Genomic DNA, 56,548 nt, shown 5'->3' on the forward strand with positions numbered 1-56,548 from the left:
ACCTTGCGGACGCCCTCCATCGCCCGTGCGAGCGCAGCCGGGTCGTCATAGTCCCCGAGCCGCACGTCGACGCCCTTCGCGCGCAGCGTCGCGGCCTTCGCCTCGTTCCTCGCGAAGGCGGCGACGCTGCCGGGCTCGACCCTGGTGAGCAACTGATCGATGGCCGCGGTGCCAAGGTTGCCGGTCGCGCCTGTTACAAGAATCATCCCTGTTGCCCTTTGTGTTTCTTTTCTCGTCGGGCGCCGGTGGCCGGGGGTGGCGCTTCGGCGGTTGCGTGAAGCAGGTCGACCGGCCGTGGCCGGGCTCTTCAGCGGTTGGGTGAAGCGGGTCGGTCAGTCCACCGGCCCTGGCCCGAGCTCTTCGAGGCGATCCGCGATCGGTCAGCCGCCCGGCATCGCGCCGTCGCCGGCGGTGGGCCCAGGATCTGCCGCGCCCGGCACCGCGCACACTCCGGTCACCGGATCGCAGTAGCCGTCCGGGTCGCGTACTCCGCGCCCAGGTGCACCAGGCGCAGCAGGTCGAACGTGTTGCGCGCGGGACGGTCGACCTCGTACCTCAGTCCCTCGGCGGCGGCCTGCCCGGCCATCCCTTCCTCCATCGACCGGGCCTGCGCCGCCGAGACCCCGTACTTCTTCGACAGGTAGTCGAGAGTCGCGAAGACCTCGGCGGGCGCGGTGGGATCGAGCTGGAAGGTATGGACCTTCAGAGCAGAGACCCCCATGCGCCGACGGGCTGGCACCGTGTGATCACGCGTGCTCTTGACGCCGCGTGGGTTGCTGTGACGTGAGGGCCCCTGAACGCCTGGCGCCGCATCGTCGCCCTGATGATCCAGTCCTTTTGGAGACGACGACCGTGGTGCCGTGCCCGCGCGGGCCGGCCCGCAGCCGCGACCTCATCAGAGCGGCTGGAGTTGGACGCTGAGCCGCAGTTCGAACGCTTCGGCCAGGCGTTCCAGCATGGGGATGGTGGGCATGGTGCCGCCCGCCTCGAAGCGAGCCACCGCCGGTTGCTCGAGTCCTGCTCGCTCAGCGAGTTCGGCCTGAGTGAGCCCAAGTTCCTCGCGGCGGCGCCGCACGGTCTCGCCGAGTTCGAAGCGCATACGGGCGGCCTCGTAGGCGGCTCCGGCGCCAGGGCGGCTCATGATCTCAGCGCGCTTGTCGGACCAGGCCTTGCGCTCAGCCATGCCGCCACTCCTCATCTGGTACGCGACCGGCCGCCAATCGCACCACGCACGATCGGGCAACGAGGCCGGAAGGCACCCGGTCCGGGGCGGGCATCAGCAGGCCAACCCGGTAGCCGGGCAACGGCGGGGGGATCGAAAGAGGGCGGAGCCCCTTGGGAGGCGCAGCCTGGAACCCCGAGCGCGAAGCGTCCCGTTGTGGAAGGCCTTGCTTCTAGGCCCAGTGTGGAGGCTTGTTGTCCAGGTAGAAGGCGTCCGGGTCGGTCTCGGGCCAGTCGCCCCAGCCCTCGTCCGTGTCGTCCGCTGTCTGCTCCGGTAGAAAATCGTTCACGCCGGACATGCTACTCGGGCATACAAAGCACCCGACGTGTCCGCAGGTCCAGGGACAGGCGGGGGCGGCGGCGGTACGATGCGAGAGCAGGTGTCGCCTATCCCCCCGTGAGGCTGCTCATGGCAACCCCGACAGGCTGGCAGCGAGACGGCAATCTACCGGCGGAGCTCACCAGCTTCATCGGCAGGACACGGCTCCTCGCCAACCTCAAACGGCACCTCGGCGAGTCCCGCCTGGTGACCGTGACGGGCATCGGGGGCGTGGGCAAGTCCCGTACGGTGCTGAGGCTCGCGCATCTCGTCCGGTCGCAGTATCCGGACGGCGTGTGGTTCGCGGATCTCGGGCGGTTGCAGGACGCGGGCATGGTCAAGCACACCATCGCCTCCGCGCTGGGCATCGCCGACCAGTCCTCGCGGGCCGAGTCCGAGTCGCTGTCGGAGTGGGTGGGCGAGCGCGACATGCTGCTCATCATCGACACCTGCGAACACCTGGTGCACGGGTGCGCCGATCTGGTGCACGAGTTGCTGGAGGCGGCGCCCAATCTGAAGGTGCTGGCCACCAGCCGCCAGTCGCTGAACCTGCCGTACGAGCACGTGGTCCCCGTGCCGCCGCTGCAGGTGCCGTTCGAGAATCCGGACGAGAGCCTGTTCACGAACGAGTCCGTGCAGCTCTTCGCCGAACGCGCCGGGGCGAGCGTCCCCGACTTCGTGCTCGACGAGGACAACATCGGCGCCGTGGCCGAGCTGTGCCGCAGGCTCGACGGGATCCCGCTCGCGATCGAGCTGGCGGCCGTGCGGCTGCGGGCGCTGTCGGTGGAGCAGATCCTCGGGCTGCTGGCCGACCGGTTCAGCCTGCTGGCGGGCGCGAGCCGGACGGCGCTGCCGCGGCACCAGACGCTGCGGGCGGCCATCGGGTGGAGTCACGAGCTGTGCGAGCCCGCGGAGCGGCTGCTGTGGGCGCGGCTGTCGGTGTTCGCGAAGGACTTCGAGCTGGACGCGGCCAGGTTCGTCTGCTCCGACGGGCGGCTGCCGTCCGAGGACATCACCGATCTGGTCACGGGGCTGGTCGAGAAGTCCATCCTGCTGATCAGGAGCAACCACGCCGGGGTCCGCTACAAGCTCATCGACACCCTCGCGGAGTACGGCGAGGAGTGGCTCGACAAGCTCGGCCAGAAGGAGCAGATGCAGCAGCGGCACCTGGAGTACTACCTGAGCCTGGCCCAGCGCAGCGAGGACGCCTGGTCCGGGCCGCGGCAGATCTACTGGTTCGTCCGCATGCGGCAGGAGCACGACAACGTACGGGTGGCGCTCGATCATGCGCTCAAGTCGCCGGGCAAGTCGGTGCTGGCGCTGACGCTGCTGTCGTCGTTGTGGTTCATGTGGATCTGCTGCGGGTTCGTCCGTGAGGGACGGCTCTACCTGGAGCGAGCGCTCCAGGCCAACCCCACCGCGAGCAAGGAGCGCTGCAAGGCGCTGTGGGTGCTCTCGTACGTGCGCAGCGCCCAGGGCGACAACGCGGGCGCGTTGAAGGCGGCCGAGCAGTGCGGGACCGAGGCCGTCAGGGTCGGCGACTCCAGGGCCGTGATCCTGGCCTCCAAGATGCAGGGCACGGCCGCGCTGCTCTCGGGCGACCTGCAGAAGGCCAGCGCGCTGCTGGGCGTGGCGATCGAGTTCAACACCGACAACAAGGAGCTCAACCCCGGCCTGCTGCCCGCCATCGTCGAGCTGTCGCTGGTGCTGTCGTCGCAGGGCGAGTTCTACGAGGCGGAGTCGCTGCTGCTGGACTGCCTGCAGGTGTGCAGGGAGCGTGGCGAGCTCTGGGTCAGCTCGTACGCGCAGTGGGCGCTGGCCTTCACCAGGCTCGCGACCGGCAGGGCGGAGGAGGCGCTGCAGAGCGCCAGGGAGGGGCTGCGGATCAAGCGGCACTTCCACGACACGCTCGGCACCCTGCTGGCGCTGGAGACCTGCGCGCGCATCTTCGTCCTGCACGACGAGCTGGCGCTGGCCGCCAAGCTGCTCGGCGCGTTGCACCAGAACTGGAAGTCGGCCGGTCTGCCGCAGATGGGCGCGCCGTTCCTGACCGACGACCACAACGTGTGCGTGCGCGAGTGTGTACGGCGGATGGGCGAGCAGGCCTACAAGAACACGTTCGAGGAGGGCGCCAGGCTCGACCTGGACGAGGCGTCCGAACTCGCGCTCGGCGGCGAGCCGGACGCCTCTGAATAGCGCCGACCTCAGACCGCCTGGGGCCAGCGGGTGCCGTCGGGCCAGGCGTGCACGTAACGTGCGCTGCCGAGGGAGAACTCGATGTGCCCGCGCACCCAGTGTTCGAGCCCCCGTACGTACTTGCGGACCGGTAGCGACGCCCAGTGCTCCAGCGTCGCGCGCCGCTCGATGAACGCGGCGATCGCGTTGTTGTGCATCTCCGCGACCTCGCGCAACGCGTCCTGGAGGGAGAGGGACTTGTGCGTGGCCAGGACGGTGACGAGGTTGTGCCGGGCCTTGTCGTTCCCCCGTTCCTTGGCGTACGAGAGCAGGTCGTTGTCCCAGCCGATGAGGTCGCACGCCAGGTCGGAGAGCGCGCGAACATCGGGATGATGCCATTCCTCCGCCTCGAGCCGGTAACCGCCGCCGGCGTCGATGAGCGCGAGGCAGGTGTACGTGGCCCCCGTGATGCGGCGCATCAGCACGTAGTCCTCAGGATTGGGGATCAGGTCGACCTCGCGGTTGGCCGCCTCCCAGATCTGGGCGAACAGGTACTCCTTCACCGTGATCCGCCACCGGTCCACCTGGGCGGGGGTGGCGGCTTCGGAGATCCGGTGCAGCAGCTCGTTGAGGGCGAGGCCGAAGGCGTCGTCGAAGTCCGGCTTCCGGCGTCCGTCGAGGATCTCGAGGAGCGGCGGCAGGGCGCGGGCCAACGCGGAGGCCCGGTGTCCCATCAGCTCGCCCTCGCAGAACGCGTCGTCGAACGCGAAGAGCCAGTTGTACCAGTCGTTGATCAACCGGAGGCTGTCACGCGGCACGGTCGGGTTGGTCCGGGCCGCGAGCAGGCCGATTTTGGAGCGCCGGAAGTGCTCGATCGCCCCGGCGCCGGTGAGCATGTTCGTGGCGGCCAGCCATGCGTGACTCTCCGCGTCGACCTCCGCGGCGTGCACGTGGATCTCGTTCGGGAACGGACATGGCAACGGAGGGATGTGGAGTGGTCGCCTACCAAATGTTTGCGCAGAAGTAGCCACGTCATCCAGCATGACGAGGCGGTGAACGAAAGGCCACAGTCGGCAACTTCGAGGCCTTTAGTGCTTATTTCATACTATGAATCTCTTTGCGTGAACCATTGGATAAACTGGTCATTCACCACATTCGCGTCGCACGCAACGCCGGCGGCGAGCCCGTGCGGCGATCGCCGCTCTCATTCGGTAACGCTCTGACCACGACAGACTCCTTTTCGTGGTGAGCGGCGTCAGATTGAGGTCGCGGACCCGGCGGGAATCGGCGCCCCGCTGTTACGCGCAGGCGAAACCGTCCTGGCGTGACCGTAATGAGCCGCGAGCACCAGCAAAGTGTCACCTTTGCCGTCGGTCGCCTCGACCGGTGCCTGACCTCGGCCTATGCCCTCGGCATCCCGGCGGCACCCGTCCTGGCCAGGGCGAACATCCCGGTTGCGAACCCCCGATCTTCGGGTCCGCGGCGATGTGTCCTATTGACCCTCGATAGGGTGCCGTGCGCGGAATCGTTCCGACTCGCCGTAGGTTCTGGTGAAGAGTACCTAGGGAAAGGCTGTCCAACCGTGTTCGACCCGAAGGATCTCTACGAGCTCGCAGACGACGCGCCCGAGCTGCCCGATCCGGTGTTGTTGTACCACTTCGACGGCTTCGTCGACGCGGGCGCCGCCGGACGCCTCGCACTGGGCCACCTGCTGGCCGAGCTGGAGCACCGGGTCGTGGCGACGTTCGACGTGGACCGGCTGCTCGACTACCGGTCTCGCCGGCCCATCATGACCTTCGACACTGACCGATGGGTGGAGTGCGAGAGCCCGGAATTGGCCGTTCATGTCGCCAAGGACGCGACGGGAACGCAGTTCCTGGTGATGAGCGGGCCCGAGCCCGACCGGGAGTGGGAGCTGTTCACCAAGGCCGTGTCGGACCTGGTGGAGCGCTTGAAGGTGAGCAAGATCGTGACGCTCCACGGCATCCCCATGGCGGTCCCCCACACCCGGCCGCTCGGCCTCACGATGCACGCCAGCCGGCCCGAGTTGATCAACTCCCAGACGAGCGCGTTCGGACGGGTCCAGGTGCCGGGGAGCGTGGCGGCGCTGCTGGAGTTCCGGCTGGGGGCGCAGGGGCACGACGCGCTGGGGTACGCGATCCACGTACCGCACTACCTCTCGCAGGCCGAGTACCCGACCGCCGCCGTCACCGGTCTGGAGGCGGTGACGCGGGGCACGGGGCTGGTGTTCCCGCTGGACGGGCTGCGCGACGCGGCCCGCCGTACGACGACGGAGATCGAGGAGCAGATCCAGGCCTCCACCGAGCTCTCCACCGCGATCACGGGGCTGGAGCAGCAGTACGACGCGTTCGCGGGCGGCGCCGAGCGCGAGAACCTGATGGCCGAGACGACCCCGATGCCCACTGGCGACGAACTGGCCGCCCAGTTCGAACGCTTCCTCGCCGAGCGCGACGACGAGTAAACACCCATATTTTACGGTGGCCCGAGCCGGCACCACCCGCCGCACGTGGCCGGGGCCTGTCCAGGGTGACGCTCACCAGGTGTGCGTGGCGGGCCGCCGTCACGCCGCCCCGTGGGCCGTCTGGGTGGTGCCTTCGTGACCTGGGTACCAGCGCTGCCCTCGTGCCCCGGAACCAGGCGCCTTCGTACCCCCGGAAACAGCGACGCCTTCGTGACCCCGGGACCAGGGCCGTGGCCGGGCACCGCCTGAGGGGTCTCGACGGGGCTGCCGGATAGCCTGAGGAAATGACTGACATCCGGGTCGGACTGGTCGGCTACGGCACCGCCGGAGCGTATTTCCACGCCCCTCTCATCCACGCCACCCCCGGCCTGTCCCTGACCGCCGTCGTGACCGGCAACCCCGCCCGCCAGGCCGAGGTGGCCGAGAAGTACGGCGCGGTCCCGGTGCCCGACGTGGAGGAGCTGTGGGGCCGGTGCGATCTCGTCGTGGTCGCCTCCCCCAACAGGACCCACATGGCCACCGCAGCCTCCGCGCTCACCGCCGGCCTGCCCGTCGTCGTGGACAAACCCCTGGCCAGGACCGCTGCGGAGGGCCGGGAGCTGGTGCGGCTGGCCAAGGAGCGCGGGCTCATGCTGACCGTGTTCCAGAACCGGCGCTGGGACGGCGACTTCCGCACCGTCCGCAGGCTGGTCGAGGAGGGGCGGCTGGGTGACGTGCTGCGCTTCGAGTCGAGGTTCGAGCGGTGGCGGCCGGTGCCCAAGGGCGGCTGGCGGGAGACCGGGGGCGCGGAGGAGATCGGCGGGCTCCTCTACGACCTGGGCAGCCACCTGGTGGACCAGGCCCTGCAACTGCTCGGCCCGGCGCGCGAGATCTACTGCGAGAGCGACGTGCGGCGCGAGGGGGTGGCCTCCGACGACGACACGTTCATCGCGCTGACGCACGCGGGCGGGGCCCGGTCGCATCTGTGGATGAGCTCGGTGGCGGCCTGGCGCGGGCCCAGGTTCCGGGTGCTGGGCTCGGCGGCCGGGTTCGTGAAGTACGGGATGGACGTGCAGGAGGAGCGGCTGCGGGCGGGGATGTCGCCCGGTTCGCCGGAGTTCGGGGAGGATGACGAGGGGAGCTGGGGGCTGCTCGGCACGGAGGAGGCCCATCGTGCCGAGCGGACGGAGCCGGGGGCGTACCTGGACTTCTATCGCGGGGTTGTGGCGACCCTGCGCGAGGGGGCGCCACCACCCGTGGACCCGGAGAGCGTGATCGACACGCTGACCGTCATCGAGGCCGCCCGCCTGTCGGCCACCCAGCGCATCGTCACCCACCTGGGCTGACCCACCCAGGCGCCCGGACGGAGCGCGTCGGTCTCCCGCTCGGTCAGCTCAGGCAGATCATCTATGTCCACGGCGGTCGGCGGGGTGACGGCGAACGCGTCGATGACGCGGCGCGCGACCGACGGGGACAACAGCGCGTCGCCGTCGGCGACCAGCGCCGGCGAGCCCGGCGTCCGGCTCGGGCTGTGCGCCCTGCTCCTCCTCGCCGCCCTGGTCGCGGTGTTGATCTCCCCGCACCAGCCCGCCGCTCTCCTCGGCGGCCTGGCTCTGGCCTGGGCCGACAGGACCCAGGGATCCCGGAAATGAGTAGGCCCTACTCATGAGAAATCCGCCGGTCACGCCCACTCTGGATCACATGACACGAATTATGATCATGTCCCTCGCAGCAGTCCGCCGTACCCTCATCGTCTCCTTGACCGCAGCCGCCGGCCTCGCCCTCACCGGGATCGGGGTCGCCCACGCCGAAACCACCTACTACGAGGTCGTCGCCGAGCACAGCGGCAGATGTCTGGACGTTCAGGACGCCAGCCGCGCCAACAAGGCCAACGTTCTGCAGGCGTACTGCGTGAATGGACGCAACCAGCAGTGGGCTCTCAGGCGAACCGACAACGGCTACTTCAAGCTCGTTGCCCGGCACAGCGGCATGTGCCTGGACGTACAGGACGCCAGCCGCTTCCACGGCGCCGACGTCCTGCAGGCGAACTGCTGGGACCCGGGCTACAACCAGCAGTGGAGGATGCGGACGATGCCCGGACCGAAATGGCGCGGCACCGGCCTCCCCTTCGAGCTGATCGCCCGGCACAGCGGCCTGTGCCTGGACGTTCAGGACGCCAGCCGGGCCCACGGGGCCAACGTCATCCAGGCGATCTGCAAGGACCGCCCCAACCAGATCTGGCGTCTCCGAACCCCATGAGCGCCAACCGGAGGTGTTGACCCTGGCCCCCGCGTCGCTTCGGCGCGGGGCCGTCCGCCTGCTGCCACGCGGTAGGCGGCCGGTGGTGGCGTCAGTCGCGGAGGCGGGTGTGGAGGGCGGTCGTGTCGGCGTCGGTCCAGCCGTGCCGGGTCAGCCAGCCCATCGCCCCGCCGAACCGCTCGTCCAGCACCTGGAAGAACTGCTCGATGTACCGGGCCCGCGGCATGTGGTCGTCCGCCGGCCGCGAGTCCAGATCGCCCCGGTACGTCGCGCTGCTCCGCAGCCGCTTGAGGATCAGCTCCAGCCGCTCCCCCGTCGCCACGTAGTCCTCGACGATCGCCTCTCGGGTCGCCCCCGCCACCTCCAGCGCCAGCGCCGACAGCACTCCGGTGCGGTCCTTGCCCGCCGCGCAGTGCACCAGCGCCGCCCCGTCGTCCAGCGACATCGCGCGCAGCGCCGCCACCACCGCGTCCGGGCGGTCGCGCAGGTAGCCGAAGTAGAAGCCGGTCACCCGCAGTTCCTCGTCCAGCCCGCGCTCGGCCCAGGGCAGCACCCGGTCGCCGTCGATGGTGTCGGCCTCGACGTCGGTGTGCGTGCCGCCCTCCGCGAACAGCGTCAAGTGGTGGTGGCGCACCTCGGGCACCTGGGTCAGCGGCCCCGGGCCCTCCATCGCGACCTCGGCGTTCGAGCGCAGATCCACCACGTGCCGCAGTTTCAGCTCACCCACCAGCACCGCCACGTCACCCGGCGTGAGGCCCTGCAGGTTGTCGGCGCGGAAGATCCGCCCGCGCCGGATGCGGCCGCCGTCGCGAGTCGGCAATCCGCCCAGGTCACGCGCGTTGACCGCGCCTTCCAGGTCTATCCACCTCGTCATCTCATCCATTATTGCGACCCTATATGTCCGCCAAATATGAGCGAATTCGAGGTTCATAACGCAGCATGAACGTATGGATCCACGAGCTCTGCCGCCCCGGCTGGTGATCGATCCAACGCTGCACCCGGAGATCTCGGTCGAGCTGCGGTCCAGCCCGCACATCCTCCGCCAGGCTCGATCCGGTGTGCGCGTGGACACCACGAAGAACCCTGCCCTCCTCTTCGTGATCCCGGCCCTCCTGATGGTGATCGCCGTAGCGACCGGCACGGAAGCCCTGCTGGTCCCCGGTGTAGGGCTCGGGCTGATCGTCCTGTTCAGGTGGATGGCGTTGGACGGCACCTATCGATCGACCCGGCGGCGGATCCGCGCCGCCCAGGTCCACGCCAACCGCTTCATCCTCCCCGAGGACCTGGACTACCCCTGCCAGAGGCTGCTGCGCAGGGCACAGAACGCGGTCGAGGCGATCATGGCCTCCCGCGTCCACCGGGACGGCCTGATCGACACCATCGACAACCGGGTCTCACTGCCCGAGGAGGTCTGGCAGATCGCCCAGCGGCTGCGGAAGCTGTCGTCCATGCACGCCGAGCACGGCAAGATCGTCCCCCGCGAGCTGCCGCCCGGCATGGAGGACGCGTTCAAGCCCTACACCACCGCCCTGGACGCCGCCTGGACGTCGCTGTCGCACCGCGTCCGCCACCTGGAGAAGTACGCCAAGCAGGTGGTCAAGGCGGACAAGGTCTACCACGCGCACCGGCGGCTCGAGGCGCTGGCCGCCAAGACCCCCGAATACCAGCAGCTGATCGCCGACACCGTGCGGGACGAGCTGGCCCACGAGCGCATCAGGGAGCTGGCCGACCAGGCGGCGCACGTACGCAAGCTGTTCGAGGAGAGCATCGCCCAGGCCAGGCTGGCGGCGGGCGAGCTGATCAGGACCCCCCTCACGTGATCCGGGCCGCTCAGGGGCCGGCGCGTCTGAGGAGCTCCAGGGTGCGGCGCATGCCGGCCTCGTTGCCGAGGCTGCGGTAGATGTCCCTGGCCTGCTCCAGCGGCTCCACCGCGGCCCCGCGGCCGCCCGCGTCGAGGTGCGCCTCCCCCAGGTAGCGCAGGCTCCTGGCCATCCACCACCGGTCCTCGAGCTCCTCGAACCCCCGCACCGCCCGCCGCAGCTCCCGCTCCGACTCCTCGATCCGGCCCAGCCGCGCCAGGGCCCGCCCGGCCGACACGGCGGTCCTGGCCACCCCCCACGAGTCGCCCAGCGCGGCCAGGATCTTCTCGGCCCGCCGGACGAAGTCCAGCTCGCGCAGCCCGTTGTCGGGGTCGCCGACCTCCCCCGCGGCCCGCAGGCAGCGGGCCTCCTCCCACAGCTCCCCCCGCTGCCTGAACATCTCGGAGGCCCGGTCGAGGCTGAACCCGGCCCTGGTGAACAGGTTGGCCGCCAGCCGGAGGTCGCCCGCGCGGTGCTCGACGCGCGCCTGCGCGGCCAGCACCTCGCCGTAAACGCGCAGGGTCTGGGCCTCGGAGTAGCGGTTGCCGTCCCGCTTGAAGATCTCCAGGGCGTCTTCCAGCAGCTCCCTGGCCTCGTCGGGACGGCGTTCCGACATGCGCATCTCGGCGAGGTTGCGCTGGGTGCGGGCCATCCACCACAGGTCGTCCTCGCCCTTGAACGCGGTGATGGCCCCGATGAGATAGTCCTGCGCCCGGTCCAGGTGGCCGTCGCTGAACAGCGTCATGCCGATCGTGCGCATGGCCCTGGCCGCCCACCAGGTCTCCCCCAGCTCCTCGAACGTCTCCAGCGCCCGCCTGGCCTCCTCCAGCGCCCGCTCCCGCAGGCCCAGCCCGCCGTGCACGGAGGCGCTGTCGAGCAGCGCGATGGCCAGCGCGCGCCGGTCGCCGATCTGCGCGGCGGCCTCGCAGCCGAGCTCGGCGACGGCCACCCAGTCGGCCCAGTACGCGCGCAGCGAGTGGCACAGGGAGCAGAACGCCCTGGCCAGCCCCCAGGTCAGCTCCCACAGCCGGAGCTGGCGGGCCAGGTGGATCATGGCGAGCAGCGTCAGCCGCTCGGCGTTGAGCCAGTCGCCGGCCCGGACCTGCCCGTCGGCGTCGGAGCGGCGTCCGCCCTTGCTCCAGTCCTGCGGCCAGCGGTTCTGCGCGGCCCCCTCGGCGCGGCGGCGGTAGCCGTAGAGCACGCGCTCGATGGCGGCCCTGCGCCGCTCGGACTCGTCCTGCTCGGCCAGCTCCGCGGCGAACACCCTGACCAGGTCGTGCAGCCGGTAACGCATCGTGCCGGTCTGGTCGGTGCCCGAGCACTCGGCGAGCTGGGCGTCGATGAGGGCTTCGAGCTGGTCGGCGCCGTCGAGCCCGGAGCTGTCGAGCAGCTCGCCGGCCACCCAGCCGGGCACGTCGGGCGCGGTGAGCGCGCTGAGCAGGCGCAGCAGGCGGCGCTGCATGCCCGTGCAGTCGTCGTAGCTGAGCTGCACGGAGGCGCGCACGCTCTTGTCCACCGTCGGGGCCACTTCGAGCTGGTCGAGGCGGCGGCGGGTGTCGGCCAGCCGGGCGGACATCTCGCGCATGCTCCACTGCTCGCGGGTGGCCAGCCGGGCGCCGCAGATGTTGATCGCCAGCGGCAGGTAGTCGCACAGCCGCACGACCTCCTTGGCGGCCTCCAGGTCGTCGACGACCCGGTCGCCGCCGGCCAGCCTGGCCAGCAGCTCCACTCCGTGCGCCTCGCTGAACACGCCCAGCCGCGTGTCATGGGTGCCGTTCAGGAACAGCGGCGCGCGCGAGGTGACCAGCACAGCGCAGCCGGGCTCGGCCGGGATCAACGCCTTGACCTGTTCGGCGTCGTGGGCGTTGTCGAGGCCGATGAGGATCCTGCGGCCCTTGGTCCAGGTCAGCCAGAGCTTGCGTAACTCGTCCAGGCCGCCGGGGTCGGTGGTCAGGCGCACGTCCAGCGCGCGCAGGAACCCGATCAGCACCTCGTCGGGGCGCACCGGTGCGTCCACGCCGCCGCGCAGGTCGGCGTAGAGCCTGCCGTCGGGGAACCAGCCGGCCGCCTCGTGCGCGAACCTGGTCATCAGCGCCGACTTGCCGACGCCGCCCCGGCCGTACAGGGAGACCACGAGGGGCGGTGAGAGGCCGGGGGTCTTCCTGCGCTCGGTGAAGACCTCGTGCAACTCGGCCAGCGCCTCGGCGCGGCCGGTGAAGTGCTCGGGGACCGGCGGCCACTGGTCGGGCGGGTGCGGGCCGGGCGCGGGGAGCGCCTGCTGCCGGGGCTCGCGCGGCTCAGTGGTGGCCCAGGTGGTCAGCCCGACGAGGGCGGCTGCCGCGCCGGTCACGGCGATCTTGGCCAGCGGCGGGATCTCCCAGTCCACGGAGGCGGTCAGCACGCTCGCGGCGGCGGCCGCGAGGCCCGCGGAGATGGGCGCGGCCCATGACACCTTTCTGCGTCTTTTGCGCGGTTTGTCAGGTAGGTCCCCTGTCAACGAACACCCCCTATGGGGTAATTCAAGCCAATGGGGTACGGCTTGCGCCAGCCGTACCCCATCGTTCATCTGTTAGCCGATCACATGACAGGTGGCCGTCGCGGTCTTGCTCGGGTCGCTCTCCGAGGTGGCGGTGAGCTTGACCCTGGCCAGGCGGTCGCCGCCGGTCCCGCGCACGGCGTTCACGGTGACGAGGTCCTGCCTGCCGAACGCGACGGAGTCCAGCGCGTTCGGGAGCTGGGCGGTCCAGCCCTTGCCCTGGATCTCGGCCTTGAGCCGGTAGACGTCGGAGTTCAGGTAGGCGCTGACGTCCTCCGGGTGCTGCCCCTGCGCCGGGGCCGCCTTGCCGGTGTTGAACAGCGGGAACTTGCAGGTGGAGATGTTCTTGGCGGTGGGCAGGCCGGCCGAGGGGAGCAGCTTGACGCCGCGCTTCTGCGGGCCCGTGCCGTCGAGCGAGCGGATGGCGACCGTGTAGGACAGCCCGCCGTCGCGGTCGCGCTTGACGTCGGTGACGTAGAAGTGCAGGCGGTTGGCCTGGTCGACGTACTCGTACTCGCTGCCGGAGTCCGTGCCGGCGTGGAAGAGGGCGTCGGCGAGCTGGCGGTAGTCGCCGACCGTGATCGGCACCTTCGTCCCGTCGGGCAGCACGTAGTCGGTCATGCCGATGTCCTGCGGGTTCGCGTCGATCACCCACTCGAACGGGGACCGGTCCTGGTTCTTGGTCTTGGCCAGCAGGACGCCGGAGTCGGGCGTGAAGGAGTCGGTGCCCACGCGGTCCACGACCTCGACCGTGTAGTTCTCGTAGCCGCCGCCGTCACACAGCGGGTTCGTCGTGACGTCGCAGGCGGGGCTCTTGTCGCCGGTGTCGAAGGAGATGTTGACGCCGGACAGCTCGTTCTTGCCCGGCTGGACGGCGCGGGCCACGACCCGGGCGGTGACCAGGCCCGACTCGTCGAGCGCCTCGCGCGAGAGGCGTAAGACGTTCTGCTCGTCCACCATCTCCAGCTTGATCTTGTTGCGCAGCATGTGCTGGGCGCCCATGGACGCGCCGGCGGTCGGCGGGATCAGCCAGCGGGAGTGCGGGCCGCCGGGGCCGTTGAAGCTGCCGCGGCTGAGCATCTCCCAGACGCCCGTGTACGCCCTGCGCGCCGGCACGCCGTACGGGTTGTTGTAGTTGTCGGCGATGCCCATGATGTGGCTCAGCTCGTGGGCGTAGACGGCCATGCCCGAGCTCTCGGCCTGGACCGAGTCGATGCCGAAGCGGGCGTTCGGCCAGAAGTTGGAGCCGGCCTGCCACGAGGTCCAGTCGACGTAGCGGGTGGCCACCCAGTTGGGCAGCGCGGGGTCCGGCGGGCCCCACTCGTCCGGCACGTCCTCCTTGGTCGGGAACTTCATCATCCCGAACTCCTGCCAGGTGGCCGACTCGTCCTGACCGGCGCTCAGGTAGAAGACGAAGTCGAACTGCTTGGCCACCTCCTCGCCGACAGAGGCGATCCAGGCGGCGTTGCCCTCGGTACGCAGGTTCTTGTTGCAGGTGTCGCCCGCCGGGCAGCCGGTGCCGCCCTGGAACTCCATCGCGTACTCGTGGTCCTTGCCCGACAGCGTGTAGGGCCCGAACCCGGTCAGCTCCACCCCGTACCTGCCGCCCGAGTCCTCCATCCAGTACTCGTGGATGGTGTGACCCTTGTTGAGGTCGTTCGGGGTGTTGAGGAAGTCCTGGTAGAACTTGGCCACCTGGTCGCGCGGGACGTCGTGGGCCTCGGCGCTCGGGTTCGCGTAGATCGTCGAGCCCTTGGGCTGCGTCACCACGAACGACTGGTTCGGGTAGTCGAGCAGCACGAGCGCGCCCTTGAACGTGCGCTTCGACCCCTTGACGGCGGGGTCGTTCCACTTGGTGCCGGGCGGCCGTTTGTAGTCCGCCCACGTCATGCTGTCGGGATTCTCCCAGTTCTGCGGATCAATCGGCTTGATGCCGCCGGCTGGGTCGGAGCGCAGGGCCTGGGCGTCGGCGGATTCGTCGCGCTGCCAGGGCTGCGTTTGCGGCCAGTGGTTCTGCCGCCACGGATACTCGGGATCGGTGGGGGGTGCTGCGGAAGCAGGGGTCGCCATCAGGCTCACCGGGATCAGCACGATGGCCGCCAGCAAACCCTTCAGCAGCTTCTTCGGGGCAATCACGGATTGACGGTATAGACGATGTTGACGGAGATCACCGATCAGTTGTAGGGAAGAACCCTAGTCGTCTTTCCGACAATTGTTGAAATATCCACGTAAAGGTGTTGGTGTGGCGGATCTCCAGCGGACCGTGGACGAGCTCGCCGCGCGTCTCGGCCGCCCCCTGCTGCTCGAGGACCGCGTGCAGCGCGTCGTGGCCTACAGCGAGCAGAACGGCGCCATGGACGACATCCGCCGCGACTCGATCCTGCGCCGCAGCACCACTCCCGAGGTGCGGCAGTGGTTCCGGGCGGCCGGCGTGCACGAGGCGACCGGGCCCGTGCGCACCCCGGGCGCGCCGCACTTCGGCCTGCTGCCGCGGGTGTGCGTCCCGGTACGGCACGCGGACGCGCTGCTCGGCTTCCTGTGGTTCGTCGACGCGGAGCCGGCCATGTCCGCCGCCGAGATCGCCGAGGCCGTGGCCGCCGCCCCGGCGCTCGCGCTGGCCCTGTTCCACGAGAGCCTGGCCACCGGGCTGGCCTCCCACCGGGAGCTGGAGGCGGTCACCGGGCTGCTGGCGGGCGAGCGGGACGCGGCCAGGCAGCTCATCGAGGCGGGCGCGTTCCCGCAGGCGCAGCCGGTGACCGTGCTGGTGGCCAAGCCGCGCGGGGCCGAGCCGGACGAGGCGCTCAGGCTGGGGCTGGAGCAGGGGCTGCTGGCGCTGCGGCGGCGGCTGAACGGTCACCATCCGCTGCACCTGGTCCGCTACGACCACGCCGTGCTGCTGACCGCCGGGCCGCCGGTCTCCCCCGACGAGCTGCACGCGGCCATGCCGGTGCCGGTGGTGGTCGGGGTGGGGCGGACCAGGCCGGCGCTGGCGGAGGCGGCGGAGTCGTACCGGGAGGCCAGGCACGCGGCCGAGGTGACCTCGCGGGTGCCCGGGCTCGGGCGCACGGCCGAGTGGGCGCGGCTCGGCGTCTACCGGATGCTCACCCAGCTGCCCGACCAGGAGCTGCATCCGGGGCTGGAGGGACTGCTGGCCGACGCCCAGTACCTGCCGCTGCTGGAGACCCTGGAGACCTACCTGGACCTGGCCGGGAGCGCGGTCGCCACCTCTCGGGCGCTGCGGCTGCACCGGACGTCCCTGTACTACCGGCTGCAGCGGGTGGAGGAGCTGGCCCGTACCGACCTGAAGGACGGGGGCGAGCGGCTCGCGTTGCACCTGAGCCTGAAACTCGCCCGCCTCTCCGGTCGATATTTACCGAGAGAATCGCATAATTTGTCCTAATTGCGAACCTGACAGGGCTCACGTTTAATGCCCTGACAGGGATGATCCGACGGGAGTGCCGATGCCGTCTGCGAAACGTGCCGGTCCGGTCCTGAACAGGCGCGCGCCCATGCCCGTCGTGGTCCATTCCGGCCCGCTCGTTCTGCCCGTCTGCGCCGATCCCATTCGCGACGGGGCCGTGGCGCTCAAGGGCGACCGGGTGGTCGAGGTGGGCACGCGAGCCTCGGTGACCACGTCCTTCCCCGCCGCCGAGGAGCGGCGGTGGACCGGCATGATCGTGGCCGGGCTGGTCGACGCCCGCGCCGCGGGGTCCGCCTCCGGGCCGGCCGCCGGACCCGGGGTGACGGCGCGGGCGGGGGTGGTCTCCGACCTGGCCGAGCCCGCCGGGGTGCCCGGGATCTCGTACGTCGAGGTGACCAGCGCGAGCGAGGAGGAGTGGGAGACCCGCGGGCGGGACGCGGTGATCACGGCGATCCGCGAGGTCGACCGGCCTTGCCCGGTGGGGATCGCGGCGCACACGCCGGACCCGCAGGTGCTGGAGGACGTGGCGGTGCTGGCCAGGACGTTCGGGCTGCGCCTGCTGGTCGATCTGGACCGGCTCTCCCCCGCCGCGCTGGACGAGGCGGGGGTGCTGGGACCGCTGTGCCACGTGGCGGTCTCCCGGCCGCTGGACCCCGGGGAGCGCAAGCTGCTGCGGCTGCGCAAGACCGTGGTGGCCGTCTGCGCGTCGCCCGCCCCCGACGTGCTGGCCCTGCTCGACGAGGGCAACACCGTCGCCCTCGGCACCGGGGCCGACGGCGGTCCGACGGGCGGCACCGGCGGGGTGCTCGGGGTGGCGCGGGGCATCCGGCAGCACGCCCGCGAGCTCGGGCTGCGGACCCGAGGGCTGGACGGCAGGCTGGTGGCGGCCGCGACCATGGGCGGGGCCCGGGCGCTGGGGATGCACCGGGGCAAGGGGCGCATCGGGTCGCTGGCCCCGGGGACCCGCGCCGACTTCGCCGTCTTCGACGCCCGCGGACGCTACCCGTACGCCGCGCTCCTGGCCCAGCCACCCTGCCTCGGCACCGTCCTCGGCGGCACCGTCCTCCCCGCGGCCTGATCGCTAGCGGAACTGGGACTCCACGAGGCCCAGCAGGTCACGGAGCTGGTCGCGCTGCTCCTCCGTCAGGACCGTGAACAGGTCCTGACCCGCGTCCCGGCGGGCCTCGCGGGCGCGCTCGGCCATCCGGCGCCCGTCGGGGGTGATCATCACTAACGTGGAGCGGCGATTGGCGGGATCCACCTCGCGGCGCGCCAGCCCGGCCTCCTCCAGCGCGTCCACCACCGGCGTGAGCGAGCGCGGCACGATCCGCAGCTCGTCGGCCAGCCGCACCATCCGCAGCGCTTCCGGGGCCTCGGCGAGCGCCCGGAGGGCCCGCGCCTGCCCCGGGTTGAGCCCCAGCGGGACCAGCCGGTCCACGTACCCGCGCCGCAACCGCCTGCTGACCAGGTGCAAGAGCTCGGCGAGCTCCTTTTCTCCCATGTCGATAAGTTTAGCCGGAACAAATATGAGTTAACCTCTGTTTGAGTGGACATCTGAAAGGAGGCGCCACTTGGCGGAGGAACCACGCGCGCCCCTCGGGCGCATCATCAAGCTGTTCCGCCCCTACCGCGGCCGCCTGGCCCTGGTGGGCTCCCTCATCCTGCTGTCGTCGCTGGTGTCGCTGGCCTCGCCCTTCCTGCTGCGCGAGGTGCTGGACGTGGCGATCCCGGCCAGGGACGCCGGCCTGCTCGCGCTGCTGGCCCTGGGCATGATCGCGGTGGCGGTCATCACCAGCGTGTTCGACGTCGTACAGACGCTGATGTCCACCACCGTGGGCCAGCGGGTGATGCACGACCTGCGCATCGCCGTCTACGGCCACCTGCAGCGCATGTCGCTGGCGTTCTTCACCCGCACGAGGACCGGCGAGGTCCAGTCGCGCATCGCCAACGACATCGGCGGCATGCAGTCGGTCGTCACCTCGACCGCCTCATCCCTCGTCTCCAACCTCACCACCGTGATCGCCACGATCGTCGCCATGGTCGCGCTCGACTGGCGGCTGACGGTCGTCTCGCTGCTGCTCATGCCGGTGTTCGTGTGGATCAGCCGCAAGGTCGGCAGCGAGCGCAAGCGCATCACCAACGAGCGGCAGCGCAAGCTGGCGAGCATCGCCTCCATGGTCCAGGAGTCGCTGTCGATCAGCGGCATCCTGCTCGGCCGCACCATGGGCCGCTCCGACGGTCTGACCGAGCGCTTCGGCCGGGCCTCCGACGAGCTGGCCGACCTCGGCGTGCGGACGAGCATGGCGGGACGCTGGCGGCAGTCGTCCATCCAGATCGTCATGGCGGCCATGCCCGCGATGATCTACTGGGCGGTCGGCCACACGGGCGCGATCTCGGTCGGCACGCTGGTGGCCTTCACGACCCTGCAGACCAGCCTGTTCAGGCCGATGGTCTCGCTGCTGCGGCTGGGCGTCGAGGTGCAGACCTCGCTGGCGCTGTTCGGGCGGATCTTCGAGTATCTGGACCTGCCGGTGGACATCCGCCCCGGCACGCGGGAGCTGCAGGACGTGCGCGGCGAGGTCCGCTTCGAGGACGTCGACTTCTCGTACGGCGAGACCCCCACCCTCACCGGCGTGGACCTCAAGGTCCCGGCGGGCGCCAGCCTGGCCGTCGTGGGCGAGACCGGCTCGGGCAAGACCACGCTCAGCTACCTGCTGCCCAGGCTCTACGACGTCACCGGCGGGCGGGTCACGATCGACGGGGTGGACGTGCGGGAGCTGACGTTCGACACGCTGAGCGAGGCGGTCGGCGTGGTGTCGCAGGAGACGTACCTGTTCCACGCCTCGATCGCCGACAACCTGCGCTTCGCCAAGCCGTCGGCGACCGACGAGGAGCTGGAGGAGGCCGCGCGGGCCGCGCGCATCCACGACCACATCGCCTCGCTGCCCGACGGCTACGACACGCTGGTGGGCGAGCGCGGCTACCGGTTCTCCGGCGGCGAGAAGCAGCGCCTGGCCATCGCGCGCACGCTGCTGCGCAACCCGCCGGTGCTGGTCCTCGACGAGGCCACCAGCGCGCTGGACACGCAGACCGAACGGGCCGTGCAGGAGGCGCTCGACGCGCTGGCGCGGGGCCGTACGACCATCACGATCGCACACCGGCTGTCCACGGTCCGCGACGCGGACCAGATCGTCGTGCTGGACGGCGGGAAGATCGTCGAGCGCGGCACCCACGACGAGCTGATGGCCCGCGCCGGCCACTACGCGGCGCTGGTGAGCAGGGATCATCCGCTCGAGCTCGTTTAACTCTCAAATGGGCATCATCCCAGTCCCATGAGTAGCCCTGACCCCTCTGGCAACCGACGCCCACCACAGTGTCGAGGAGGGACAAGGAAGAGTTGGCCCAGGCCCTGAGCAAGGCCAAGTCATAGAATTTCGGGCCGCGTCCTGGGTAGGGGGCGCGTATGACCGAAAAACCTCCTGACCGGTTCGGCTTCAGTGACGAACAGGCGATCGAGTTCGAGGAGTGGACCGAGGATCTCGGTTTCTACCACGAGGTCAAGGAAGACGACCCCCAGCGCCGGGACACTCTCGACGAACGCCTTCGCCGCGAGGCCAGGGACCGGCTCCACGAGCCCCGCCCCAAGCACCGGCTGACCCAGCCGGACGAAGGGCTGGCGCCCGACACGGAAGGCGAGGAGATCGCCCTCGATTGGGGCGACGACGACGGGAACGACCTGTCGGCGGAGGAGCGTGCCATCCGCATCGACTCCGACGAGAACCTCACGTGATCCGTCCCCGCGCCGCCGTCACCGCTCGCGCGGCGGTCCGGCGCGGGCGTTCATCCAACGCGTCCCGACACTCGCGCTCAGCCGAGGCGTTCCAGCACGGTCAGTACGGCGTGCAGGTCGTCGATGATCGCGTCGGCGGCCGCCGCCTGCGGGCGCTCGGCGTGCAGGTACCCCCACGGGCCGCGGCGCAGCAGCGCCGTGCGCATGCCCGCCGCGGCGGCCGGGAGCACGTCGTTGTCGAGCCGGTCGCCGACGTAGAGGATCTCGCCGGGCTCCCGCCCCGCGACCGCCGCGACCTTGGCGAAGAACCCGGCGTCCGGCTTGGACACGCCCCATCCCTCGGAGGTGTGCACGGAGTCGGCGGGCAGGTCCATGGCGACCAGTGCCCCGTAGGCCCGCGCCGGCTGGTTGCCCGCGATGATCACCTGGTATCCGGCCGCCCTGATGGCGGCCAGGGCGTCGCGCACGTCGGGGTAGAGGTCGTCGGCGTCGAAGTGGTTGCGCAGGCCGTCGGGCTCGTCGCGCTCCCAGGCGGCATCCTCCGCGTCCGCGTCGAAGCCGGGGCGGATGAGCTCGAAGGCGTCGATGTGGGGGCGATCCAGCGCCGCCATCCCGCCGAGCGCGCCCATCAGCACGAACTCGCTCACACCCAGCCGCCCGGCCCAGCGCGTCCAGATGCGCGCCTCGCTGATCAGCGTCTCCCCGACGTCGAACACCACGGCCTTGATCATCAATCCCCCCGTTTCAACCCGTTCGGCCGGGCGCCTAGGCAAAGCGCCCGACAAATCCTATAAGGGGGATTTCTTCATGAAGCCAGAGCGCGATGCGAAGCACCGCCAGCTCGACGCCGATCGCGTCCCACTCGACGACCTCACCATGACCACGGATCAGGGCGTCCCGGTCGATCACACGGACGACTCGCTGCGGGCGGGCACCCGCGGGCCGACGCTCATGGAGGACTTCCACTTCCGCGAGAAGATCACCCGTTTCGACCACGAACGCATCCCCGAGCGCGTGGTCCACGCCAGGGGCGCGGGCGCGTACGGGGTCTTCCAGCTCTACGAGCCGCTCGGCGACCTGACCTCGGCGGCCTTCCTGAACGACACCTCGACGCCGACGCCGACGTTCGTGCGCTTCTCGACCGTCGCGGGCTCGCGCGGCTCGGCCGACACCGTGCGGGACGTACGCGGGTTCGCCACGAAGTTCTACACCTCTCAGGGCAACTTCGACCTCGTGGGCAACAACTTCCCGGTCTTCTTCATCCAGGACGGCATCAAGTTCCCCGACTTCGTGCACGCGGTCAAGCCGGAGCCGCACAACGAGATCCCGCAGGCGCAGTCGGCGCATGACACGTTCTGGGACTTCGTGCAGCTCCAGCCGGAGTCGCTGCACATGGTCATGTGGCTGATGTCCGACCGGGCGATCCCGCGCAGCTTCCGGATGATGCAGGGGTTCGGGGTGCACACGTTCCGGCTGGTGAACGCCTCCGGGCAGGGGACGTTCGTCAAGTGGCACTGGCGGCCGGTGCTGGGGACGTACTCGCTGGTGTGGGACGAGGTGCTGCGCATCCAGGGCAACGACCCCGACTACAACCGCCGGGACCTGTGGGAGGCCATCGAGCGCGGCGCCTACCCCGAGTACGAGCTGTGCGTGCAGCTCGTGCCCGAGTCGCGGGAGCACGACTTCGACTTCGACCTGCTCGACCCCACGAAGATCATCCCTGAGGAGCAGGTGCCGCTGCGGCCCATAGGCAAGATGACGCTCAACCGCAACCCGCAGAACTTCTTCGCCGAGACCGAGCAGGTCGCCTTCCACACCGCCAACGTCGTGCCCGGCATCGACTTCTCCAACGACCCGCTGCTGCAGGCCCGCAACTTCTCCTACCTCGACACCCAGCTCCTGCGCCTGGGCGGGCCCAACTTCCCGCAGATCCCGGTCAACCGGCCGGTGAACGAGGTGCGCAACGACCAGCGCGACGGCTTCCACCAGCACCTGATCCACGAGTCGCGCACCAGCTACGCGCCCAACTCCATCAGCGGCAACCGCCCCGAGGCCACCGACGGCTACCGGCACTACCAGGAGCGGGTGGACGGCGTGAAGATCCGCGAGCGCAGCCCCAGCTTCGAGGACCACTACAGCCAGGCCACCCTGTTCTGGAACAGCATGGCGGACTGGGAGAAGCGGCACATCGTGGCCGCGTTCCTGTTCGAACTCGGGCACGTGGAGCGGCCTCCCATCAAGGAGGGCGTGGTCCGGCACCTGGGCCAGATCCACCCCGACCTGGCCGCCCAGGTGGCCCAGGGGCTCGGCCTGCCCGAGCCGCCCAGGACCGAGGTCCACTCCAACGCCTCACCCGCGCTCAGCATGACCGGCCAGCCGCAGAGCATCGCCACCCGCAAGGTCGCCATCCTCATGGCGGACGGGACGGACGCCGGCGAGGTGACCGCCCTGCGCGAGTCGCTGGAGGGCAAGGGCGCCATCTGCGAGGTGCTGGCCCCGGCGGAGGGCACCGTGGCCGGCATCCCCGTGGACCGGCAGCTCGGCGCGGCGAGCTCGGTCCTCTACGACGCGGTGGTGGCCGCCGACGGCGCGGCCCTGGCCTCGCTGGGGCGGGCGCGCTTCTTCGTCATGGAGGCGTTCAAGCACGGCAAGCCCATCGGGGCCGTGGGGTCGGGGCGGGAGCTCCTGGAGGCCGCGCGACTGCCCAGTGACGTGGGGGTGGTGATGGGGGACGGGATCGCCGAGAAGTTCGCCACGGCGGTCGCCGGCCACCGCTTCTACGAACGCGACGTGGACGCCGTCCCGGCGTGACACCCCATCGAATCGGCCGCCCCACGGGGCGGCCGATTCTCGTGGCATCGGCACGCGCGAGATGGAATACTTAGCGTGCCCGTTCGAATACGAAGGGAGAGAATCCATGGTCGCCATGGTGGAAGAAGAGCTCCACACGGACGCAGTAGAAGTGGAGGAGGACTACACCGAAGCGGTGGAGGAGGAGCAACACTCCGGCGAAGAGGAGCTGGACGAGGCGGAGCAAGAAGACAACCCGAAGTCGACTGCGGTGCGACGCCGCCGAACGCCACGCACCGCTCGGGAGTTGTTCGATGTCCTACCCCCCCTCCCCGGCTTCCGGGTTGAGGTCATCGAAGGGAAACTGATCGTGAGCCCATCAGGCACCCCTGAGCATTTCTTGACCAGCGACGAGCTAGCCTACGCTCTGCGTCCGCTGCGCAAAGAACGCGGCTGGCACGGAGCACATGGTCCGCAGATCTGCATCGATGGGCCCCGATACTCACTCCAGCCCGACTACGTGCTGTGGCCCCGCGACTGCAAACGGTGGGGCAATGAGCTGCTGTCGACTGGAGTGATCATGGTCACCGAGGTGGTCTCGCCCAGCAGCGTTCGCGACGACCGCGAGGAAAAGGTGCGTCTTTACGCGCTGGGCAAGGTGCCGGTCTACCTGCTGATCGACCAGGTCGCGAAGTGCCCGAGTGTAACTGTCTACAGCGACATCGAGGACGACGTATATCGCACGATCGACTCGGAGCCCATGGGAAAGCCGCTCTACCTGCCCGACCCCGTCAACCTCGAGCTCGACACCTCGATCTTCATGGTGTGAGCTTCTCCATCGCCTTGGTGATGCGCTTCTCCGACACCGGCGTGGGCGTGCCCAACGTCTGAGCGAAGAAGCTCACCCGCAGCTCCTCGATCATCCACCGGATCTCCACCACGTCCGGATCCCCTCTCCGCGCCCGAGGGAGCTTCTCCAGCACGTCGTGGTAGTCGTCCTCGACCTTGTGCACCTTGTCCATCCACTCCTGGTCCCGCCAGGGCTCCTCGGGGAGCTTGGTGAGGCGGCGGTCGATCGCCCGGATATAGCGCAAGATGTCGGACAAACGCCGGTAACCGGTCGCCGTGACGAAGCCCGCGTAGACGAGTTTGCCGAGCTGCTCGCGGATGTCGTCCGTCGACGCGCTCTCCCGCAGGCCGCCCAGCTGGCCGCCCGCCGCGTGCCAGACGCTCAGGATCTGCTCCACCTTCGACAGCACGTCGGCCGCCGTGTCGTGGAGGTGAGCCCGTACGTGCTGGTAGAGGCGGTCGAAGGCCACCGGGTCCCACGCCGCGCCCCCGGCGTCGAGCATCAGCTTGTCGACCGCCGCGTTGACCACGTCCTCGAACAGCGCCACCGCCCCGCCGTGCGGGCTGCGTGACAGCGCCAGCTTGGCCTGGTTGGACAGGCCGCCCAGTAGGGATTTGGCCGGGTTGGTGACGTTGAGGAGGAGCAGGCGGCGCACGCCGGGCCAGTGGGAGCGGCGCTGCTCGGCCGCCGTGTCGAAGATCTTGATCGAGACGGAGTCGCCCGCGTCCACCAGCGCCGGATAGCCCTTCATCCGGCCCTGCTCGAACACCTTCGGCAGCGTCCCGAAGCTCCACGTGTGCAGGCCGGTCTGCTCCAGGTCGTCGCCGGCCTGCGAGAGCGTCTCCCGCAGGCGCGGGGCGAGGCGGCGCTTCAGCGCGTCGAGGTCCTTGTCCTCGGCCACCGTGCGCCTGCGCTCGTCGATCACCCGGTACGTGATGCGCAGATGCTCGGGCACCTGGTCCAGCTGCCAGGCCTCGCGCGGCACGCGTACGCCGGTCAGGCGCAGCAGCTCGCGCTCCACGGCCGCCAGCAGCGGCTCACCGCCCTGCTTGACCCCCTCCAGCACCTGCTTGGCGTAGTTGGGGGCGGGCACGAAGTTGCGGCGCAGGGCCTTCGGCAGGGAGCGGATCAGCGCGGTGATCAGCTCCTCGCGCAGGCCGGGGATCTGCCAGTCGAAGCCGTCGGAGCTGACCTGGTTGAGCACCTGGAGCGGCACGTGGACGGTCACGCCGTCGGCGTCCGCGCCCGGCTCGAACTGGTAGGTCAGCTTCATCCGCTGCCCGAGCTGTTTCCAGGTGTCGGGGTAGTCGCGGGCGCTGACGTCGGCGCCCTCGTTGACCAGCATGTCCGGCGAGAACGTGAGCAGGTCGGGCGTCTGCTGCCTGGCCTGCTTCCACCAGGAGTCGAAGTGGCGGGCCGAGACCACGTCGGCCGGCACCCGCTGCTCGTAGAAGTCGAACAGCGCCTCGTCGTCCACCATGATGTCGCGGCGGCGGGCCCGGTTCTCCAGCTCCTCGACCTCGCCGAGCAGCCTGCGGTTGTCCTTGAGGAAGCGGTGGTGGGTGTCCCAGTCGCCCTCGACCAGGGCGTGCCTGATGAACAGCTCACGCGACAGGTCGGGGTCGATGCGGCCGTAGTTGACCTTGCGGCCCACCACCAGCGGCACCCCGTACAGGGTGACCTTCTCCAGGGCGATCACCGCACCCTGGTTCTTCTCCCAGTGCGGCTCGGAGTAGGTGCGTTTGACCAGGTGTTGCGCGAGCGGCTCGACCCAGTCGGGCTCGATCTTGGCATTGACGCGCGCCCAGAGCCGGGAGGTCTCGACCAGCTCGGCCGACATGACCCACTGCGGCTGCTTCTTGGCCAGCGCCGAGCCGGGGAAGATGGCGAAGCGGGCATTGCGGGCGCCGAGGTATTCCTGGATCGGCCGGCGGCCGTCCTGCCCCCGCTGCTTGTCCATGACGTCCTTGACGCCGATGTGCGACAGCAGCCCGACCAGCAGCGACGCGTGCACGTGGTACGGCTGCGCGGGCTGGCTGTTGGGCTGGGCGCCGAGCGACTGGCGCACCTGGCTGTAGATGTCCTGCCACTCGCGTACGCGCAGGTAGTTGAGGAACTCGGCCTTGCACAGCCGCCGGAAGGCGCTGGAGGACAGCTCCTGCTGCTTGTCGCGCAGGTAGTTCCACAGGTTGAGGTAGGCCAGGAAGTCGGACTCGGGGTCGGCGAAGCGCCGGTGCTTCTCGTCGGCCTGCTGCTGCTTGTCGGACGGGCGCTCGCGCGGGTCCTGGATGGACAGCGCCGCGGCGATCACCATGACCTCGCGCAGGCAGCCGTTCTTCTCGGCCTCCAGCACCATGCGGCCCAGGCGCGGGTCGACGGGGAGGCCGGCCAGCTTGCGGCCGACGCCGGTGAGCTTGCCGTGGACGTCGAACGCGCCCAGCTCGTGCAGCAGGTTGACGCCGTCCTTGACCTGGCGGCGGTCCGGCGGCTCCACGAACGGGAACGCCTCGATGTCACCCAGCCCGATCGAGGTCATCTGGAGGATGACGGAGGCCAGGTTGGTACGCAGGATCTCGGGGTCGGTGAACTCCGGCCGGCTGAGGAAGTCCTCTTCCTCGTACAGCCGGATGCAGATGCCGTCGGAGGTGCGGCCCGAGCGGCCCTTGCGCTGGTTGGCGCTGGCCTGCGAGACGGCCTCGATCGGCAGCCGCTGCACCTTGGTGCGGTGGCTGTAGCGGGAGATGCGGGCGAACCCCGGGTCGACGACGTATTTGATGCCGGGGACCGTGAGCGACGTCTCGGCGACGTTGGTGGCCAGCACGACGCGGCGGCCCGTGTGGCGCTGGAAGACGCGGTGCTGCTCGGCGGCGCTCAGGCGGGCGTAGAGCGGGAGGATCTCGGTGTTGCGGAACTCGGCCTTGCCCAGGGCGTCGGCGGCGTCGCGGATCTCCCGCTCGCCCGACAGGAACACCAGGATGTCGCCGGGGCCCTCCGAGATCAGCTCCCGGCAGGCGTCCACGATGCCCTGGGTCTGGTCGTCGTCCTCGCTGAGCGGCCGGTAACGCACCTCCACCGGGTAGGTGCGGCCGGAGACCTCGACGATCGGCGCGTCGTCGAAGTGGCGGGAGAACCGCTCGGGGTCGATCGTGGCGCTGGTGATGATGACCTTGAGGTCGGGGCGCTGGGGCAGGAGCTGCTTGAGGTAGCCGAGGATGAAGTCGATGTTGAGGCTGCGTTCGTGGGCCTCGTCGATGATCAGCGTGTCGTACTGGTCGAGCGTGCGGTCGTTCTGCAGCTCGGCCAGCAGGATGCCGTCGGTCATCAGCTTGACGAGCGTGCGGTCGCTCGCCTGGTCGGTGAAGCGGACCTTGTAGCCGACGACCTCGCCCAGGCCGGTGTCGAGCTCCTCGGCGATGCGCTCGGCGACCGTGCGGGCGGCGATGCGGCGGGGCTGGGTGTGGCCGATCAGCCCGCGTACGCCGCGGCCCAGCTCCAGGCAGATCTTGGGGATCTGGGTCGTCTTGCCGGAGCCCGTCTCGCCCGCGATGATCACCACCTGGTGGTCGCGGATGGCCGCCAGGATGTCGTCTTTCCGCTGGGAGACCGGCAGGTTTTCCGGATATTTCACCACCGGTACGGCTTCGCGCCGCCGGACCAGCCGCTGCTCGGCGCGTTCGACGTCGGCGAGGATCTCCGCGACGATCTTGTCCCGGGCGTCACGTGACCGGACCCGGCGCATGCCGTCGAGCCTGCGCCGCAGTCGCCGCTGGTCGCGCGGCATGAGCTCGGGCAGGCGGGAGTGGAGCTCGGCGAGTGGAGAGGACAAGGAAGGCGTTCCCATACTGCTTTCAGGATATTTGAGCCCCGCGTCCCCGGAGCCAACCGACCATGCTGCCCGACACCGGCGGGACGCGCATCCCAATATCTCGCCCGGCCCGGGGCGCCTGTCGGTCATACCAGCTCGGCGGCGAGACGTTCGATCGTGTCACGGCCCTCCAGGGGGCGCAGCCAGGCGGCGGGCAGGACGCCGGTGCCGTGGAGGGCGCCGAGCAGGTTGCCGCACACCGAGCCGGTGGAGTCGCTGTCGCCCGAGTGGTTGACCGACAGCAGCAGGGCCCGCTCCACGGAGGGCTCGACCAGGGCGCAGTACACGCCGATGGCCAGCGCCTCCTCGGCCACCCACGCGCCGCCCAGCGACTCGACCCGCTCCGGCGAGTGCGCGCCGCCGTCGGCGGCGAGCGCCACGGCGGCGCGCAGGGTCGCGCTGGTCTCGTCGTGCGCCGGGTAGGCCGTCAGCAGGTCCACGGCGCGGTGGACGGCGGGCTCCAGGGCCTCGCCCGCCACGAGGTACGCCGTGATCGCGGCGAACGCCCCCGCGGCCAGGTAGCCGGTCGGATGCCCGTGGGTGATCTGCGCGCACGCCGCCGCCACCTCGAACGCCTCCCGAGGGTCGGGCCCCGCGGCGCCGGAGAGCGCGACCAGGCCGAAGGGGGCCGAGCGCATCACAGTGCCGCAGCCCTTGGAGTTCGGGTTCACCGGGCCCGGCTCCCCCAGCGGGGACGGCCCGGGGAACTGCTGACGCAGGCCCGACAGGCAGGCGTTGCCCGGGGCCCGGCGCGAGTACAGCCAGGTCTCCTCGCGCAGCCGGCCCGTGCGGTGCGGGCGGTCCGCGGGCGGCGGGGCCTGGTGGTTCTGGGTGTCGAGCCAGCGCAGGTACGCCTGCAGCACGGGCTCCACCACCTCGGGGTACGGGTACGCCGCCCGCCCTGGGGCCGGGGGTCCACCAGCGGCGCGGGCCCGGAGCAGCCCTTCCACGGTGAAGAGTGTCATCTGGGTGTCGTCGGTGATGAGGCCGGACCTTCCTCGCCACGTCGTGACATATCCGGTAATGCCCTCCGCCCCGTGCTCCCTGCGGATCTCCCGCCACGACTGGAACTCGATCGGCGACCCGAGCGCGTCGCCGATCGCGCCACCGAGGAGGCAGCCTCGTACTCGATCCCGTACGTCCATGGGGAAATCTTGTCAGGCTCCGGGCGGTCTGAGAGATTGCGGGTGATTCGGCCCACGTCCCGGAGGTCACGCGTGCCACAATTACGCCCGGCCCTCTTCGCCGTCACCCTCACCCTCGCGATCGCGACACCCGCCCAGGCGGCGGCAGCAGCACCCGCCATCACCGTCCAGAACGGCCGTACACAGCCGGTCTTCTCCTACGCGGACGCGGTCCGCGAGCACGTGTACGTCGAGTCGACCGTCGACAGCGACCTCGACGGCAAACTCGACAGAGTACGCGTGGACGTCATCAGGCCCAAGGAGTCCGGCCCGGGGCTCAAGGTGCCGGTGATCATCGATGAGAGCCCGTACTACGACAACTCCGGCCGCGGCAACGAGGCAGAGCGCAAGATTTACGACGCCGCCGGAAATGTCACGAAATTTCCGCTCTTCTACGACAACTACTTCGTCCCCCGCGGCTACGCCGTCCTCAACGTCGACATGCTCGGCACCACCCGATCGGACGGCTGCCCGGACATCGGCGGCAAGGCGGACGTCCTGGGCGGCAAGGCCGTCATCGACTGGCTGAACGGCCGCGCCAAGGCGTTCAGGGCGGACGGCACCCCGGCCGTGGCCGACTGGACGACGGGCAAAGCCGCCATGATCGGCAAGTCGTACGACGGCACCCTGGCCAACGCCGTCGCCGCCACCGGCGTCGAGGGCCTGAAGACGATCGTGCCCATCTCGGCCATCAGCTCCTGGTACAAGTACCAGCGCTCCAACGGCGTCATCTACAACCACGACTACGCCTCCTGGCTGGCCAACTACGTCGACACCGACCCCGAGGCCAAGTGCCAGGCCGTGCGCGACAGGATGGACGCCGAGGACGGCGACGACACGGGCGACTTCAATCCGTTCTGGGCCGAGCGCGACTACATCAAGGGCCTGCTCGGCGACGCCTCCAAGGTCAAGGCCAGCGTGTTCGTCGTCCACACGGTCAACGACCTCAACGTCAAGCCCGACAACTTCTCGACCTGGTGGAAGGCCCTGGCCGACCGCAACGTGCCGCGCAAGATCTGGGTCGGCCAGACCCAGCACGTGGACCCGTTCGACTTCGAGGGCCGGCGCGCGCTCTGGGTGGACACCCTGCACCGGTGGTTCGACCACTGGCTGCACGGCGTACGCAACGGGATCGTGAACGAGCCCCGCGCCGACGTCGAGATCGGCCCGGCCCGCTGGACCACCCAGCACGACTGGCCGGCGCCGTTCGCGCTCAAGGCGTCCCTGCGTCCCGCGCCCGACGGCTCGCTCGGCCTGAAGCCCGCCGCCAGGAACAGCACCGCCTCCTTCACCGACGTCGCCATGACCGAGAGCGACATGGTGGCCGACATCGGGACGGCGAACCCGGGACGGGTCGCGTTCACCACGGGCGCGCTCCCGCTCGACCTGCGCCTGTCCGGCACGCCCACCGCGGACCTGCGGGTCAAGCTGGACAAGCCCACCTCCAACCTGACCGCCCTGCTCGTCGACTTCGGCGACGGCACCCGCGTCGACTGGCGCCGCGGCCAGGGCATCACCACGCTCACCGAGGAGGACTGCTACGGCGAGAGCACCGCGGCCGACGACGCCTGCTACAAGAAGGTCGTCACGAACGTGGCCACCCGCCCGCTCGAGATCGTCGCCCGCGGCTGGATCGACGTCCAGAACCGCGACTCGCTCAGCCAGGCCGCGCCGCTGCCGCCCGGCACGTACGGGACGGTCAAGTGGCTGACGCTGCCGCAGGACTACACCTTCAGGAAGGGCCACCGGGTCGGCCTCGTGGTGGCCGGCACCGACTCGACCTACAGCGACGAGACCGGCACCGGCGCGACCGTGACGCTGGACCTGGCCAGGTCCAGCGTCGTCGTCCCGTTCGTCCTGGGCACGCCGCTGGCGGACGTGCCGAGGGACACGACCACGTTCCGCGGTCCCGACCGGGTGGAGCTGCCCGAGCCCGATCGCGAGTTCTCGTTCTTCTAGCGGTATGAGGGGGCCTCGGGCGCGCCGCCCGGGGCCCTCACCCGCAGGAGAGGACGCCGCGCCGGTAGTCGAGCGTCGTCCGCGTGCCCTTCTGCCGGACCGTCCAGGCCACGCTCATGGTCAGGGTGCCGCCCCCGGCGCTGGTGCCGCCGGTGGTCTTGCCGTCACCGGTCGCCCGGCCCGCCCACTGGACGGTGATCTTCCCCTGCTCCACGCTCGACCGCCCGGAGCAGCCGGGCCGCGAGAGCGGCGCGGTCACCTTGAAGGTGTTCCCTGACACGGTGATGCCGTCGGTGCCCTTGGCGGAGACGATCTCGCAACGTCCGTCGCACGACAGCGCGAACGTTCCGGTACGCCCCGAGCCCAGCCACGCCGTCGCCGGCGACAGCCTGGCCACCGGGGGCGCGGGCTTGGGCAGCTCGGCCTTCCTGGCCATGCTCGTCAGGCCGGCTCCGGCGGCCATCGGGGCCACCCCGGCCACCCAGCGCGACGGCTCGTCCAGCAGGCCGCCCGTCTGCGCCGATGCCTTGGTGAGCGTCGGGGGATGCTTCTGGGCGTTCACGACGGCCCAGACCAGCCCCGCCACCAGCAGGCCCACGCCCACGATCAGGCCGAGCCTGGCCACGGCCCTGATCGGCGGCCCCGCCTCGGGGTCGTCGTCGTCCAGCCGGTCCCGCCAGAACTCCTGAACCTGCCCGTCCCGCAGCTCGGCCAGATCGCCACCCAGGCTGATCCCGCCGTACCGGATGATGGCGCCCTCGCTGTGGGAGCCGTTGCCCGAGCCTTTGACGGCGGCGCTGAAGACGAGCTTGTCCCCGTACGCGCCGCCGCGGAAGGCCCGCGTACGGCTCGGCGGCGTGAACGGGTGCCGCCCGCGCACGGCGGGTGCCGCCGGGGGCTCCTGGTCGGCGGCGGCCGCGCCCGCCGCCGACCAGGGCTTTCCCGAGGTCGCCGTCGTGGGGTCGGCGACCGGGATCTGCGGCGTGGCGTCGGCGACCGGAGGAGCCGGGGAAGGACCGGTCTCCACCAGTGTGCGTGCCTGCACGGGGAAGCCGTCCGCCCGCCAGAGAGACCCCTCGCCGGGCAACGGCTGCGCCAACGCCAGCCGGTTGGGAAGCGTGCCGGGCAGTGTGGTGATCGGCAGGCGGCGCAGCAGCGCCGCCGCCGACATGGTCCTCGGCGCGGCCCGGCAGGTCGCGCAGGACTGGATGTGACGGCCGATCCTGGCCCTGGCCCGCCGGCCGGGCGCCGCGACCCACGCCGACACGCGTGCCGTCAGGTCGGGGCATCCGTCGCGCCCCCGCGCGGCGATGATCGCGGCGAACCACTCCTCCAGGGACTCGGCAGCCCGGGTGACGATGGTCCGCACCTCGTCCTGGCGCAGCTCGAAGATCACGGAGATCTCCGCGTCGGCCAGGCCGTGGCGCATGGACAGGTCGAGCAGCTCCCGCTGCGGGCGCTCCAGGGAGAGCAGCGCCTCGGGCAGCAGCTCCGACATCCGGCCGGGCCGCGACCACGAGCCGATGCTCGCGGGCTTGGCGACGAACGCCCGGTGCGCGCGGGCCACCGCGTACAACCAGGGCCGCCGCAGGGCCGGATCGACCACGCGATCCGCGTACAGGTGCGCCGTCAGCATCGCACCGGCCACCGCCTGCTCGGCGTCGCCCGCGGCGAGCTCCGTGCGGCAGTAGTCGTAGAGGCGGGCTCCGTGCTTGTCGCACAGGTCGCGAATGGCCTGGCGAGCGTCGTCAGACAGGGTTCGCCACATCCGGCGTCACACCTCCTCCAGTCAGTACGCGGAACGGGGGGTCGTCACCTCTTCCCTGGCACGGTGTCCAGTAATGAGGCCTGTGCCAGGTAGGCACGTGTCGCGTCAGGGTCTCCGGCGATGGCGCGCAGCCCGGCCATGGCGGCCGCCAGCCTGGCGCTGTCGCGTTCCCGCACTCCCGCGAGCCGGGTCTCGCGAGGTGGGATCACCCGCTGCAGCAGCACCGAGCGCCGCCGCCAGGCCCACGCCTCCAGCGCCGCCGGCGGGGCGAAGCCGCCGATCACGGCCGCGATCACCTGGCCCACCTCGGCCGCGTCGTGGATGCCGGCGTTCATGTTGAGCCCGCCGACCGTGGAGGTCAGGTGCGCGGCGTCGCCGACGAACAGCACCCGGCCGCACCGGTACGAGGTCAGCACGCCCCTGGACAGCCCGAACCGGTCGGCGCCCGTCACGTGGATCGGCCCGCTCGCCCCCGGCAGGGCCCGGCGGACCAGCAGGGACAGGTTCGGCGGCGACAGCGGCTCGTGCGTGTCGCAGGGGATCTTGAAGATGATCCGCCAGTGGTCCGGCAGCCCGAGCAGCGTGCAGGACTGCTGCACGTCCCGCACGTACGTCAGCGGCGCCAGGCTCGGCAGCAGCCGGTCCAGCGGCGAGTCGGTGAACACCCGCAACGCCTGCGTCGGGTAGGCGGACCTGGGGAACGGCAGGCCCAGGGAGCCCCTGACCGTGCTGTGCGCGCCGTCGGCGGCGATCATGTACCGGGCCCGCGTCCAGGTGTGGCCGACGCGGACCCGGATCCCTGTGCCGCCTTCGGCCACGCCGTCCACGTGGGTGCCGAACCGCACGTCCACGTCCGGGTAGACGCTGAGGGCCGCCAGCAGCAGCGGGGTGAGCGCGGCCTGGTCGGCGTGGATCCTGAACGGATGCCTGGTCAGGCCGTTGAGCCGGTTCATGCCCATCTCGGCCAGCACGATGCCGGACCGGTCGCGCCACTGCACCCGGTCGACGACGCGGCCCTTGGCGACGAGCTGGGACGCCACGCCCAGGTCGTCGAGGAGGTCGAGCGTGGCCGGGTGGAACGTGCAGGCCCTGGTCTGCTTGCTGAGCTCGCTCTCGCGCTCCAGCACGGTGACCGGGATCCCGGCCTTGGCCAGCGAGAGCGCCGCGGTCAGCCCCGCGGGTCCCGCTCCCACCACGATGACGCCGTTCATGCCGCGCCTCCCATGTACCGCCGGTGCGGCACGCGGCCGAGCGTCACCTGCTGCCCGATGGTCCTGGACAGCGCCCACCAGGCCGTGCAGAGGTTGGAGGTCAGCAGGATCCGGTCGTTGCCGGCGCTGAGGGGGCCGAGCACGGGCAGCGTGGCCATGCCGGTGCCGGTGAACAGCAGCACCGCGTCCGCCGGCAGCTCGGCCAGTTCGACCTGGCTGATCAGCTCGGAGGGGGTGACCGCGTACGAGGAGTAGCCGTTCTTCGCGCGTACCTGGATGACCTGGGTGACGTTCAGCCCGGCCGTCTTCCAGAACCGCTCGGCCAGCTCGGTCAGCCACGGCTGGTACGGGGAGACCAGCACGATGTCGCTCACCTCGGCGTGTTCCATCGCCTCGCGCGTGGCCTGCGTGGCCGAGGCGAAGGGCACCCCGGTCGCGGCCGTCAGCTCGGCGCACTGGTCGCGGTCCTCATCGGGACCGAGGAGGTAGCGGGGCTCGCTGCAGGCCATGACCATCGCGCTCAGCGGCAGGGCGTCGAACGCGTAGACCATGGAGGGCAGGGCCTCGTTGTAGCTTTCCAGCCGTTCGGCCAGAGACTGCCCGGGCCGTACCGGGAAGCGCGTGACGTGCATGTCGGCGCGCGACCCGAGCAGGCGGGTGAGCTCGGGCTCCGCCGAGGGGTTGGCGGGCGCCACGATCACTCCCACCCTCCCGCGGCTCACTGAAGGCTCCGGGCGAGGACGGTGCGCATATGGGTTCTCCTCCTGTGCGGGAAGGGTGTGGTGTCAGATGACCGGGTGGCGTAACGCGTGGTCGATCTCGGTGATCGCACGCGCGGACACCGGACGGATGCGGCGCAGCCTGTGCACGGTGCGCGGCGGTTCTTCCACCGGCGGCGCGTCGCCCTGGTCCTCGCCCCAGGACGGCGGCGCGTGGCGCGCTCCGCGTGCGTGGACCTCGTGCGGCTGTGACCGGCGCAGTTCATCCGTGAGCATGATCGCTCCTGTTCATAGCGGGTTGACGACCTTGCGGTCGTATGTGGCGAAGCGGGCCAGAACCTCGCTCCGTACGTGGTTGACGTGGCCGCGTGGCTCGGCGAGGAGCCGGCGAAACATCGCCGGCCCCTCTTCCGCCGCGCGTTGAGATCGAGGTTCGGTCTCATGGCCCGACGCCCCGGCGACCCGCACCAGCGCCGTGGCGGCGAGCAGGACGGCGGCCGGGAGAACGGCCACCAGGACGGAGACGGGCCCGGAAGCGGGCCCCTCCGAGAACGGCCGGCCGATCAGCACTGTGGCGCCCATCGCGCCGATCACCCCACCCAGCATCGCCCACGTGCCGATGGTGCCGATCGCGGAGGCGTGCTGACCGGGTTCGGCGCTCGCGGTGGCCCCCGCCAGAAGACCGACCGCGAGCGCGCCGAATCCGGCGCCCATCAGCACCGCGCCGAGCAGGCTCCACCCGTCGGAAGACGAGTGGGCCGGCAGCGGCGCGCAACCTCCGCCCAGAGCAAAGCCTCCGCCGTAGACGGCTCCGTCGGTCCCGACGCGGCGGACGGCCAGGATGGCCGCCGGAGTCACCGCGATCATGGCCGACAGGAGCCCGGCCTTCTCCACAAAAGGCGGCCCCATGGCGGGCACGGCGAACGACGCCGCACCGGACGGGCAGAACGCGCCCGCCGCCATCGGGAGTCCGCTACGTCGCCGGAGCCGCGGGTCGGTCGCGCGCGCACGATGCCGCCACGAGGTCGCGTACGATCCCGCGTACGACCTCGCGATCGGCTCCGTGGCCGCGGCCGCACGGCCCGGCGAACGCCGATAAAGCCGGCCCCAGGCGCTCCCCCTCGTGTCGGCCAGCACGCCAGCCGCTAACGCGCTGGTCGACAGCACCGCGCCGACTAAGTCGGGCACGTGCCGCGCGATGCCGGAGGGATGGGGAAGCGCCGGGGCCAGCGGCACAAGCGCCACCGTCAGTCCCAGGCGGTGAAGTCGGCCGTGATCGGCCGGCGGCCACCCGCCGTCTGACAGCAGCGCCAGCATTCCCGCTCCTGCGCACGCGCACCAGAACGCGACGCCCCAGGGCCGTTGGCCGGTGGGCGGCGCGCCGGGCGGCAGCGCGTACGCGGCGGGGAACCTCATGGCGACGCCGAGGTGGTGACCCGGCCGCCTCCTGACCCGGTGCCGTGGCCACGCCACGGCTGCCGGGACCGGTGCGGCCCGGTGCGCGGGGATGGGCGTCGGCGTCATCGCGCCGTCCCCGCTCTGGTGGTTGCCACGTTGGGCACGCTGACGCAGACCATGCGCTCGGTCAGCCCAACCCCCGGGGAGGAATCCGGCGTGGCGGAGCACGATGCCGACGAACGTGCGCGCGACCCGGCCGGCACCGCACCACCGGCCACCGTGCGCGCGACCTTCGAGGCGAGCGCGAGATGTTCGCAGCAGCGGCAGCCGACCTTGGCCTCGAGCCCCGCCACCTGGGCGAGCCTGAGCCGCAGCGGCTCCAGCGACGACCGGCGTTCCAGGCCGTCGAGGTCCTCCAGCCGGGCGGGCCAGCGCAGCGCGTCGCGGAAGCGGGTTTCCACCTCGGCCGGGAGCTCCTCCACCGGGAACCCCTCGTGGCGCAGCCGGGTGGCGATCATGACGGCCATGAAGGCCGTCTTGTCGAAGTCGGCCAGCCGTCCCGCCAGGGCCGCGCTCAGCATCCTGGCGCGGTGGCTCAGGCAGACCGCACTCCACCCGAGCAACAGCAGCCGATCAGGTCCCGTCTCCGTGTGCCAGCCGGCCAGCCGCAGCTCGCGGGCCATCCGGTGGTAGAAGCGCCAACGGTGACGAGGGCTGTCCAGCCAGACCTGGAGGCCGCCGAGAGGCAGGCTCGCGACCTGAACGCCGGCTCCCACTGCCGGCCCGGCCACGCGCGCGCAGATCCGCTGCACCACTCGCTCCTGCCCCATGGAGGGCAGATCTTCGAGGTGCGAGGATTCCATGGTCACGTCCGGCCACCTCCTCCCCGACTGTTAAGCCACAGTTACCATGCCCTCCGATAGTCTGCTTACGAGCGAGGCTATGTCAACTGACAGTTTGCGCATAAGTTGATACCTACTCGCGGGGCAGAGCTGCCCCGCATGGCAGGGGACAGTGCGGCTCGCGTCCCTTACGCTGGAAAAGTTCACGGGCGGTGGATGGAGGTGTGCCGTGGCGAACTTCGCCGAACGGCTCGATCTTGCGCTGACCAAGCGCGGCTTCACCGGCGCGCAGGTCGCCTCCGCCCTGACGGAGGCGGGCATCCCCATTACCCGCGCCTACGTCAGCCAGCTGCGCACCGGCAAGCAGACCAACCCGACGCTCCAGGTGCTCAGGGCGCTGGCCTCGTGCCTCCAGGTGAGCGTCGGCTGGCTGGTCGGTGACGACTACCTCGAGTCCGGCGCGGTCGAGGACCTCCAGCTGCGCGCGGCCGCCATCGGCCTGGGCACCTCAGAGCTGTCCGAGAGCTCCCTGACCCTGCTGCGCGGCGTGGTCGAGCTGGCCCGCAGGGCCGAAGGGCTGCCCGACGAGCCCGAGCCCCCCTCCTCCCCCGACATCCCCGAGGCCGCCGCGCCGCTGAGCGGGACGCAGCGCCGGGCGCTCGGCAGGCGGCTGCACGGCCTGCGCCTGGCCGCCGACCTGTCGGTCGCGCAGGTGGAGACGGCGATCGGCAAGGGAGCCGCCGCGATCCCGGCCATCGAGGAGGGCAGGATCGCGCCCGCGCCCATCACCGCCGAGCGCCTGCTCGCCCTCTACGGCGTCACCGCCCCGCCCATCCGCGAATACGTGCTGTCGCTGGCCAGGGGCGAGCGCGAGGCCGCCTGGTACGACGCGCAGTCGGTGCCGGTCTGGCTGGCCACCACGTACGCGCTGGAGCAGCGGGCCACGGTGATCCGCACCTACCACCCCCAGTTCGTCCCGCCGCTGCTGCAGACCGAGGAATACGCCAGGGCGGCCGTCACCGTGACCGGGCCGGCGACACTCGGGCAGCAGACGGTCGACGAGGCGCTCGCCCTCGTGCTGGCCCGCCAGGAGGCCGTGGCCCGCGACAGCGGCATCGTGGTGTGGGCGGTCATCGACGAGAGCGTGCTGACCCGCTCGATCGTCGGGCCGCACGTCCAGCTCCGCCAGATCGACCAGCTCATCGAGCACGCCAAGCGGCCCAACGTCTCGCTCCACGTGCTGCCGACGGACGATCCCGTCTACGTGCCGCGCACCGGCCCGTTCACGCTCTGGCGCTTCGCCGAGGCGTTCGAGGCGGACATCGCGTGCGCCCACGGCATCGAGTCCGACGAGCTGATCACCGACACCGCCGCGGTGGAGGCGTACCACCAGGCGTTCACCAAGCTGTCGGTGACGACGACGACCCGCGAAGAGACTTTCGAGGTGTTGAATTTCCATCGCGAACGGCTTTCGCGTTCCCTCGGAAAGTGATCTCCTTCCCTAATGGATGATCGTTATTCACGGTAGAGGGTTAGGCAGATATACCGAAAACTAATGGCTTTTCCGGTTGCCATCCGCCGCGCAGCGAGGATCATAAGTTCTGGGTCATCGAGTGGGGTCCGAAAGGATCATTCTTTTCCCGAGAAAGTGGGCGAGGGGAAAGGGGCAACACTCAATGCGTCAGCGTGCCATCCGAAACCTGGCGAAGCTGGAGATGACCCAAGCCAGGATCACCCGGGTTCTCGACGCGGCCACGGGTGGGAAGAACAACTTCGTGGCGGACAGAGACGCAGTGCGCCGCTACGACCAGGCCGCTCCCGTCGTGACGACGGCCGCACGGGCCGTGCTCCACTATTTGTGCCGTGTGGTGCGTCATCTGGCCGGCGAAGGTGTGGACCAGTTCGTCATTGTCGGGAGTGGAGTGCCCAGCGGCCTGCCGGCGGGCAGACAGTTGCACGACGTGGCCCGTGACGCCCTGTGCGGCGCGGTCCCCCGTGTGGTCTACGTGGAGAACGACCCGATGGTGCTGGCCGGAGCCCGGGCGACCATCGAGCCCGTCACCGACCTCGTACGCGTCGTAGAGGGCGACGTGCGCGAGATCGACGACATCCTCGATGACCGGGTCCTGCAGACGTTCCTCGACTGGGACCGGCCCATGGCCGTGCTGCTGCTGTCGACCCACAGCCTGAACGACGACGAGTACTTCCACTACGTGATCAAGCGGATCCGGCAGGTGGTGCCCGAAGGCAGCTACCTGTCGCTGCTGCAGACCACGTTCGACGCGGTCCCGCCGGAGCTGCTGGGAGCGATTCACGACCTGCTGGCGATGACGCTGCCGGGTCACGCGATTCGCAACAGAGAGGAGGTCGCGGCGTTGCTCGAAGGTCTGGTGCTGGTCGATCCGGGGTTGGTGTGGATCCCGGAATGGCGGCCGGACGGCCTCGACACCGCCTGCGCCGACCAGCCGAGTTCTTCGGGGAGTTACGGGGCCGTGGCCCACCTCCCCTGACACCGGACGGTCCGGCCGAGCCACCCTGTCGTGCGCGCGGCCGGACTCAGTCCCACCAGAACGACCAGGCGTGCTCGCCGATGATCTGCTCGGCATAGGCCTGCAGGTCACCGGGGCCCTGGACGATGTTGTCCGGGCAGAACGTCCAGTGCTCGGCGGCCACGTGCAACGCGTGCTCCGGATCGACCGGTGGCGCGGCCACGCTCAGGTCCAGGGTGTTGAACCCGACGCTCACCACCCGCGCGCCGAACCGGTCCTCCCAGCTGCGCACCACGGCGGCCAGCGGGATCATCCACTCGTTGTGGTGCAGCGCGCCCTGCCAGCCCATCACGGCCAGCGCGTCGGCGCTCCTGGGGGCGGCGACCAGGCCGAGCGGCATCCCCTTGACGGCCAGCTCGCCCGCGAGCCAGTCGGCGACCGCCTCGGGGGCGGCCTTGAGCATCCCGGGCGGGGCCGGGCCGGGACAGATCGCCCCGAACGGGTCCAGCTCCTCCAGCGCGGCCTGCGGCATCTGGGTCACCCACTCCTGCCACACCTCGGCCATGAACCCCTCGGCGGTGAAGTGGTCGATCTGGCGGGGATCGTCCGGAACGATCTGCCCGACCCCCCAGGGCTGCGCCGACTCGTCCAGCAGCACCGGCCACAGGCCGCTGTGCGGGTGCCACTCCCGCATGCGCCTCCAGTCCTCGCCGGACGCGGCCTCCTCGCTCATCCAGAACGCCGGCCTGAGCGCCTGGCCCTGCCGGGTGTAGCCGGGATCGGGCCAGACCACCTCGCCCGGCGGCAGCCCCGCGGGCAGCCTGTGCCCCCTGCCGCCGTCGGCGAACAGCCGCCCCAGCTCGCGTGCGCTCATGCCCTACCGTTCCGATACCGAATCCTGTCTCGGAGATGGTAGTCCGGCCGGTCGCCCTTGGACCTTTGACGACGCGGGAAATGCTGACGACTGTCACAATGAGGGGCTGTGATCCCCTTTGACGCGGTTCTGTCTGACCTTGATGGAGTGCTCCGGCTCTTCGACCACGCCGCCCAGGCCGACATCGAGGCCCGGTACGGCCTGCCGCTCATGCGGACGGCCCTCGACCCCGCGCTGATCATGCCCGCCACGCTCGGCCAGGCCACCGAGGCGGAGTGGCTGGAGTCGGTCGCCGTCGCGCTCGGCGGCGACGAGCGGGCCCGCCAGGCCGTGGCCGAGTTCGGGCAGGTGCGGTTCTGGGTGGACGAGGAGGTCAGGGCGCTCTTGGCCAAGGCGCAGCAGCACGTGCCCGTGGTGATCGTGACCAACGCCACGGACTCGCTGGAGCAGCATCTCGACCTGCTGGGGCTCACGTACTTCGCGGACGACGTGGTCAGCAGCGCCAGGGTGGGCGTGGCCAAGCCCGACCGGCGCATCTACGAGATCGCCGCGGAGCGGGCCGGGGTCGCACCGGAGCGCTGCCTGTTCGTGGACGACCGGCTGCAGAACGTGGAGGCGGCCAGGGCGCTCGGCATGACCGGCGTCCACTACCGCTCGTTCCAGGATCTGGCGGCCGTACTGGGCTGATGGTCGGTGGCCTGGTCGAAGAAGGCTCGTTCCAGCTCGACCGCCAGGCGGAAGACGTCCAGCACCGCCGTCCGGCGCTCCTCGTCCAGGTCCGCGCCGAGGCGGTCGAGCTCGCCCCGCAGGAAGGCCACCCAGGCCCGGAACTCCGGACCCTCGTGCAGCTCGATCCACTCGCGGTGCACGAAGCTCTCCGGCAGCGGCCGCTCGGCCCGCGACGCCCAGCCCAGGTAGCACCATTCGGCCACGCAGAGCACGGCGACGATCAGCAGGTAGTCCTGTGACGTCCGCGCCTCGTCCATGAGCTGCCTGAACGCGGCCGTCACCGGCTCGGTCGGCGCGTCGGTCCGCCCGTTCAGCGCGGCCAGCGCCCGGTGGAAGTACGTCTTCTCCTCGGTGGTCGCCACCTGGCCGAGGAACTTCCCGTAGGGCACCCGCGCCTCGAACGTGTCCGCGCTCGCCACGGCCGCCCCGAGCAGGGCCGTGAACGAGTCCACGAACTGGAAGTCCTGCTCCAGGTAGCGCCGCATGCCGTCGTCGGGCGCCGAGCCCGTCGTGATCGCCATCGCGAACGGGTGCGTCACCACCGCCGTCCACTCGGGCTCGCACTGCTCCCTGAGCCATTCACTGAAGGATCGCTCGCTCACGATCCGACCGTACCCAAAACGAACTTCAACCCCTTCCTCCCGGAGGACACCAGGTCCTCCGGGAGGAGCCAGCCCTTCCCCTATTCCCTCAAAGACATCCCAGGGACCTCAGCCGGAGTGCGGCGAGGAGTAAGGGTGCGGCGGAAGCACCAACAAGGGGGTTGTTTCCGGCGCGGCTCGCGCCAACCGCGCCGGAAACGTCCGCGTGACCGCCGCCCCCGGCCTTGCTCGGCGAGCTGCGCTTCTCGCCAGGCCGGGGGCGACGGCGAGCGAGCGCCGCTCAGTACCCGCCGTACGGATTCTGGGAGGACGACTGGCTACTGGGGGCGCTCGTCTGGTGGCCCGACGGGTGGTTCGTCGGGGAGCTCGACGGCGAGGACGTGGGCGTCGCGGTGGACGTCGGCTTGGTGCCCTGCGGGGCGATGATGCCGATCAGGCCGTGCTTGGTGCCGTCGATGCCCGCGGAGAACCACATGGAGTTCTCGCCGCCGTTGGTGGCGGTGCCGGGCTCCAGGTCCCACAGGCCGGGCAGCACGATCGGGTTGCCGTCGGCCGTGGCCAGCGCGCCCAGGTGGCGGCTGTTCTTGTACGCGTGCACGGTGCCGTCGCCGAAGTTGCCGATGAGCAGCGCGCCCCTGTACTGTCCCCAGCCCTTCGGCGCGGCGGTGATCCCCCAGGGGGCGTTGAGCCCGACCCTGGAGATGCGGCCGGTGAGGCGCCCGCCGGCGTTGAAGCGGCTCACGAAGCCCTTGCCCTCGCCGAATTCGGGCTTGCCGGTGGACGGGTCACGCAGGGCCCAGGACACCCAGATGCTGCCGTTGGCGATCGCCACGTTGTAGGCCTTGTACGTCCTGGGGACGCCCGGGTCGCGGAACTGCCAGCTCTTCAGGCTGATGCGCCGGAAGTCCTCGTCGAAGGCGTGGATGCGCCCGCTCGCGAAGTCGGCGGCCAGCAGGAAGTCTCCGTCGTCGGTCTCGACGAGCTCCAGCCCCTTGTAGTCGGCGCCACGGGTGAAGGCCCCGATGATCGCGTTCTTCGGGTCCACGTCCTTGTTCCAGCCCGTGATGGCTCCGCTCGGGCTGGAGAAGATGAACGTGGCGGGCTTGCCCTTGACGGTGAAGCCCTCGCCCGGGTTGAACACCTGGCCGGTTGGTGCTCCGCCGGGGATCCACACCTCGGTCTGCTCCTTCTTGCCCGTGCCGGAGTAGACGGTGGCGGTGCCGGTGCCGGTGTTCGAGACCCACAGAGTCTTGCCCATGGCCAGGCCCCACGGGTTGACGACCTTGGCGTCGGTGACCGGGGCTTTGCCCTGAACGTCCGACACAAGGTTGATCACGTCGAATCGGTTCCTGGTTGTGGTGGCGTGCGCGGGAGTGGTGAGAGTTGCTCCCCACACAACCGCAACAGCGCAGAGTGTGATGATGCGTGGCCGCATCCGTTGCCTCCTAGTTAGCGCTTGTGACGCGAGATACGTGGAGGGCTGTGGGCCGGTTCAGCCGGTTCCGGAAATATCGGGACAGGAGTTTTTTCGTGTCCTGAAGGGGAGAGGGATTGACATGAACGTGTTGGGCATTGACATCGGTGGTTCGGGAATCAAGGGCGCTCCTGTCGACATCGAGGCCGGCGAGCTGGTGAAGGAGCGCTTGCGCATTCCCACGCCCCAGCCGTCCAAGCCCGATGAGGTGGCGGAAGCGGTGGCGGAGATCGTCAAGCATTTCGGCTGGAGCGGTCCCATCGGGGTGACGTTCCCCGGCGTGGTCAAGGACGGGGTCGTGCTGACGGCCGCCAACGTGGACCACTCGTGGATCGGCGTGGACGCGGCCGGGTTGTTCGGCGGGGCGACCGTGCTGAACGACGCCGACGCGGCCGGCGTGGCGGAGGTGACCTACGGGCGCGGGCGCGGGGAGCGCGGGACCGTGCTCGTGCTGACGTTCGGCACGGGGATCGGCAGCGCGCTGTTCACCGACGGGACGCTCGTGCCCAACACCGAGCTCGGGCACCTGGAGCTGCGGGGCAAGGAGGCCGAGCACCGGGCGTCGGCGCGGGCGCGGGAGGAGCACGAGCTGAGCTGGGAGAAGTGGGCCGAGCGGGTGGAGGAGTACCTCCGGCACGTGGAGATGCTGCTGTCGCCCACGCTGATCGTCATCGGCGGGGGTGCGAGCAGGAAGGCCGACAAGTTCCTGCCGCACGTCCACATCGACACGCCCGTCGTCCCCGCCACCCTCCAGAACGAGGCCGGCATCATCGGCGCCGCCCTGGCCGCCTCCCGTCGCTCATGAGCCGCTCCGGGCCGGGCTCACTTCGTACCGGGCCGGCTCGGGGCCACCCACTTGAAGTCCTTCGTGTCGTCCGGCAGGGCCTGCTTCCCCTCGGGGTACTGGAAGGTGGGGAACGCCGACTTGTCGATCTTCACGGTGGCGAAGTCGACCTCGCGCAGCCTCGCCCCCGGCCAGCCGTCCTGCTCGTACGGCTCGGCCATGTCGGCCAGCGCCTGCCCCTGCGTGATCAGGTAGGCGACGATGGTCGCCTGGCCCATGCAGTACGTGAGGAGCGCGCCGACCATCACGGTCAGCACCTTGTCCGCGGCGTTGAGCAGCCATCTCAGGTACAGGCGGCCCTGGACGGCCCCCACGGGTGACAGCACCATCATCGACAGCCCGTACACGCTGGAGGCGGCGACCATCGTGGAGAAGGTCGCCATCGCCCCCTTGAAGAGCCGGAAGGCGTTGGCCACGCCGTCGAGGATGTCGCCGATCTGGTCGAGGGAGTCCCGCAGGACCTCGGTGCCCGCGTGCATCTTGCCGGTCACCCGGGAGAACTCCCGCTGGTCGTCGGCGATCCAGCCGCGGCGGGACTCGGCGGGAATGCCGTCCAGCACCTCCACGGGGTTGTCGAGGTCCCTGGCCATCTGCTTCCAGACCTTGGCGACCTCCGAGACCCGGTCGACGTCCATCTGGAGGGACTCCAGGAGGGCCAGCGACACCAGCGGGACGCCCGCGTACAGCTGGAGCCCCTTGAGCGTCCGGATGATCGGCCACGGCGCGGGCGCCATCACACGTACTCCACGATGCTGGCCTGCTCGGCCCTGCGCCAGTTTCCCGCGCAGGTGGCCAGGCTGTCGGTGATGCCGCGGGAGGCGATGGCGCCGCCCCGCAGGGCCTCCGTGCAGCCTCGCTGCGCCGTCTCGTAGGCCGGGCCGAGGATTCTCGCCAAGATCGTCCCCAGCGTGCCGTCGCCGAGGTCGGTGTCGTAGACGCGGTCTCCGGTCTTCATGAGGCCGGCCCAGACGTCGTCGTAGCGCTCGCCCATGGCGGCGATGACACTGGACGTGATGACCCTTGTCTCCTGCGGGGTGGACATGTCGCTCCTTCAGGTGTTCTGCGTCGAAGGTCATCTTTGTCGCCTTGGAGGCGTTGATCATCTGGGTTCACCGGATGTTCGACGGAGCGCAACCAGCCGCTGTCAACGGGTTCAGGAAATCTTGATCAACTCCATTGGTCGCGCCGACGAACAGGAAGGTCACGGCATGTTCGACTTCGACCCGGCCGCCGTCACGCCCGAGGAGCTGGACAGGATCGGCCGGCGCGCGGACGAGGCCATGTCGAAGCTCGCCACGGCCATGGACGGGCTCGGCGAGGTCACCGGGGAGGGCACCGCCGCCGGGGGCCGGATCCAGGCCACCGTGGAGGCCGACGGCCTCGTCCGGGACATCCGCCTGGACGCGCGGGTGCTGCGCACGATGGGCAGCGACGAGCTGGCCGAGGCGATCGTGACGGCGCTGCGCGCGGCCCAGCTGTCGGCCCGGGGCCAGCTGGAGGAGCGCCTCGCCGAGGCCCAGGGCGGCGAGCGCCTGCCGTTCGACCTCGGGGACGTCGGCCGCCGCTTCGAGGCCGTCCAGTCCGCCTTCCTCTCCGCCCTGCCCCGGCGCTGACCGGCGGCGCGCCCCCGATCACCGGCCGGACTACCCCGCCTTCGGCGATAGCTCTTAGGGTGGGTGTTCTCCATCCGATGAGGAGAGGGTGCATGCGAAACGTCGCTCGGACCTCGCTCGTGGACGCCGCGATCGACGAGCTCCGCCGAGAGATCGCGCGTGGTGTGTGGCCGGTCGGCACCAAGATCCCGTCCGAGAGCCAGCTCGCGCAGAGCCTCGGCATGAGCAGGCTGTCCGTGCGCGAGGCGGTGCGGGTCCTGGCCCACGCCGGGCTCCTGCACACCCGCCAGGGCGACGGCACGTACGTGACCGCCACCGACGAGTCCAAGGTCGCCCTGCGCCGGCGGCTCGACACGGCGGCCGCCATGGACATCATCGACGTGCGCCGCGGCCTCGACCTCGTGGCCGCCCGGCTCGCGGCGGGCAGGCGCACCGAGGAGGACCTGACCGCGATGCGCCGGACGCTGGCCCGCCGGGACGCGGCCGCCCGCGCCGGCGATCTCGACGGCTTCGCGGACGCGGACGTGGACTTCCACCTGCTGGTCGCGGACGCCGCGCACAACGCCCTGCTCGGCGACCTCTACCGCAGCATGAGCGACGCCCTGCGCGACAGCGTCAGGGACCAGGAGCAGGCGGCCCTGACGCCGGACAGCTCCCACGACGACCTGCTGGGCGCGATCGAGGACGGCAACGCGGCCCGCGCGGTCGCCGTCTCCGTCGCCATCCTCGACCAGCAGGAACGCGACCTCTGAACACGGCCCCCGCGACGTAGGGCCGCGATCCGACCCCCGTGGCATCGGGCCGCGTCCGGCTAGCGCGGCGTCGGGATGCGGCGAGGCTCGCGTGGCGGAACCGGGGTGGGCCTGCGACGCGGTGCCGCTCGGGAAAGCGGCGCCGCAGGCACACCCCGGCGCTATCCCCGCCAGGACCGCCGATCACCTACCGGAGATGACGATCGTCTCCCCCGGCGAGCCCGTCGGCCCGGGCGGGTCCGATGGGTCCGGCGTGCCCGTGGGCGGGTCCGGCTCGGCTTCCGACCGGCGCGGCCGGCGGATCAGCCGCGCCACACGGGCCGGCCACCTCGGCGACGCCCCGTCCGGCGAGGGCGGCCGAGGCGGCAGGCCCGGCAGGCGGGACTGCGGCAGCAGCCACAGGGCCACCACCGCGACCAGCGCACCACCGACGGCGGCGATCACCAGCGCGTAGACAGGCACCCCGCCGGATCCCTGCCCCGCACCACCGGAGCTTCCCCGCCGGCCACCCGGGTCACCGGAGCCTTCCCGCCCCACGTCGGTAGCACCGGCACTCCCCTGCCCCATCGGCGACCGGGTAATCACCGCCGGACCCTTATCCGGGAACCCGGGCGGCCGCACCGCCCCCCAGAACGACTTCTCCGCCGACATGGGCGCCACCATCTCGGCGGGCACCGGATCGACCTTCAGCCCGCCGGGAACGGTCAGCGTCCCCACCACGTACGGCTGGAACAGCCCCTGGACGCCCTCCACCTTCCACACCCCCTCAGGCACCACCACCGACGTGGCGTAATGCCCGGCCTCCGGCAGCGCCGTGCCGCCGAAGCGCAGGCTCTTCCCGTCCGCCCCGGTGAACCGCAGCCCGACCGCCCCGAGATCCCCCGCGAACGGATGGGAGCCGTGCTGGAGCACCCAGAACCCCAGCGCGTACGACGTCCCGCCCTCGAACCGGGACGGCGCCGGATCCAGATAGGTCACCGCCCACCCGCCGGCAGCGGCGGCGGGCAGGCCGCCCAGGACCAGCGCCACCGTGCCGGCCACCGCGGCGGCCAGCACGGCCAGAATCCTCTTCATGGGACCACCTCCGGTACAGATACACCGGAGGCGCGGCCCAGGTTCTGACGGGCCTGCGACATTTCCCGTTACGGCGCGCACAATGGAGGAAAGGCGAGAATTCGGCGGGGAGCGAGGAGGCTTGCGCCGTGTCCGCCACCGGACGCGCATATGTGACCGCAATGCTCGACGTCCTCGTTTTCGAGAACGTATTGGTGGCGTGGCGACGGAGCGCGCCCTGGGGCGGATACATGATCGTCTCGCACGAGGGCGAGGAGATCAGGTTGACCGCGCGACAGGCGGAAACGTGGGCTCGGGGCGCCTTCGCCGTCTACCTGGCGATGATCGACCAGGGCCGCATCACCCCGCGCATCCCGCGCGGCACCGCGCAGTCGTAGCCCGCACCGTGGCTTAACCGGACCGGTGAATCCGTCCCGGAATTCCCGCCATTCCCGGCGGACGTCCCGCAAAGGACGTGTGGCCCATTCCCGAGGCTCCGGCGGTCAGGACGACTGGTTGTTCATGAACTCCGAGATCTTCCACTTCCCGCCCTCCTTGCCGAGCAGGAACAGCTCGCGGAAGCGCGCGTCCCCCTGCTTGCTCCCCGAGCGGACGACGGCGTTCTCGGCGCCGACCGTACGCACGTCCACGATGGTGTGCATGGCCGACACCACGTCGGTCGCGCCCTGCAACTGCTGCTGGTAGAGGCTGCGGATCGCCTTGGTGCCCTCGGCCGTGGCCTCGCCGTCTATCTCAACCACCGCGTTGCCCGTGAACAGGCTGACGATCTGGTCCACGTTCCCCGCCTTGAGCGCGTTGAAGTAGGACTCGACGGCGCCGCGCGGCTGCCCGGCCGCCGTCGCCGTCGCGGTCGGGGACGGGCTCCTGGTGTAGGGACCGGTCGGGGTCACGGCCGCTTTCATCGCTTGCGTACGGTCACCGCCCACGTCGCAACCGGCGACCAGGAGGACGGGGACGATCGCCGCCGGTAGAAGTGCCCAGCGCTGAAAAACCTTGCTCATGGCCGCTTTGATGCCCGCGCCCGCCATGCGCGAATGCGGCGTTTGGCCACTCCGCACGACGCCTTTAGCTCGTTGGGGTGTTACTCACGGTAACGGTTCACTGGATCTGGCTGAGACCGGTCAGAGTTGCGATCGTTGCCGCCCCGAGACCAGCGCACAGGGCGCCGCCGATAGCGTCCGTCCAGTGCCGCGAATCCAGGCGAACCCCGAACCCCTCCCCCAGCGCGAGGACGCCGAACGTTGCGACAGCATCGATTCAGGACGGCGTTGCGTGTTGCCACTGACCCATCGAAGCCCGCACGTCTACCCCCCGGTGGAGACTGGAGCATAGCCCTCGGCCTGGCATCGGCGCAGCCGATATGCCAGAACGGCATGACCCCACTCTGAGCAGGCGGAAGACGAGCCACTTCCCCCGTACGAGGGAGGCGGTCCCCGGGCCGGTCGGCTAGCTTCTGGAGCCGTGGCGGTTCCCTGGAAACCTTGGAAGCCCTGGAAGGCGGTGCTCTACCAGCTACTGGGCGCGGCGTTGCTGACGCCGGTGGCGGCGGTCCTGGCGGTGGCGCTCGTGACGGAGGTGTCCCTGGCGCGGGTGCTGTTGCTGTGGGCGGCGTGCCTGCCCGCGTCGGCGCTCGTGGCATGCCTGCCCCTGGCGCCGCGGCTGGAGGTCATCGCGCTGTCAGAGCTGCTCGGGGTGGCCGTGCCGGACCGCGCCGACCCGGTCTATCTGCGGGTGCTGACGGCGCTGCACCTGTTCGTGGGGGCGACGCTGAGTGCCGGGGTGCTGGCGCTGGCGCCCGCGTTCACCCGCCGGCAGGCCGCTCAGGGTGACCTGGCGCAGGTGTCCGTCATGGCCGTGGCCGTGCTGGCGGTGATGGTGCTGGCGGGGGCCGGGCAGCAGCGGGTGGCGCGCAGGCTGCTGCGCTCCGACCCGTCGCTGGTGATCGAGGAGCTCGGCCGCCGCCAGAGCCTGGCGCTGGACCTGCACGACTCGGTGGGGCACGCGCTCAGCGTCGTCCTGGTGCAGGCCATGGCGGCCCAGGCGGCCCTGGGGCGGCCGGAGACGGTGCCGGTGGCCGAACGGTCGCTGGACCACCTGGTGGGCACCGCACGTGGCGCTCAGCAGGAGCTGGACGTGCTCCTTCGGGTGCTCGACGAGGGCAGTACGACGCAGGCGCCCACGCTGGCCGCCCTCAGTGCGCTCGTTCAGGGGCTGGACGTGGAGTGCCGTGCCGACCCGGTGGACCGGGTGCCGGAGGCGGCGTCGCGGGCGGCGTACGCGATCGCCAGGGAGGCGGTCACGAACGCGCTCAGGCACGGGCGGGGGCGGGTCCGGGTGGACCTGGCCGTCCGGCACCGCGCCGACCCCGAGGTGACCGCGGTCAGGGGCGGCGCTGGAGAGGGCGGGAAGGCGGTCGTGCTGGTCGTGGAGAACGCGGTGGCCGGGAGCGCGACGCCCGGGGAGGGGCGCGGTCTGGTGGGGATGCGGATGCGGGCGCGCCTGGCCGGCGGGGTGTTCGAGCGGGAGGAGGTGGACGGCACATGGCGGGTGACGGCGACACTGCCCGCGTGAGCAGGGGGATCCGGGTGGTGCTGGCCGACGACGAGCCGCTCATCCGCTCCGGCTGGGCCACCATGCTCTCCCCGTACGACGACATCGAGGTGATCGGGGAGGCGGCCGACGGCCACGCCGCCGTCGAGCTGGGCCGCGCGGCCGACGTCGTGCTCATGGACATCCGCATGCCCGGCCCCGCCGGCAGCATGGACGGCCTGCACGCCACCCGGGAGCTGGCCCGCCTCTCGCCGCGGACCCGGGTCGTCGTGGTCACGACGTTCGAGAACGACCAGCTCGTCTGGGGCGCGCTACGCGCGGGCGCGGCCGGCTACGTGCTCAAGCGCTCCCCCGCCGCCGACCTGGTCACCGCGATCCGGCTGCGGGACGGCGTGCTCTTCCCCGACGCGCTGCGCCGCATCGCCGCCCCGCGCCCGCGCGCCGCCGCCGCCCACGACCTCACGCCCAGGGAGCTGGACGTCCTGCGTCACCTGGCCCGCGGGCTGAGCAACGCCGAGATCGCCGCCGCCCTGTACGTCACCAGGGAGACGGTCAAGACGCACGTCGGCAACGTCCTGGACAAGCTGGGCGCGAGAGACCGCACCCAGGCCGTCGTGCGAGCCTACGACCTGGGCTTGGTCCTGGCGGGCGATCAGGCGCCGACCTCCACGCCGCCGTCCGCCACCCGTACCCGGTAGATCGGCACGGACACCGCGTCCTCGTCCAGGCAGCGCCCCGACACCAGCGAGAACACCTGCTTGTGCAGCGGCGAGGCCACGGTCGGCTCGCCCTTCCTGCTGCCGACGATGCCGCGCGAGAGCACGTACGCGCCGCTGAACGGGTCGAGGTTGCCCAGCGCGTGCAGCGTGCCGTCGTGGGTGCGGAAGATGGCCACCTGCTCGCCGCCCACCAGGGCGCAGACGCCGCGTTCCGGCACCATGGCCTCGTAGTCGCAGATCCGCGTCCAGCTCATCGGGCCATCACCGGCTTGATCTGGCCGCGCTCGCTGGCGAAGACGATCGACGGGTCCGGCACGCCGGGGGCGTTGACGAAGGTGACGAACCTGTTCAGCTTCTCGGGGTCGTCCAGCGTGGCCGCCCACTCGTCGGCGTACGTGGCGATGTGGTTCTCCATCTGCGCGTCCAGGTCGGCGCAGATGCCGAGCGAATCTTCCATGATCACCTCGCGGAGATAGTCGAGCCCGCCGTCCAGCGACTCCAGCCAGGTGGAGGTGCGCTGCAGCCGGTCGGCCGTGCGGATGTAGAACATGAGGAACCGGTCGATCGTCCTGATGAGCTCCTCCGAGCTCAGGTCCGTGGCCAGCAGGTCGGCGTGGCGGGGCTTGAAGCCGCCGTTGCCGCCGACGTACAGGTTCCAGCCCTGCTCGGTGGCGATGATCCCGAAGTCCTTGGACCTGGCCTCGGCGCACTCGCGGGCGCAGCCGGAGACGGCCGACTTGAGCTTGTGCGGCGAGCGCAGGCCGCGGTAGCGCAGCTCCAGCGCGATGGCCATGCCCACCGAGTCCTGCACGCCGTAGCGGCACCAGGTCGAGCCGACGCACGACTTCACCGTGCGCAGCGCCTTGCCGTACGCGTGGCCGGACTCGAACCCGGCGTCCACCAGCCGCCGCCAGATCTCCGGCAGCTGCTCGACCCGGGCTCCGAACAGGTCGATGCGCTGACCGCCGGTGATCTTCGTGTAGAGGCCGAAGTCGCGGGCCACCTCGCCGATCACGATGAGCTTGTCGGGGGTGATCTCGCCGCCGGGGATGCGCGGGACGACCGAGTACGTGCCGTTCTTCTGCATGTTGGCGAGGAAGTGGTCGTTGGTGTCCTGCAGCGTGACCCGCTCGCCGTCGAGCACGTGGCCGTTGTAGAGCGAGGCCAGGATCGAGGCCACGGCCGGCTTGCAGATGTCGCAGCCCCTGCCGTGCCCGTGTTCGGTGATGAGCTGGGAGAACGTGGTGATCTTGCGGACCCGTACGATGTCGAACAGCTCGGCCCGCGAGTACGTGAAGTGCTCGCACAGCGCCTTGCTGACCTCGACGCCCGACTTCTCCAGCAGCTGCTTGAGCATCGGCACGCAGCTGCCGCAGGTCGTGCCGGCGCGGGTGCAGGCCTTGATGCCGGGCACGTCGGTGACGCCCTTGTCGGCGATGGCCGTGCGGACGTCGCCCGCGCACACGTTGTTGCAGGAGCACACCTGCGCCTCGTCGGGCAGGTCGAGGCTGGCCCCGGCGCCGCTGAAGAGCAGGTCGGACGGCGAGGCGGGCAGCGCCTTGCCGACGAAGGGCCGCAGGGACGTGTACGGGGAGGCGTCGCCCACGCAGATGCCGCCGAGCAGCGTCTTGGCGTCGTCGCTGATGAACAGCTTCTTGTAGACACCGCCCACCGGGTCCATGTAGGTGACGTCGAGCGCCCCCGACATGGCCCCGAACTGCGCCACCTCGACACCCAGCAGCTTGAGCTTGGTGGACATGTCGGCGCCCTCGAAGGCCGAGGACCCGCCCATGATCCGGTCGGCCGCCACCTCGGCCATCGTGTTGCACGGCCCGACGAGGCCGTAGACCATGCCGCCGACCAGCGCGCACTCGCCGACCGCGTAGATCGAGGCGTCGGAGGTGAGCATCGAGGAGTCCACCACGATGCCGCCCCGCTCGCCGACCGCCAGCCCGGACGACCTGGCCAGCTCATCACGCGGCCTGATGCCCGCCGAGAAGACCACGACCTGCGCGTCCAGCACCGTGCCGTCCGGCTTGCGCAGCCCGGTGACCTGGCCGTCCGCGGTGACGATCTCCTGGACGCCCGCCCCGGCGTGCACGCCGAGCCCGAGGCCCTCGATGTGGGACTTCAGCACCGCGCCGCCGCCCTCGTCCACCTGCCGCGGCATCAGCCAGGGGCTCATCTCGACGATGTGCGCCTTCAGCCCGAGCGCGCGCAGCGCGTCGGCGGCCTCCAGGCCGAGCAACCCGCCGCCGACCACGACGCCCTCGACCGCGTCCTTGGCGGCCACCCGGATCGCGTCCAGGTCGTCGATGGTGCGGTAGACGAAGGCGTGCTCGGCGCCCGGCACCGGCGGCACGAACGGCGCCGACCCGGTGGCCAGCACGAGCACGTCATAGGGCTCGGTGGCGCCGTCGGCCAGGGCGACCTCGCGGGCCTCCCGGTCGATCCCGGTGACCCGGCTGCTCAGCCTCGTCACGACCCCCGCGGGCACCTCGTAGGTGAGGTCCTCCATGGTGACGCCGGAGAGGTAGGAGGTCAGTGCCACCCGGTCGTACGCCGGGCGCGGCTCCTCCCCGATCACGGTGATCCGACCGTCGAAGCCCTTGTCCACCAGGGTTTCGACGAGCCGGTGGGCCGTCGGCCCGTACCCAACGACGACGATCCTGCTCATACTGAAATCCCTTCCTGCTCGCACAGCCAGCCGACGATGCCCTCCACGGCGTCGCGGCAGGTTCCGCATCCGGTCGTCGCCCTGGTCGCGGCCGCCACTCCGGCCACGTCGCGGGCCCCGGCCTCCCAGCACGCCCTGATCTGACCCTTGGTCACGTTGTTGCACTGACAGACCTTGGCCGCGTCCGGCATCAGCGTCGGGCTGTCGGCCACCGGCGCCGACGACAGCCCGGGGAACAGCAGCCCGGCCCGGTCCCCCGGCACCGGCGCGCCTCGGTCGAAGAGCTGGGTGAGCGTGCCCACGGCGTCGCTCTCGCCCAGCAGGATCGCGCCCACCAGCCGCCCGTCGCGGATGACGAGCTTGCGGTAGGTGCCGCGGGCCCGGTGGCTGAAGCGCACCACCTCGGCGTGCTCCTCGGTGAGCTGGGTCTCGCCCATGGCGGCCAGCTCGACGCTCCTGGCCTTGAGCCTGGTGACCAGCCGGGAGCCCCGGTAGAGGGCCTTGCCGCCGGTGATCACGTCGGCGGCCACGGAGGCCTGCTCCCAGGCGGGGGCGACCAGGCCGTACACGGTGCCCTCGTGCTCGGCGCACTCGCCGATGGCGAAGATCGACGGGTCGTCGGTGCGCAGCTCGTCGTCCACGACGATGCCGCGCCGCACCTCCAGCCCCGCCGCGGCGGCCGGCCCGGTGACGGGGCGGACGCCGCAGGCCAGCACGACGAGGTCGGCCTCGATCAGCTCGCCGCCCGCCAGCCGGACGCCGTCCTCCCGCACCGACTCGGCGCTGACGCCGGTGCGGATCTCGACGCCGAGCCCGGCGAGCGTCTCGCCGAGCACTTCGCCCGCCTCGACGTCGAGCTGGCGCTCCATGAGATGCCCGGCCAGGTGCAGCAGCGTCACCGGCAGGCCGCGCCCGGCCAGCCCGCGGGCGGCCTCGATGCCGAGCAGGCCGCCGCCGACGACCACGGCCCTGCGGGCCTGGTCGGCGGCCTCCATGATGCGCTCGCAGTCGTCGAGCGTGCGGAACGGGATGGCCCGCTCCACGCCCGGGATCGGCGGCACGATCGCCTCGCTGCCCATGGCCAGGACCAGCAGGTCGTACGGCTCGCGCCGCCCGCCCTCGGTCACCACGTGCCTGGTCTCCCTGTCGATGTGGGCGACCGCGTCGCCGAAGGCGGCCTCGACGTTGTGGGCGTCGTACCAGGAGGATTCGAGCAGCCTCACCTGCTCGGGACGCGAGCTGCCGGCCAGCACGTTGGACAGCAGCACCCTGTTGTACGGCTGGCGCGACTCCGCGCCGAAGATCGTGATCCTGATGTGCGGGTCCCTGGTCCGTACCTCGCTGACCAGCCGCGACCCGGCCATCCCGTTGCCGACGACGACGAGCCTCATGTGTCCCTCTCCACCCTGACCGCGCAGACCTTGAACTCCGGCATCCTCGAGGTCGGGTCCAGCGCCGGGTTGGTGAGCCGGTTGGCGCCCTCCCAGTGGAAGGGCATGAAAACGGTGTCGCGCCTGATGGCGTCGCTGATCCTGGCCACGGCCTTCCCCTCGCCTCTCCTGCTGCTGACCCGTACGACGTCCCCGGGCGAGATGTCGAGCTGCTCGGCGAGGTCCGGGTGCAGCTCGACGAACGGCTCGGGAGCCGCCTGGACGAGCGGCGCGATCCTGCGGGTCTGGGCGCCGCTCTGGTAGTGGGCGAGCACCCGTCCGGTGCTCAGGTAGATCGGGTAGTCCGCGTCGGTCTCCTCGGCCGCCGGCCGGTGCTGGACGGGCACGAACCTGGCGCGGCCGTCCGGGTGGGCGAAGGAGTCGAGGAACGGGCGCGGCGTGCCGGGGTGCTCCGGGTCGGGGCAGGGCCAGAAGACGCCCTTCTCTTCGGTGATGCGCTCGTAGGTGATGCCCGAGTAGTCGGCCGCCCCGCCCCTGCTCGCCCGGCGCAGCTCGTCGAAGATCTTGACCGGCTCGGTCTCCAGGCGGTGCCCGAGCCGCTCGGCGAGCCCGGCGAGCACGTCGAGGTCGCTCCTGACGCCCTCGGGCGGGGCCACGGCCCGGTTGCGGAGCAGGACGCGGCCTTCGAGGTTGGTCATGGTGCCGGTCTCCTCGGCCCACTGCGTGACCGGGAAGACCACGTCGGCCAGCGCCGCGGTCTCGGACATGACGAAGTCGCAGGTCACCAGCAGGTCGAGGGAGGCGATGCGCTCGGCCACGTGTTCGGAGGCGGGCGCGGAGATCACGGGGTTGGAGCCGAACAGCAGCAGCGCCCGCGGCCCGCCGGGGGTGCCGAGGGCGTCGAGCAGCTCGTACGCCGACCGCCCCGGCCCCGGGAGGCTGTCCGCCGGGACGCCCCACACGCCCGCGACGTGCTCGCGGGCCGCCGGGTCGTCGATCTTGCGGTAGCCGGGGAGCTGGTCGGCCTTCTGCCCGTGCTCCCTGCCTCCCTGGCCGTTGCCCTGCCCGGTCACGCACCCGTACCCGGAGCCGTGCCGGCCGGGCAGGCCCAGCGCCAGCGCCAGGTTGATGAACGCGCTGACCGTGTCGGTGCCCTTGGCGTGCTGCTCGGCGCCGCGCCCGGTCAGGATGTACGCGTTGCCCGCCGCGGCCAGCGCCCGGACCGCCTGCCGCATCCGGTAGACCGGCACCCCGGTGATCCGCTCGACCCGCTCCGGCCACCAGGCGGCCAGCGAGGTGCGGACCTCCTCGAACCCGGTGGTCCTGGCCGCCACGTACGCCTCGTCCACGAGCTCGTCGGCGATGGCCAGGTGCAGCATCCCGAGCGCCAGGGCCAGGTCGGTGCCGGGCGTGGGCTGCAGGTGCAGCCAGGCCTGCCTGGCCGTCTGGGAGCGCCGCGGGTCGATGACGATCACCCGGGGGCCCGACAGGTGGCGCACGAACGGGGGCATGGTCTCGGCGACGTTCGCGCCGGCCAGCAGCACGACGTCGGCCTCGGCCAGGTCGGTGATGGGGAACGGCATGCCGCGGTCCATGCCGAACGCCCTGATCGAGGCGGCGGCGGCCGACGACATGCAGAAGCGGCCGTTGTAGTCGATCTGGCTGGTGCCCAGCGCGACCCTGGCGAACTTGCCGAGCGTGTAGGCCTTCTCGTTGGTGAGCCCGCCGCCGCCGAACACGGCCACGCCGTCGGGGCCGTGTTCGGCGCGGATCGCGGACAGCCGCTCCGCCACGTGGTCGAGCGCGACCTCCCACTCCACCGGCTCGCCGTGCAGGAGCGGGGTGGTCAGGCGCTCGCCGTTGGTGAGCAGCTCGCCCGCCGTCCAGCCCTTCTGGCACAGCGCGCCGGAGGCGTTGGCAGGGATGTCGGTCCTGGGGCTGATGGCCAGCTCCGGGCCGATCTCCATGCCGCACTGGAGTGCGCAGTACGGGCAGTGTGTCTTCACGGGCTCACTCATCGGGTCAGACCCGGGCATAGGCGAGGCTGGCCACGACCGAGGCGCCGACCTTGCGGGTGTAGCACCACCAGGTCAGGGCGAAACAGGACACGTAGAAGGCGCCGAAGGCGAGGAA

The 56,548-nt window shown here is 70.8% G+C and carries 50 protein-coding genes and 1 pseudogene (2 of these 51 running past the window's edge); 22 read left to right on the forward strand and 29 right to left on the reverse strand.

The features are described 5' to 3' along the window. The 3 genes and pseudogenes from ACWDRB_RS03415 to ACWDRB_RS03425 all read right to left on the reverse strand — a co-directional run. Nucleotides 1–206: pseudogene (locus tag ACWDRB_RS03415) on the reverse strand (NAD(P)H-binding protein); its annotated part reaches 16 nt to the left of the window's first position; the annotation flags it as partial. A 248-nt stretch (nt 207–454) separates the two neighbouring features. Next, nucleotides 455–721, reverse strand: coding sequence for a hypothetical protein (locus tag ACWDRB_RS03420; protein ID WP_449891689.1), 267 nt, complete (start codon nt 719–721; stop codon nt 455–457). Between the two features lie 174 nt (nt 722–895). Next, complete coding sequence (locus ACWDRB_RS03425; protein ID WP_449891690.1) at nt 896–1,183, reverse strand: helix-turn-helix domain-containing protein; 288 nt, start codon at nt 1,181–1,183, stop codon at nt 896–898. A 447-nt stretch (nt 1,184–1,630) separates the two neighbouring features. On the opposite strand from ACWDRB_RS03425, the gene ACWDRB_RS03430 reads away from it, so the two are divergent. Further along, on the forward strand, nt 1,631–3,736 hold the full coding sequence (locus tag ACWDRB_RS03430; protein WP_449891691.1) for an ATP-binding protein: 2,106 nt from the start codon (nt 1,631–1,633) through the stop codon (nt 3,734–3,736). A gap of 8 nt (nt 3,737–3,744) precedes the next feature. Here the strand turns inward: ACWDRB_RS03430 and ACWDRB_RS03435 are convergent, their stop codons facing one another. Continuing rightward, nucleotides 3,745–4,665 (reverse strand): terpene synthase family protein, encoded by a 921-nt coding sequence (locus tag ACWDRB_RS03435; RefSeq protein WP_449891692.1) that lies wholly within the window; start codon nt 4,663–4,665, stop codon nt 3,745–3,747. Nucleotides 4,666–5,297: 632 nt separating this feature from the next. On the opposite strand from ACWDRB_RS03435, the gene ACWDRB_RS03440 reads away from it, so the two are divergent. From ACWDRB_RS03440 to ACWDRB_RS03455, 4 genes are all read left to right on the forward strand, one after another. After that, nucleotides 5,298–6,197, forward strand: a complete 900-nt coding sequence (locus ACWDRB_RS03440; protein ID WP_350723021.1) for a proteasome assembly chaperone family protein — start codon at nt 5,298–5,300, stop codon at nt 6,195–6,197. A gap of 284 nt (nt 6,198–6,481) precedes the next feature. Further along, nucleotides 6,482–7,522: a Gfo/Idh/MocA family oxidoreductase gene (locus tag ACWDRB_RS03445; protein WP_449891693.1), complete on the forward strand. Its 1,041-nt coding sequence runs from the start codon at nt 6,482–6,484 to the stop codon at nt 7,520–7,522. A 63-nt stretch (nt 7,523–7,585) separates the two neighbouring features. Then, a complete protein-coding gene (locus tag ACWDRB_RS03450) occupies nt 7,586–7,828 on the forward strand; it encodes a hypothetical protein (protein ID WP_449891694.1) in 243 nt (80 codons plus the stop codon). A 49-nt stretch (nt 7,829–7,877) separates the two neighbouring features. Then, entirely contained in the window at nt 7,878–8,435 is a 558-nt protein-coding gene (locus tag ACWDRB_RS03455) for an RICIN domain-containing protein (RefSeq protein ID WP_449891695.1), read from the forward strand. Between the two features lie 91 nt (nt 8,436–8,526). Here the strand turns inward: ACWDRB_RS03455 and ACWDRB_RS03460 are convergent, their stop codons facing one another. After that, the gene (locus ACWDRB_RS03460; protein WP_449891696.1) at nt 8,527–9,309 is read right to left on the reverse strand and encodes a tyrosine-protein phosphatase; all 783 of its coding nucleotides are present in this window, start codon (nt 9,307–9,309) and stop codon (nt 8,527–8,529) included. 73 nt (nt 9,310–9,382) lie between these two features. On the opposite strand from ACWDRB_RS03460, the gene ACWDRB_RS03465 reads away from it, so the two are divergent. Further along, the gene (locus tag ACWDRB_RS03465; RefSeq protein ID WP_449891697.1) at nt 9,383–10,255 is read left to right on the forward strand and encodes a hypothetical protein; all 873 of its coding nucleotides are present in this window, start codon (nt 9,383–9,385) and stop codon (nt 10,253–10,255) included. Nucleotides 10,256–10,265: 10 nt separating this feature from the next. Here ACWDRB_RS03465 and ACWDRB_RS03470 read toward each other — a convergent pair whose 3' ends face one another. Both ACWDRB_RS03470 and ACWDRB_RS03475 read right to left on the reverse strand, forming a co-directional pair. Continuing rightward, a complete protein-coding gene (locus ACWDRB_RS03470) occupies nt 10,266–12,746 on the reverse strand; it encodes an ATP-binding protein (RefSeq protein ID WP_449891698.1) in 2,481 nt (826 codons plus the stop codon). A 117-nt stretch (nt 12,747–12,863) separates the two neighbouring features. Next, nucleotides 12,864–14,966: a M6 family metalloprotease domain-containing protein gene (locus tag ACWDRB_RS03475; RefSeq protein WP_449891699.1), complete on the reverse strand. Its 2,103-nt coding sequence runs from the start codon at nt 14,964–14,966 to the stop codon at nt 12,864–12,866. A 106-nt stretch (nt 14,967–15,072) separates the two neighbouring features. On the opposite strand from ACWDRB_RS03475, the gene ACWDRB_RS03480 reads away from it, so the two are divergent. Both ACWDRB_RS03480 and ACWDRB_RS03485 read left to right on the forward strand, forming a co-directional pair. Beyond that, nucleotides 15,073–16,230 (forward strand): PucR family transcriptional regulator, encoded by a 1,158-nt coding sequence (locus ACWDRB_RS03480; protein WP_449891700.1) that lies wholly within the window; start codon nt 15,073–15,075, stop codon nt 16,228–16,230. A gap of 109 nt (nt 16,231–16,339) precedes the next feature. Then, nucleotides 16,340–17,329 (forward strand): amidohydrolase family protein, encoded by a 990-nt coding sequence (locus ACWDRB_RS03485; protein WP_397365018.1) that lies wholly within the window; start codon nt 16,340–16,342, stop codon nt 17,327–17,329. A gap of 3 nt (nt 17,330–17,332) precedes the next feature. Here the strand turns inward: ACWDRB_RS03485 and ACWDRB_RS03490 are convergent, their stop codons facing one another. Beyond that, a complete protein-coding gene (locus ACWDRB_RS03490; RefSeq protein WP_449891701.1) occupies nt 17,333–17,752 on the reverse strand; it encodes a MarR family winged helix-turn-helix transcriptional regulator in 420 nt (139 codons plus the stop codon). 70 nt (nt 17,753–17,822) lie between these two features. Here ACWDRB_RS03490 and ACWDRB_RS03495 point away from each other — a divergent pair, with 70 nt between their 5' ends. Next, complete coding sequence (locus ACWDRB_RS03495) at nt 17,823–19,556, forward strand: ABC transporter ATP-binding protein (RefSeq protein ID WP_350723041.1); 1,734 nt, start codon at nt 17,823–17,825, stop codon at nt 19,554–19,556. Nucleotides 19,557–19,714: 158 nt separating this feature from the next. Then, nucleotides 19,715–20,041: a DUF5709 domain-containing protein gene (locus ACWDRB_RS03500; RefSeq protein ID WP_350723043.1), complete on the forward strand. Its 327-nt coding sequence runs from the start codon at nt 19,715–19,717 to the stop codon at nt 20,039–20,041. A 77-nt stretch (nt 20,042–20,118) separates the two neighbouring features. Here the strand turns inward: ACWDRB_RS03500 and ACWDRB_RS03505 are convergent, their stop codons facing one another. Then, nucleotides 20,119–20,772, reverse strand: coding sequence for an HAD family hydrolase (locus ACWDRB_RS03505; RefSeq protein ID WP_449891702.1), 654 nt, complete (start codon nt 20,770–20,772; stop codon nt 20,119–20,121). A 76-nt stretch (nt 20,773–20,848) separates the two neighbouring features. On the opposite strand from ACWDRB_RS03505, the gene ACWDRB_RS03510 reads away from it, so the two are divergent. Next, entirely contained in the window at nt 20,849–22,852 is a 2,004-nt protein-coding gene (locus ACWDRB_RS03510; protein WP_449891703.1) for a catalase, read from the forward strand. Nucleotides 22,853–22,958: 106 nt separating this feature from the next. Continuing rightward, the gene (locus ACWDRB_RS03515; protein ID WP_449891704.1) at nt 22,959–23,660 is read left to right on the forward strand and encodes a Uma2 family endonuclease; all 702 of its coding nucleotides are present in this window, start codon (nt 22,959–22,961) and stop codon (nt 23,658–23,660) included. Here ACWDRB_RS03515 and hrpA read toward each other — a convergent pair. After that, nucleotides 23,650–27,522 (reverse strand): ATP-dependent RNA helicase HrpA, encoded by a 3,873-nt coding sequence (gene hrpA / locus ACWDRB_RS03520; protein WP_449891705.1) that lies wholly within the window; start codon nt 27,520–27,522, stop codon nt 23,650–23,652. The two genes, ACWDRB_RS03515 and hrpA, sit on opposite strands and share 11 nt — an antisense overlap. 110 nt (nt 27,523–27,632) lie before the next feature. After that, nucleotides 27,633–28,691 (reverse strand): ADP-ribosylglycohydrolase family protein, encoded by a 1,059-nt coding sequence (locus ACWDRB_RS03525; protein ID WP_449891706.1) that lies wholly within the window; start codon nt 28,689–28,691, stop codon nt 27,633–27,635. Nucleotides 28,692–28,763: 72 nt separating this feature from the next. Between ACWDRB_RS03525 and ACWDRB_RS03530 the strand changes: the two genes are divergently transcribed. Further along, nucleotides 28,764–30,689: a Xaa-Pro dipeptidyl-peptidase gene (locus tag ACWDRB_RS03530; protein WP_449891707.1), complete on the forward strand. Its 1,926-nt coding sequence runs from the start codon at nt 28,764–28,766 to the stop codon at nt 30,687–30,689. Between the two features lie 37 nt (nt 30,690–30,726). Here the strand turns inward: ACWDRB_RS03530 and ACWDRB_RS03535 are convergent, their stop codons facing one another. From ACWDRB_RS03535 to ACWDRB_RS03560, 6 genes are all read right to left on the reverse strand, one after another. Further along, nucleotides 30,727–32,457, reverse strand: a complete 1,731-nt coding sequence (locus tag ACWDRB_RS03535; protein ID WP_449891708.1) for an RNA polymerase sigma factor — start codon at nt 32,455–32,457, stop codon at nt 30,727–30,729. A gap of 44 nt (nt 32,458–32,501) precedes the next feature. Further along, on the reverse strand, nt 32,502–33,668 hold the full coding sequence (locus ACWDRB_RS03540) for an FAD-dependent oxidoreductase (protein ID WP_350723058.1): 1,167 nt from the start codon (nt 33,666–33,668) through the stop codon (nt 32,502–32,504). Further along, on the reverse strand, nt 33,665–34,390 hold the full coding sequence (locus ACWDRB_RS03545) for a maleate cis-trans isomerase family protein (RefSeq protein WP_449891709.1): 726 nt from the start codon (nt 34,388–34,390) through the stop codon (nt 33,665–33,667). Before ACWDRB_RS03545 ends, ACWDRB_RS03540 begins: the two co-directional genes overlap by 4 nt. A gap of 63 nt (nt 34,391–34,453) precedes the next feature. Further along, the gene (locus tag ACWDRB_RS03550; RefSeq protein WP_355194194.1) at nt 34,454–34,663 is read right to left on the reverse strand and encodes a hypothetical protein; all 210 of its coding nucleotides are present in this window, start codon (nt 34,661–34,663) and stop codon (nt 34,454–34,456) included. 12 nt (nt 34,664–34,675) lie between these two features. Then, on the reverse strand, nt 34,676–35,911 hold the full coding sequence (locus ACWDRB_RS03555; RefSeq protein WP_449891710.1) for a hypothetical protein: 1,236 nt from the start codon (nt 35,909–35,911) through the stop codon (nt 34,676–34,678). After that, on the reverse strand, nt 35,908–36,654 hold the full coding sequence (locus tag ACWDRB_RS03560) for a hypothetical protein (protein WP_449891711.1): 747 nt from the start codon (nt 36,652–36,654) through the stop codon (nt 35,908–35,910). The genes ACWDRB_RS03555 and ACWDRB_RS03560 overlap by 4 nt, the downstream gene beginning before the upstream one ends. A 202-nt stretch (nt 36,655–36,856) precedes the next feature. Between ACWDRB_RS03560 and ACWDRB_RS03565 the strand changes: the two genes are divergently transcribed. Further along, the gene (locus ACWDRB_RS03565) at nt 36,857–38,119 is read left to right on the forward strand and encodes a Scr1 family TA system antitoxin-like transcriptional regulator (RefSeq protein ID WP_449891712.1); all 1,263 of its coding nucleotides are present in this window, start codon (nt 36,857–36,859) and stop codon (nt 38,117–38,119) included. A gap of 184 nt (nt 38,120–38,303) precedes the next feature. Beyond that, nucleotides 38,304–39,137, forward strand: coding sequence for an SAM-dependent methyltransferase (locus ACWDRB_RS03570; protein WP_449891713.1), 834 nt, complete (start codon nt 38,304–38,306; stop codon nt 39,135–39,137). Between the two features lie 46 nt (nt 39,138–39,183). Here ACWDRB_RS03570 and ACWDRB_RS03575 read toward each other — a convergent pair whose 3' ends face one another. Continuing rightward, on the reverse strand, nt 39,184–39,990 hold the full coding sequence (locus ACWDRB_RS03575) for a DUF4253 domain-containing protein (protein ID WP_449891714.1): 807 nt from the start codon (nt 39,988–39,990) through the stop codon (nt 39,184–39,186). Nucleotides 39,991–40,098: 108 nt separating this feature from the next. On the opposite strand from ACWDRB_RS03575, the gene ACWDRB_RS03580 reads away from it, so the two are divergent. Continuing rightward, on the forward strand, nt 40,099–40,677 hold the full coding sequence (locus tag ACWDRB_RS03580; RefSeq protein WP_449891715.1) for an HAD family hydrolase: 579 nt from the start codon (nt 40,099–40,101) through the stop codon (nt 40,675–40,677). Here ACWDRB_RS03580 and ACWDRB_RS03585 read toward each other — a convergent pair. Continuing rightward, entirely contained in the window at nt 40,638–41,321 is a 684-nt protein-coding gene (locus ACWDRB_RS03585; RefSeq protein ID WP_350723075.1) for a TenA family protein, read from the reverse strand. The genes ACWDRB_RS03580 and ACWDRB_RS03585 overlap by 40 nt on opposite strands. Nucleotides 41,322–41,601: 280 nt before the next feature. After that, nucleotides 41,602–42,657: a TIGR03118 family protein gene (locus tag ACWDRB_RS03590; RefSeq protein ID WP_350723076.1), complete on the reverse strand. Its 1,056-nt coding sequence runs from the start codon at nt 42,655–42,657 to the stop codon at nt 41,602–41,604. A 220-nt stretch (nt 42,658–42,877) separates the two neighbouring features. Here ACWDRB_RS03590 and ppgK point away from each other — a divergent pair, with 220 nt between their 5' ends. Beyond that, complete coding sequence (gene ppgK, locus ACWDRB_RS03595; RefSeq protein WP_449891716.1) at nt 42,878–43,600, forward strand: polyphosphate--glucose phosphotransferase; 723 nt, start codon at nt 42,878–42,880, stop codon at nt 43,598–43,600. Between the two features lie 17 nt (nt 43,601–43,617). On the opposite strand, the gene ACWDRB_RS03600 is transcribed toward ppgK, so the two are convergent. Together ACWDRB_RS03600 and ACWDRB_RS03605 are read right to left on the reverse strand one after the other, a co-directional pair. Continuing rightward, nucleotides 43,618–44,373, reverse strand: a complete 756-nt coding sequence (locus tag ACWDRB_RS03600) for a WXG100 family type VII secretion target (protein WP_449891717.1) — start codon at nt 44,371–44,373, stop codon at nt 43,618–43,620. Further along, entirely contained in the window at nt 44,373–44,681 is a 309-nt protein-coding gene (locus ACWDRB_RS03605; protein WP_350723082.1) for a hypothetical protein, read from the reverse strand. The genes ACWDRB_RS03600 and ACWDRB_RS03605 overlap by 1 nt, the downstream gene beginning before the upstream one ends. Before the next feature lie 166 nt (nt 44,682–44,847). Here ACWDRB_RS03605 and ACWDRB_RS03610 point away from each other — a divergent pair, with 166 nt between their 5' ends. Next, a complete protein-coding gene (locus ACWDRB_RS03610) occupies nt 44,848–45,252 on the forward strand; it encodes a YbaB/EbfC family nucleoid-associated protein (RefSeq protein WP_350723083.1) in 405 nt (134 codons plus the stop codon). 92 nt (nt 45,253–45,344) lie between these two features. Next, on the forward strand, nt 45,345–46,004 hold the full coding sequence (locus tag ACWDRB_RS03615) for a FadR/GntR family transcriptional regulator (protein WP_449891718.1): 660 nt from the start codon (nt 45,345–45,347) through the stop codon (nt 46,002–46,004). Between the two features lie 183 nt (nt 46,005–46,187). Here the strand turns inward: ACWDRB_RS03615 and ACWDRB_RS03620 are convergent, their stop codons facing one another. After that, nucleotides 46,188–47,078, reverse strand: a complete 891-nt coding sequence (locus ACWDRB_RS03620) for a hypothetical protein (RefSeq protein WP_449891719.1) — start codon at nt 47,076–47,078, stop codon at nt 46,188–46,190. 161 nt (nt 47,079–47,239) lie between these two features. Here ACWDRB_RS03620 and ACWDRB_RS03625 point away from each other — a divergent pair, with 161 nt between their 5' ends. Next, complete coding sequence (locus tag ACWDRB_RS03625; protein ID WP_363966136.1) at nt 47,240–47,455, forward strand: hypothetical protein; 216 nt, start codon at nt 47,240–47,242, stop codon at nt 47,453–47,455. A gap of 105 nt (nt 47,456–47,560) precedes the next feature. On the opposite strand, the gene ACWDRB_RS03630 is transcribed toward ACWDRB_RS03625, so the two are convergent. Next, nucleotides 47,561–48,079: a YybH family protein gene (locus ACWDRB_RS03630; RefSeq protein ID WP_397365001.1), complete on the reverse strand. Its 519-nt coding sequence runs from the start codon at nt 48,077–48,079 to the stop codon at nt 47,561–47,563. Nucleotides 48,080–48,539: 460 nt separating this feature from the next. Between ACWDRB_RS03630 and ACWDRB_RS03635 the strand changes: the two genes are divergently transcribed. Together ACWDRB_RS03635 and ACWDRB_RS03640 are read left to right on the forward strand one after the other, a co-directional pair. Continuing rightward, nucleotides 48,540–49,649 carry a sensor histidine kinase gene (locus ACWDRB_RS03635; protein ID WP_449891720.1) on the forward strand — a complete coding sequence of 370 codons (1,110 nt, stop codon included), beginning with the start codon at nt 48,540–48,542 and terminating at the stop codon, nt 49,647–49,649. Then, complete coding sequence (locus ACWDRB_RS03640; RefSeq protein WP_449891721.1) at nt 49,646–50,326, forward strand: response regulator; 681 nt, start codon at nt 49,646–49,648, stop codon at nt 50,324–50,326. Before ACWDRB_RS03635 ends, ACWDRB_RS03640 begins: the two co-directional genes overlap by 4 nt. On the opposite strand, the gene nirD is transcribed toward ACWDRB_RS03640, so the two are convergent. The 5 genes in view from nirD to ACWDRB_RS03665 are tightly spaced (at most 4 nt apart) and all read right to left on the reverse strand, a layout consistent with a single transcriptional unit that may run on beyond the window. Beyond that, nucleotides 50,281–50,601, reverse strand: coding sequence for a nitrite reductase small subunit NirD (gene nirD, locus ACWDRB_RS03645; RefSeq protein WP_449891722.1), 321 nt, complete (start codon nt 50,599–50,601; stop codon nt 50,281–50,283). The two genes, ACWDRB_RS03640 and nirD, sit on opposite strands and share 46 nt — an antisense overlap. Continuing rightward, nucleotides 50,598–53,024: a nitrite reductase large subunit NirB gene (gene nirB, locus ACWDRB_RS03650; protein WP_449891723.1), complete on the reverse strand. Its 2,427-nt coding sequence runs from the start codon at nt 53,022–53,024 to the stop codon at nt 50,598–50,600. The genes nirD and nirB overlap by 4 nt, the downstream gene beginning before the upstream one ends. Then, a complete protein-coding gene (locus ACWDRB_RS03655; RefSeq protein ID WP_449891724.1) occupies nt 53,021–54,415 on the reverse strand; it encodes an FAD-dependent oxidoreductase in 1,395 nt (464 codons plus the stop codon). Before ACWDRB_RS03655 ends, nirB begins: the two co-directional genes overlap by 4 nt. Next, entirely contained in the window at nt 54,412–56,433 is a 2,022-nt protein-coding gene (locus ACWDRB_RS03660; protein ID WP_449891725.1) for a molybdopterin oxidoreductase family protein, read from the reverse strand. Before ACWDRB_RS03660 ends, ACWDRB_RS03655 begins: the two co-directional genes overlap by 4 nt. A gap of 4 nt (nt 56,434–56,437) precedes the next feature. After that, a protein-coding gene (locus ACWDRB_RS03665) for an MFS transporter (RefSeq protein WP_449891726.1) crosses the window boundary here: on the reverse strand, nt 56,438–56,548 show its 3' end. 1,200 nt of this gene lie beyond the right edge of the window; the window shows 111 of its 1,311 coding nt (coding positions 1,201–1,311); the start codon falls outside the window, past its right edge; the stop codon is at nt 56,438–56,440.

It is taken from the genome of Nonomuraea sp. NPDC003707, from assembly GCF_053587055.1.

Bases quoted from the DNA above. Each gene is read 5' to 3' on its own strand.
- ACWDRB_RS03420 (WP_449891689.1), bottom strand. From the start codon at position 721: ATGGGGGTCTCTGCTCTGAAGGTCCATACCTTCCAGCTCGATCCCACC.
- ACWDRB_RS03425 (WP_449891690.1), bottom strand. From the start codon at position 1,183: ATGGCTGAGCGCAAGGCCTGGTCCGACAAGCGCGCTGAGATCATGAGC.
- ACWDRB_RS03430 (WP_449891691.1), top strand. From the start codon at position 1,631: ATGGCAACCCCGACAGGCTGGCAGCGAGACGGCAATCTACCGGCGGAG.
- ACWDRB_RS03445 (WP_449891693.1), top strand. From the start codon at position 6,482: ATGACTGACATCCGGGTCGGACTGGTCGGCTACGGCACCGCCGGAGCG.
- ACWDRB_RS03450 (WP_449891694.1), top strand. From the start codon at position 7,586: ATGTCCACGGCGGTCGGCGGGGTGACGGCGAACGCGTCGATGACGCGG.
- ACWDRB_RS03455 (WP_449891695.1), top strand. From the start codon at position 7,878: ATGACACGAATTATGATCATGTCCCTCGCAGCAGTCCGCCGTACCCTC.
- ACWDRB_RS03460 (WP_449891696.1), bottom strand. From the start codon at position 9,309: ATGACGAGGTGGATAGACCTGGAAGGCGCGGTCAACGCGCGTGACCTG.
- ACWDRB_RS03465 (WP_449891697.1), top strand. From the start codon at position 9,383: ATGGATCCACGAGCTCTGCCGCCCCGGCTGGTGATCGATCCAACGCTG.
- ACWDRB_RS03485 (WP_397365018.1), top strand. From the start codon at position 16,340: ATGCCCGTCGTGGTCCATTCCGGCCCGCTCGTTCTGCCCGTCTGCGCC.
- ACWDRB_RS03490 (WP_449891701.1), bottom strand. From the start codon at position 17,752: ATGGGAGAAAAGGAGCTCGCCGAGCTCTTGCACCTGGTCAGCAGGCGG.
- ACWDRB_RS03500 (WP_350723043.1), top strand. From the start codon at position 19,715: ATGACCGAAAAACCTCCTGACCGGTTCGGCTTCAGTGACGAACAGGCG.
- ACWDRB_RS03505 (WP_449891702.1), bottom strand. From the start codon at position 20,772: ATGATCAAGGCCGTGGTGTTCGACGTCGGGGAGACGCTGATCAGCGAG.
- ACWDRB_RS03510 (WP_449891703.1), top strand. From the start codon at position 20,849: ATGAAGCCAGAGCGCGATGCGAAGCACCGCCAGCTCGACGCCGATCGC.
- ACWDRB_RS03515 (WP_449891704.1), top strand. From the start codon at position 22,959: ATGGTCGCCATGGTGGAAGAAGAGCTCCACACGGACGCAGTAGAAGTG.
- hrpA (WP_449891705.1), bottom strand. From the start codon at position 27,522: ATGGGAACGCCTTCCTTGTCCTCTCCACTCGCCGAGCTCCACTCCCGC.
- ACWDRB_RS03525 (WP_449891706.1), bottom strand. From the start codon at position 28,691: ATGGACGTACGGGATCGAGTACGAGGCTGCCTCCTCGGTGGCGCGATC.
- ACWDRB_RS03535 (WP_449891708.1), bottom strand. From the start codon at position 32,457: ATGTGGCGAACCCTGTCTGACGACGCTCGCCAGGCCATTCGCGACCTG.
- ACWDRB_RS03540 (WP_350723058.1), bottom strand. From the start codon at position 33,668: ATGAACGGCGTCATCGTGGTGGGAGCGGGACCCGCGGGGCTGACCGCG.
- ACWDRB_RS03550 (WP_355194194.1), bottom strand. From the start codon at position 34,663: ATGCTCACGGATGAACTGCGCCGGTCACAGCCGCACGAGGTCCACGCA.
- ACWDRB_RS03555 (WP_449891710.1), bottom strand. From the start codon at position 35,911: ATGACGCCGACGCCCATCCCCGCGCACCGGGCCGCACCGGTCCCGGCA.
- ACWDRB_RS03570 (WP_449891713.1), top strand. From the start codon at position 38,304: ATGCGTCAGCGTGCCATCCGAAACCTGGCGAAGCTGGAGATGACCCAA.
- ACWDRB_RS03575 (WP_449891714.1), bottom strand. From the start codon at position 39,990: ATGAGCGCACGCGAGCTGGGGCGGCTGTTCGCCGACGGCGGCAGGGGG.
- ppgK (WP_449891716.1), top strand. From the start codon at position 42,878: ATGAACGTGTTGGGCATTGACATCGGTGGTTCGGGAATCAAGGGCGCT.
- ACWDRB_RS03600 (WP_449891717.1), bottom strand. From the start codon at position 44,373: ATGGCGCCCGCGCCGTGGCCGATCATCCGGACGCTCAAGGGGCTCCAG.
- ACWDRB_RS03605 (WP_350723082.1), bottom strand. From the start codon at position 44,681: ATGTCCACCCCGCAGGAGACAAGGGTCATCACGTCCAGTGTCATCGCC.
- ACWDRB_RS03610 (WP_350723083.1), top strand. From the start codon at position 44,848: ATGTTCGACTTCGACCCGGCCGCCGTCACGCCCGAGGAGCTGGACAGG.
- ACWDRB_RS03615 (WP_449891718.1), top strand. From the start codon at position 45,345: ATGCGAAACGTCGCTCGGACCTCGCTCGTGGACGCCGCGATCGACGAG.
- ACWDRB_RS03620 (WP_449891719.1), bottom strand. From the start codon at position 47,078: ATGAAGAGGATTCTGGCCGTGCTGGCCGCCGCGGTGGCCGGCACGGTG.
- ACWDRB_RS03625 (WP_363966136.1), top strand. From the start codon at position 47,240: ATGCTCGACGTCCTCGTTTTCGAGAACGTATTGGTGGCGTGGCGACGG.
- ACWDRB_RS03630 (WP_397365001.1), bottom strand. From the start codon at position 48,079: ATGAGCAAGGTTTTTCAGCGCTGGGCACTTCTACCGGCGGCGATCGTC.
- nirD (WP_449891722.1), bottom strand. From the start codon at position 50,601: ATGAGCTGGACGCGGATCTGCGACTACGAGGCCATGGTGCCGGAACGC.
- nirB (WP_449891723.1), bottom strand. From the start codon at position 53,024: ATGAGCAGGATCGTCGTCGTTGGGTACGGGCCGACGGCCCACCGGCTC.
- ACWDRB_RS03655 (WP_449891724.1), bottom strand. From the start codon at position 54,415: ATGAGGCTCGTCGTCGTCGGCAACGGGATGGCCGGGTCGCGGCTGGTC.
- ACWDRB_RS03660 (WP_449891725.1), bottom strand. From the start codon at position 56,433: ATGAGTGAGCCCGTGAAGACACACTGCCCGTACTGCGCACTCCAGTGC.